Here is a 57,671-nt window from a genome sequence, read left to right as displayed (position 1 = left end):
CGCACAACTGTATCAATAATGGGAATAAAATAAGTGAGACTTTTACCAGAACCTGTCCCGCTGGTGACAATGTAGCTCCGTCCTTGCACAGCTTTTTCCAGCGCTTCCACCTGATGCTGGTACAGATGGTATGGCTTCCCATCGGCGGTACGGAAAATTCGTGCTGTTTCAGGATGCAAGACGCCCTGCCGCGCTAATTCATCTACCGTCGCTGAACGTTTATAGGCGGGACTCACTTGAAGCAGAAAATCAGGCCATAAATGACCATCATTGAGTTGTTCAAAAACAAACTGCCGAATGCGCTCATCAGCAATATGAATGAATGAGCGTACAAAATTGCTGTAATCACTCAAAACATCTGTATGTAAATCAAAGATAGACATACTCAACCTCGATAGTGGTCTTTTTCTTTTATCAGCAAAACATTGCTGAGAAAGCCACAACCTTAAATTTTTATTTTTTTCCATAGTTTTCTATTAATAAACAACTTGAGAGTGCGATCATGCCCCAATTCCCCTTGAAGATTCCATTCTTTCACGCGAAATCGGAGTGATTTACCCTTCCTGCTTTCAAGTACTTTTACTTTGAAAGATGTAATGCTTTGATTCGTCACATTAATTAAAACAATTTGATTGCCAGACGAAAGTTTACATGTATCTTCATCCACTTCTACGTCAATTTTAACTTCCATATCAGTTTCAGATTCGGGACGCTCAATATGCGAGAAAGTCGCCTTTTCAGAGCTCGAAGCAAGAACATCCACTGTCTTCCATTCTTTTTTCTTCTGCTCCAGCTCTTCTTCGTCTTTCTTGGTACTCTCTCCGCGACTTCGTTTATATTCAATCCGTTCTTCTTTCGTTTTAAGCCACTGCTTTTGAATAAAAGCGCGATCGCTATCAGATAAATTGCCGACTTCAAGCATTTCCTCATACCAGCGCAGAGCGTCAAGATGCGTTGTAATCTTGTCAAGTGCAGTGACTGCAATATCAAGGGGAAGAGTTTGCAACCACGCCTGACTGGCTTTCGGTGAAAGCCGTTGGAGTAGAATTTCAACTAAAAGCTGTTTTTGGCGTACAGAACTGAATGAGAATGGTTGTGCTTTGGCAACAACATGCGCCAACATGGCATATGCTTTCTTATTATATTCCCCTTTGGTGCGTTTAAAACTTTCTACAACCCATTCCCATTCTTTATTTGTGTTCCCCAGCTGGTCCCAATACTCAGTCAGCAGTTGATTTCCATCTCTCCAAACCAAATGCTCCTGAATAAGTTTGGAGACTTTCTCAGCAAACTCGAATGTTTTGTCAGAAGGAGCTTCGCTCAATAAGTTCAAAACTTCTTCCAAGAACTGTTTGAGAATATCAAAAGTCGGTTCGATCCATCCCTTCTCCAAGAGTGTCAGGGCATCTTCTAGTAATCCATTTTCGCGATACCAATCAAATGCCTCATTATATTGCTGTTCCTGAACCAAAGCGCGCCCTATCAATTTTTTATGTTCCTCGCTCAGTGCTTTTACGCGTTGAGGATCGTTTTGCAAATCTCGCTTCAAGTCAACAATCTGCTCATATGCTTGACCTTGCCCCAGCCAACGTAATTTGGCAGTATCGTCTTTACTTATAGAAGCTTGTGCCAAATAATATTCATGCGGTTTTACCGCAAGCGCATCCCAAAACGAGATAGATGCTTCAATCTCACCCGCATAGTAACAAACCCAGCCAGCCATTTCATCGCCTAAAATGACTCCAATACCGGGATTTTCACGCAACAAAGAGGCCAATCGTCGCAGTAATTGAACATACTCCGTATTTTCAAAACGTTGCCGGATAAGATCAGCCACAAACCGCAAGACTTGCTTGATGCTCTCATGTTCGAGAACTGAATCATCTCGCTTCAGTTCATCTCCCAAAGCATCCAGAAAGAGTTGAATATCCTGCAAAGATATCTGCTCTAATGTTTGCTGCGCCCGCATCAGGGACGTCGCCCGACGATAAAGCACGTTGCCTTGGCCTTCCCAACCAGTGGTATAGAGTGCATCGAGTTGTTCCCAATCCTGAGAATTCCAAAAACAACGTTCTGCATCCTTAAAATACAATATCCCCAATTCCAAATACTGCTTCCCCGCCTCCCGATACTTGCGTTCCAATTCCAAAGCATAGGCCCGGCAATAATTGGATTTCTCCATCTTTCCACTACGGCGATATATTTCACCCGCCTGACGCACCAGGTGAGGACGGCCAGATGCAAGAAATTGTTCTGCTAATTCCATGGGGTCAAGCTGCTCAGCGCCTTCCTGTAAACCAAACACATCGCCAATAGTAATACTCCCAAGAAGGTCTTTTTCTTCAACGGGAGGAAGAGTCAAGGCTTTATCCCATAACCGCCTTTTCCCTTCTTCTGTGTCAATAATATTCAAAGACCGTTGCGCTCGTGTGACTGATACATACAGTTTATTGAGGAAAAACTCATTGCGCAGACGCTCGTCGTAAGGAATATTATCCGACTTGAAGAAGTTTTCGGGACAATACTCGCCAAACTTGTAAAGCCACACTCGCGAGAACTCCAACCCCTTGGCCGCCATCGGGCTCAAAAATGTCGGAGGTGTGGCTTGCTGTTGGAGTTGCCGCAAAAGAGGATCTTGTGCAACGAATTCTTCTTCCTGATTGTGTTCACAAGGCAAAATAACAATTTCACCCTGAAGCTTTTGAAGAAGTGTCTCTTCTGTAACCATTTTCCCCAGCACATAAAGCTGCGGTGGCAAGAAATGCTGATCATGTTGCCAAGGTTTTTGCCAGATTTCCCCATGCACCTCGAAGTACGTCCGTCGCCAATACTGCAAAAGGTTTCCAAACCGAACAATCGGCGCCGCGGAACGATAGTTGTACCGCAATTCTTCATAACAAAAACCGACTATGCCAAATTGAGCGGGATCGAGCGCCCCCTCAATTTCATCGCTAAAAGCGTTTTTCAACGCCTCCCAGCGAAATCCTGTGGGATTCAAAGTCTGGAAAGGATCACCGGCAAGCACCAACGGGATACGCAGTTTATATCCGCTATGTTTGAGGTCATACTCCCGGTACACCAACAATAACCAAAGAAATTCCAGTTCAACTCGCGTAAAGTCTTGCGCTTCATCACAAAAAACGACGGCATATTCAGCCGGAACACGATCTTGCTGAATAAGGTATCGTACAACGTCTTGTATATCCCAATATTCATCACGGTAGCGCGGCCAAATTTTTTCCCAAACCCATTTATACGCATCTAATGGAACCGAGCGTTCTTTTTCGGAGACTTCTTCATAATACTCGTCCGGCTCCAGGGGGTCTCCTCTTCGGTAGCCTTTGATATAGGTGCGCAAAATATGCCAAGCGACATCAGCGGAATAGTTCCCAGGCCCTTTGGGCGCGATTGTTTCATACACCCGTTGAAAGTCTCCAAAATTGGCGACGAACCTGTCCAATGGAAACTTTTCCAAACGCTCTTCCTGTGAAAGCATTTCACGCACAAAATCATCAAACTTCCAAAAAGAAGTCTGCATAATTCTTTCAAATTCCCTTTCGGGCAAATCTTTTATGGCAAACTCATTCCCTATTTGCAAGAATTCACGAACTGTTTTTTGAGATTCTTTGCGAAGTTGTTCTGTATAAGTTAGAAAGAGTACTTTTCCAGGTAATTCATCCTGGAGTTTGCGAAACACATAATTGGCAAAAAGGTAATGGAGCATGGTTGATTTGCCGCTTCCAGCTCGCCCATTAATAAAAAGCGGCAAAACATATTGATCCCCGCCATGCAATGCGTGGCTAAGAATCCGAACCTCTTCGGCTGAAAGCGCGGGGTTTCTGTGGTCAACACCACTATTGCTGCTTTGCGTTGTTTTCACACCCTCGATTTCTTTCCACAACGGCTCATCAAGCAGAAAATAGGCGTAATAGGCGCGCCCCGATTGTTGGGCAAGCAAATCAAACTGGAGTTCTGTACTCACAATGCCGTCAGATATGCCATTTAACCACGCATAAGGTCCTGTCCCCTCCCGAAGCCCCTGCTTCAAGTGGTGTTCCAGTTCTTCATCACGCCCCTCGCTCGCATCAATCAAGAAGAATATCTCTTCCGATGGATAGTTGGGAAGATCCAAAAGAAAATTTGCCAAATAGACGACGCGATGCTCTTCACGAACCCCGGAGATAAAGTCAATGACGGGAAAGTCATATTTTTGTGAGATGATGGCTTTATTCAGGATATCAAAGTACCGGTGAATCGTCGCTCGATAACGATTCATCTCCATTTTTTGGACCCAATTGCGACTTTCAAAAATAATGACATCTTGTCGTGATCGTTGAAAGGGGTTTAGCCAATGGGCGAACTCAGAAGGTAATGGGGGACGTTCTTCGACTTGCGGCACTTCAGCCAGGTTTTCTTCAATAAATTTTTGTATGACCTCCGGCGCAGGCAAATAGGGATCGATAAAATCAAGGCGCTCTTTGGCGTTCATATTAAGAAAATTCTGATATTTCGCATCACCTCTCTTAAAGAGGTGAACCAATATCATCACCGGAATCTCGTTTTCATATATCAATTTCCCTATAACACGAATTTTCCCTATCCTGTACTTATAGACTGGATGCAACCGTTCCATGACGGAAGGCGCAATTTCGTACACATCCGTGATGGATTCAAGGCGAGATTGAAGTTTTTGAACTCCACTCTGCGCTTCTTTGAACTGCTTGTCCGCTAATTGCTCCTTCAAATGGTCCGTCACATATACAAGCATGTTGCGCCTCCTGTGGAATGCTTGCCGTTGACAATTTGCCTGCGGACTTGTTTATTCGCCTTGCTCTTCCAAACGGTTCCACGCTTCCAAAACGAGTCGCCGCGTGCGATATTCGCCGTAATGGCGCATTTCTTTTTCTTTCAGTACACGGAAGCTCTCGCCGGGGAAGTCGCTTTGAGTGGTGCGCTTCCTATACGCTTGCAGATTGAGTGGGTCGGTGACTTCTTCCCACGGGTCGAGGATATCTTCCAACTCGCGAGCAGTCAGGTCGGCCGGATCGAGGATATACCGCAATTGTTTACGCGTCAAGCCATAGAGCCGAGCATAGTAGGCGTCCAGTTCGGCTTGCAGGCGGGCGCGACGCTCGCTCTCCCACCTGAAGGGGGGCAAATCCCCCTCCCCGCCTGCAATGCGGGGGTGCGGTTGAAAGTGGGAGCTGGTTGCCGCCGCGTTCGCCTCCCACTGCGCCCGGATAGCGGCGCGCAGGTCGGCGTCAGCCGCCTCCCAAACATCCGCAGCGAAGGGCGCCATGTCCCAGGCCGTGTAAACCAGTTCCAGGACGCGCGGGACGATGAAGCGCAGCTCTTTCTGGGTGTAGGCGGATGGCGGCAGCACGGGGAGTTGGCGAAGAATGAAAAAACCCAGAGATGTACCACCAATTTTTTGGCGTGTCACGAAATCAAAAACTAAACTATTAACGTTCGCGTACCAGCAACTTGTCAAGACGGAATTGGTGACAAGAAGAACAAGGGGAACTTTGTGATTAGCTCCCACCCTGGGCAGCAGACTGAAGACCGCCGTACGTTCATTAGTAGCGTTGGTGACATCACGAAACCCCAACAGCCAGCCGCGTTTCCACTCACCCAGCCGTGCTTCAACTTCATGAGCGGGCACCCAATACCAGGGCTGGACCACGAAAGACGGGTCGGCGTGCCGGCGATCGTCGGGGGTGGGCAGTTGTGTGCTGGAGCGCGAGGTGACGCCTTCGTAGGTACCGAAGCGGTGGTCGTAATGCCAGATCATTTTGGCTTCGTAGAGGGGGAGGTAGAGAGACTGAGCGCCGGAGAGGAGGAATGCGGAAAAGGTCCTGCGCTCTTTTGGGATGCGCTCCAGTTCGTCCGCTTTCACAAACACATTCCCCACCAACCGATACCCCTGCGCTTCCAACTCGGCGCGGGTACGGAAGAGGTGTGAGTCGTTGGACATGTGAAACATAGCCAAAAATCGCACGCCCCACGGGTTTTCCCCCCGCGCTTCATTGACCAGCACCGGCACACGCCGATAGATGGCTTTGGTCAGTTCGGCGTCCTGCCGGGTGCGGAAGACCGGCAAGGTGCGCGTGTTGGGGTTGATGCGGGCGATATCGTCAGCACTCAGGGTAAAGAGACGCCGCGGGTATAGTTGATTTGATCTCAATATCATCATATATGAGATTTTTTATACGCACGGATATATTCTACTAACTTTTTTATTGGATGAACAACAGGGTCTGTAGCACTAATTTCAATGTACACTTCCCTTGCACCTCTAATTATTTTTACTTTTTTATTAAATTTATTTAAAGGTAAATTACTAATTTGGATACAACGTAATAAATTTTCTCTGTCAAGTACATGTACAAGCCATACATCACGTGATGGATCATTTTTAGCAGATTCTATTTTGTCAGGTCGTATCCATAAAGGCGCACTCTTTTTCACATAAGGACTATTTGTACCGGTAACTTCAATGAAAATATTAGTATCTACAACCCACAAATCCGGTTCGCCTTTTTTATAACCATATTTATCCGCAGATCCCTCTAAAAACTCCTCTGTTCCAGAGCCTAAGCCAAAAAACTCAATCTTAAACCCCTGTTCTTCTAAATATTTTTTAACTTTTTCTTCTCGCTGAGACGCAATTTTCCACATCCCTTTGTATTTTTTCTTCCAATAATTAGGATCACGTGTCATGATTGCCCCCCTTCTTGGTTGGTTTATTTTTATAGAAAGAATTAATATAATATTGCAACTCCAAAGGAATTTTAAAAGCCTGAAAAACTACCTCATTTAAATTTTCCCAAAGGTATTGTTCTTTTGGATTTTTACGTAACCTTTTGCCAAGCATTTCCAAGGGATGTAAAGTTTTATATAAAGGCACAGGAATTTTTTGCAAAACATAACCATCAAAATGCATAGTACGAATAGCTCGATTAAAAATAAATGTATGTACAAACCAGTTAACAAGATCTGACATTAAATAGGACGCTAAAATATAAGGAGAAAAAGAAGGACCTATAGGTCTTAAAATATTCACTGTATCTACACAAGCAAATGGCTTATCTACAATCGTTCCTATCAGGCGAATATGTCCCTTTGGTTTATTCAGATATGCTACAATATTCTGAAAAACTATATCCCCAGGGAGAGTTAATAATAAATATTTCGAAGGAACTTCTCCCGAATTTATATAATAACGAGTTTTGGGATCAGAAAATCGTTTAATATCCTTTCCAGCAAGAACAGGCAAATCACCAGTTTCCCGAAAATAGTTCTGTAAAGCCTTACCTCGTTGAGTTTGTACAATTTCCCCTAACATAAAAGAAGTTTGCGAAAAAAGAATTTCTGCAATATCAATATCTTCTTGACAAATTCCTGTTGGAATTATTCCCCACTCTTTTAACCGTTTTCGCTTTATAACTTGAATCTGCAAGTCAAAGTTAGTATTTTTCCGCCCAACCTCAATAACTTCAGTTGACGCTTTTTTTAAAGTCACAAGAACTTGTTCAAGTTTTACGTTTTTCCACGCCTTTCCAACATCAATTACACGTATCACACTTTGGGAAATATATTCCCGAGTTGGATTCCAAGCATAAGAATAAGTTAACGATTTTGGCATCACTAAACCTATTCGCCCTTGATTTTTCACTAATTTATATGATAATACGAGAAAATAAGCCGAGGTATTTTTAGATGGAATAGCCACTTTATAAATGCTCTGAGATTTAACAAACTTATTTTGCTTAGCATTTAAAATAAAACCAAATGGTGGATTACCTAATACTACATCAAATCCTCCCTTTTCAAATACATCCGGGAATTCCAGCGGCCAGTGGAAGAAGCCGACCTCATCGGCAATGTCTTTTATCATGTCGGAAACATCGCACTCGCCATGCAAGAGACGGCGCACCACATCCGTCGTTATCACCTCCTCCCCGGGGCGATAGGGCTGAAAGAAAGCGGCCACCCAGGCATCACACGCTTCTTTTGCACGTTTCCGCGTCTCGTCACGAAGCAAGTCGCCGTACAAGTTACGTTTCTTACGCACATCGGTAGGCGAATCATCGGGAATTGCATCAATCTGGGCGAACTTTTGCGCCAGAGGGGTCAGATCAAACTCTTCATTCCATCCCCAAAGTGCTCTTTGCCCACTGCGCTCCTGCCTGTTGCGCCGCTTGGCGGCGGAAGCAATTCGCCTCTCATCTCCGCTCACCGGCTTAAAAGCATCATCCGGCACGCCCTGTTCGAGCACTTCCATATCAAAGACCCCAATCAAGGAATCACCATGCTTGATATGGTGGTCCAGAAAAGAGAGCGGTTTGCCGGTGACGTGGCTTTCCAGCCATAGCGCTACACGCGCCAGTTCGACAGCCAACGGGTTTTTGTCAACACCATAGATACAATGCGCCACCACATCACGCACGGCATTGCGCACATCTTCGGGCGCCGGTTCTTCGGCGCCGGTACGAATCCGCGCCAATTCCTTCCCCAAACGTCGGGCGGCGGCCAGCAAAAAGTGACCGGAGCCGCAAGCCGGATCGCAGACCTTGATAGAGAGCAAAGCCGCTTCCTGATCAGGGGCGTTCTGCAATCGTTCTTGAATCACCGGCTCCAAGGCGCTGTGAATAAGTTCGTTGACCAGCTGGGGCGGTGTGTAGTACGAACCGGTTGATTTGCGCTCCGACCCCCACCCCAGTTTAAAAGTCGGGCGTCCCCCTCCTTTCACAATGTGCGGCTGATAATCGAGTAAACTCTCATACACCGACCCCAGTTCCTCGGTATCCAGAGCGGCGTAATTGACCCGACGCGGGGGCGCGTTCCCTTCCTGATACCAGAAGAGATGCCAAAGCCCCGCCAAGAGTGTGCGGTTATCCAACCGAGCGTTATCCAGCGCCAGAGGGGCAAACAACTCGCCATTCAACGGCGGTACATCCAGCAACTTCGCCATTTTCTCATTGCGCAGCACCTCCCACAACACACGCAACCCATGCCACAAATCCTTATCATCGGTCCAGGCGGCGCGTTGTTCTGTCAACCGGCGCAAACGCGAAACACCATACGAGGCGTAGTAGAGCGTGTTCCCCCCCATCAAGCCGCGTTCTTCCGACACAAGCAGGAACAACAAACGATACACCAGGCGCAACAACTGCTGATAGAACGCCTGTGCGCCATTTTCATCCACCCATTTCCGTAAATCCTCATTCTGCGCATGTTGCAACAAGCCGTTTGCCAGAATGGAAATGCACGCCTCCACCCCTTCGCGCAAATGTTCGCGAACACGTCCCCCCTGTTCCAGAGAATGTTGGAAATACGTTTCCAACCAACAATCATCGGGCGGCGCACCATCGGCGGGCAAACGTGTGCGGTGCAACAACCGGTAGAGCATGAAGAAATCCGCAAAGCGGTTTTCCTCCATGATAGCTTGCAAATCAAACTCCACATAGGCTTGACGCCGAATAAAGGTGGAATTGCGCAGCAAACGCAATGTCAGGCCATTGGTCACCACCCCCCACAACGCGTGGTCGGTGCGGTTCAGGTATTCCTGCATCAGAGCATGAGGTGAAAGGCGTGGGCGTCCGCTTGCCGGCACGCGCCCCAAAGGTTGCCGCGCCCCCACAATATGCACCGGTGGAGCGGTCTCGGTAAGCCCCGCGCGGTGCGAGATGGCAAACGTCAACCCGTCCACCACTTCGGCCTTGGCGCTATAATGCAACTCATACCCCAACATCCCAAGCAAGGGGATCACCCAAAATTGGCGGGTCTCTGTCGTTCCAAGACGATCTTCGGGGACATTCGCCAGGCGGTGTTGGAAAATCTGCCATTGGGCGCGCGCATCGTGGTAGATGGACGCCACTTCATCCGTCAAAGATCGCGTGGCAGGGAGCCCAAAATCCTGCGGGCGTTGTCCGGGCAATGCCCCCCGCCGCACATCTTCCAACACATCAGGGCTCAACAAGCCACCTTCAACCCGAAAGGCGAGTGTAGCCGTCGTCATTGTTGCGCCTCCTTCGGAAGCAAAACGAGCACACCAAGCAAATCAACCGGAAAACGCGGCGTCACCTGCAAGCCACGCACACCACTCCGCATGGCTTTGCGAATGCGCTTGTGCGCTTCGGTCAATGCCTGGGCGCGTGCTTCAACCCGTTGTTTTACATCGTCTTCGAGACGAGGCCATTCTTTCAGCACGGCATGCACACGTTGCTGTTTCTCTTCGGCGGAGAGATTGCCGCGAGGCTCCGCATTGAGGTATTGAAGCGCTTTTTCATCACTGAGCCAGCCGGCAGGCGTGCGCCCCAAAATACGGACTTCCTCTGAAAAGAGGTCACGCCCATTGGGCTGCTGAACGAGATACCGCACACGCAACAAATAGAGCGTAGTAGGTGTATCCACGGCATCCGTCACCAATGCTCCTGTTCGCGCCGCACGGGCATCCTCTTCGCGCGTGAGCGCTTCTTCAAACAAAAATCGCGCCAATGTTTGAACAAAGGCGTGATTGCGCCCCACATATGTCGCCCCAGCAGGTGTCGGCGAAACAAAACTGACTTCCCAGGTATCAGCTTGGATATGCGGGAGAGCATAACGCACTGCTTCGGGCAAGTTGCTTGGCAACCCTGTCAAGGGAATGTGCCAAACATCGGCGCGTCGGGGATCGGGCTTCATAGGAAATCCAAGGCGCGAGGTCGCTTCCAAGACAAATTCACGCACGGCGTCGGGGTCACCCAGAACAGCATCAGCAGCTTCAAGCTCACGCTGGACTTCTTCCGGTTTCAGCGCACGTTGGGCAAAACGGGTTCGCGAGATTTTCTCTCGCCTCGCGTCGTATTCCCACTTTTTATGCAAGTGGGCAATTTTGGGGTCAACTTCCAGCCAATTGAAAGAGAGTTGTCGTGCTTCGGAAGGATAACCTCGCAAGAATAAGGCGTTGAGTACAGCTTCGGTGATACTTTCACTGTCCTCCGGAATGGGAACATACGTCCCCAACGCTTTGTGAATCTCGCGGGCCTTATTGAGCAACACATCCAACACGACACCATCCACCGGATTGTCAACACCGTAGTAACGGATGACACGCACCTCTGGCGCGGTCTGCCCATAGCGGTCCACACGTCCTTCGCGCTGTTCCAGCCGGTTTGGGTTCCAAGGCAAATCGTAGTGAATGACAGCGGTAAATTTTTCCTGCAAGTTGACGCCTTCCGAAAGGCAATCCGTGGCCACAAGCACACGGGGGGCGTGTGCATCAACCTCATCAATGCGGGCGCGTCGCTCTTCATCCGCCTGGCGACCGGTTATGCAGACTACCTGAAGGCCGGTATGAGCGGACAAGCGCGTGCGAAGCCCTTCCGCCACGTATTCCGCTGTTGCGACATAACGACACCAGACAATGGGGGCATAGCCTTTTTGAAGTAGATCATCAACAGCAATCACCAGTCCTTGCAGTTTCGTATCCTCGTCAGTTGAATGGACTTGTTTAGCCAGTTTGACTAACCGGTGTAATTTACGTTGCTCCGATTCTTGTAACGAAACAACGGTTTCAGCAATAGGAAGCGACGGCTGTTCATCGTCTGTTTCGTCATTGTCGGATTCAAAAATCGCACGGTGGAAATCCACATCTTCTTCGAGCACAAGATCAGCCCCATCAGATAACCGCTCATGCCGCGCGTGCAAAGCCGCCAAAGCCGCCGCAGGGCTGGACATGACACAGCGCAGCAACGCCAACGCCCCCCAATACCGCACACGGCGGCGGCGTTGTTCCAAAGATCGCCCTGTGCTGACAATTTCATGGCAAAACTTATATGTCTCCTGGAAAAGAGCTTGGTATCCCGGAGAAAGTGAGTATGTAAGGTCTTCGGAGATACGCTTGGGAAAACAAATTTCGCCTTCCCAATCTCGCTCAATATCGCGTCGAGTGCGCTGTACAAAATGGCGCGCGAGACTCTGCAACTGCTCTTGCGTGAGATTGCCCATATCCCACTCGGCAAACTCCGGTTTGAGCAAACCGAGCAGTGAGCGAAACGCCGATTCGATACCGCTATGCGGTGTCGCTGTAAGCAGAATGAGATGACGTTCTTTCTCTTGCGCAACACGCGAAACAAATTCGTAACGCAGCTGCTGCCCCTTTCTATTGGATTGTGTCGCCCCATGTGCTTCATCAACAATGACCAAATCAGGCGCATGTTCCAAAAAAAGATACCGATTGCGGTCTGTTTTGACCCAATCAATGCTAATCACCTGGACAGGATAGTAATCATAAATCGTCTGCCCTGGCGGTAAATGGCGCTCCAATTGTCGAACAGTCCCTGATCGCACAACAACAGCATCGAAATTAAATTTTTCTTGCAGTTCCTTTTGCCATTGATCACACAAATACGGAGGAGCAAGAACAGCAAAGCGGCGAATTTCACCACGCTCCCACAATTCACGCGCAATTAACAACGCTTCTATGGTTTTTCCAACCCCCACATCATCGGCAATCAACAGGCGCACAGTTTCAAGACGCAAAGCCATCAACAAGGGCACAAATTGATACGTGCGCGGGCGAATAGAAATCTTGCCCAACGAACGAATAGGGGCAGCTCCCTCACGCAACGTCAAACGCGCAGCCTGCCATAGCAAGCGTGCGCTCATAGCGTCTTGTGGATAGTTTCCTTCTGGCAAAGGGAACTCAGCTGACGTTATGCGCTCTTCGGGTAATGAATAGCCAATTGTATCGGCAAGTTGCTTATGGATGAGTAACGTCTCATCAAGAGCGCCGGTAAGCGGGCGAAGAGCATATACATGACTCTCTTCATGTGGTAAAAGGACCCAATACCGTTCACGAAATTGGACAATAGAGCCAGGATGCATGATGCGCCTCTACACCTCTTTATGATTTGTGATTTTGGGGACATGATTTGAATGGGGGAAATATCATCATTGCTCCGGCTTTCGCAATTGATGAGCATCAACACCCCATTTGTGTCAGTTAAGAAGAAGGTTGCGAATAAACTTGTAAGGAATTGGACAAATAGTATATGACATGAGGGTAAAATGAGCAAAGCAAAATAAATCTCTGTCTTTGGCGTCAAGCCCAATTAACACCCATGACGAGAAGATGCATTCCTCTCCTGCTTGCCCTTCATTTAAAACCAACAACAAACACCCGCCTGCTAGCGGGTGTTTGTTGGCATTCTATACATTTGAACGGGCGCGACGGGGTTCGAACCCGCGACCTCCGGCTTGACAGGCCGGTGTGCTAACCGCTGCACCACGCGCCCTCTTGTCCTCTCGCGAAGACGGGCGGCATTATAGCCGCATTGTGCATCTTGTCAAATCGCTGTGCGCATCTGCACGGAGACGCACAACTCACGGCATGAGCGAATCGCCGGAGAAGATCCGCAGCACGTCAAAGTACGTCACGATGAGGACGAAGCCCAGCAAAATCGCCATGCCCACAAAGTGCACCAGCCCCTCTTTTTCGGGGGAAATGCGCTTGCCGCCTCGCACCACTTCCAGCAGAACGAAGACGAGCCGCCCGCCGTCCAGCGCGGGCAAGGGCAACAGGTTCAAAATCGCCAGGTTGATGCTCAGCACCGCCGTGAAATTGATGAGCGCCAGCACGCCCCCCTCGCGCGCCACTTCGCCCGTCACCTGTGCAATCCCCACCGGGCCGGCCACCGCTTCGCGCCCCACTTCGCCCCGCAGCATGGCGCTCAGCCCATTCAAAATCAGCAGCGATGCGCGCTTGGTCGCCGCAAAGCCCGCCCGGAACGCTTCAATCGGTCCGTAGCGCTCAATCAGGCGGTCGGTAATCTGAATGCCGATGGGCCCCTCGCCTTGCGGTGGGTTTTCACGCGGCACCAGCGTGATTTCCATCTCGCGGTCGCCGCGCCGCACCACCAACGTCAGCGGTTGGCCGCGAAACTCCTGCGTAAGGGCTTGCAACTGCTCGCTCGTGGTCACGCGCTGGTTGGCAACGTAGAGGATGACGTCGCCTTCGCGCAAGCCCGCTTCGGCGGCGGGGGAGTTTTCGGCGACCGCCAGAATCGTGATGGCGTTCGCCGGTTTGTCCGTCGGCACGCCCGCCACCATGGCCAGCAAGGCGAAAAGCGCCACCGCCAGCACAAAGTTCATGAAAGGCCCCGCCAGCAACACCAGCGCACGCGCCAGCGGCGGCTTGGCGGCGAAACTGTCGGGGTGGGTGGGGTCTTCTTCCCCCAGCATGCGCACAAAGCCCCCCAGCGGCAACCAGTTGAGGGTGTACTCGGTATCGCCATGCTTGAAGAGCGTCAGCGCACGGGGTGGGTAGCCAATCCCAAATTCCAGGACTTTGATGCCCGCGGCTTTGGCGGCCACGAAGTGGCCGATTTCATGCACCAGCACCAGCAACCCCAAAACAACGGCAAACGAAACAAGCGTTATCAGCATACGAATGAACCTCGCACCTTCAAGAGTTGTTGACGTTCAAAAGATAGTTGAAGTATAGCCACAAACAGCGTTCGCTGAAACCTTCACGCCCGCACGATGCGCGTGCCGGGCACATCTTCCCCCAGCAACGCCCGCTGCAACAGGCCGGGCGTCCGCCCGGACGCGATGATGACTTCCACCTGCGGCAAGCGTTCCACCAGCGCCAACATCTGCTCCACCTTGCGCACCATGCCCCCCGTCACGTCGGTGCCGCGGGCGCCCTGCACACCGGCGCGCTGTTCGGGCCAGGTGGCGGGCGTAATGCGTTCCAGCAGAGGGGGCGTCGTGTCGCCCGTGGGGGGATGCGCAAAAACGCCGGGCACGTCAGTCAGCAGGAGCAGGCGCGTCGGCGGCAACTGCTCGGCGAGCGCCAGCAATACGGTTTCGGTGGAAACGATGGTGCCGCCCGTCTCCGTCAGCGCCACATCGCCATAGGTGAGCGGGACGCCCCCCCACGCCAGAATGCGGGCGAAGGGGTCCCACGCCATGCGCACCAGCCGCCCCCCTTCCACCAGCGCCGACGCCGAAGGCGGCAACGAGACGGCGGGAATATCGCACGCCAGCAACGCCGCCCGCACCAGGCTGTTGAGCGTCGCGGCGGCGGCGGCAACCCGTGCATACGCCAGCACATCGCGATGCCCCCGCTCGCGGTCGTAGCCTGTTTCGCGCGCGGCGACATGCCCGTAAGAGCCGCTGCCATGGGCGAGCACCAGCGCCAGGTCGGGGTTGGCGTGGCGCGCCGCGGCGATTTCACGCGCCAGCCGCGCCAAGACGTCATGGCGGGCGGCGTAGCGGGCGGTTTTGTCGGTCAGGAGCGAGCCCCCAAGTTTGACGAAGATGCAATTCATGGCTGACTCCAACGGTTAGGGATTGACGGCAAGCGTTTCGATGGCGTTCAGAATGGTCTGCAGGGCGTCGAGTAAGACGGCTTGCCAGCCCTCGCCCACCTGCAAACGCAGGTCGCGGCGGCCATATGCGGCCACGTCCGCCAGCACGCCCGCCTGCGCCAGCAAGCGCGTTTCGGCAGGACCGGGGAGTTCGATGATGAGCGTTTCGCCACGGCGGCGCACAGCGGTGACGCCGGCGGCGCGCGCCAGCAAACGCACGCGCAACAGGTCGAGCAAGGCGGCGGCGGGTTCGGGCAAGGGACCAAAGCGGTCGCGCAATTCGTGTTCGATGTCGTCGGCGTCGTCGAGGGTGCGCGCCTGCGCCAGCCGCCGATAGATGCGCAAGCGGTCTTCTTCGCGCGGGATGTAGGCGTGCGGCAAGAAGGCGGGCACGCCCAGGTCAATCAGCGGTCCCTGCTCATCGGAGATGGAAGGCGGCGCAACGCCGCCAACCGCGGCGGGGGCAAGCCCACGCGCGGCGCGCTTTTCTTCCACGGCTTTGGCGAGCAGTTTGGTATACATGTCGAACCCGACCGCGGCAATGTGCCCCGACTGCCGCGCCCCCAGAATGTCGCCCGCGCCGCGCAATTGCAAATCTTTCAGCGCGATGCGGAAGCCCGCGCCCAGTTCGGTCGCCTCGCGGATGGTTTTCAAGCGTTCCAGCGCCTCGTAGGTCAGGGTCTGTTCGGGCGGGTGGATGAGGTAGGCGTAGCCGCGCCGTGTGCCGCGCCCCACACGCCCGCGCAACTGGTAGAGTTGCGCCAGCCCAAACCGTTCGGCGTGGTCAATGATGATGGTGTTCACGTTGGGCAAATCCAGCCCGTTTTCGATGATGGCGGTGCAGACCAGAATGTCATGCTCGCCTTCGGCAAATTCCAGCATGACCTGTTCGAGTTCGCGTTCGGGCATTTGCCCATGCGCCACCGCTACGCGCGCTTCGGGCACCAGCGCCTGCACACGTTGGGCGACGGCGTAGATGCTCATCACGCGGTTATGGACGAAGAAGACCTGCCCGCCGCGGTCAAGTTCCTGGCGAATGGCGAGACGGATGGCGTCGTCGCTCCATTCGAGCAGGCGGGTGATAACGGGCAACCGTTCTTCGGGCGGCGTGTCGATGGTGCTCAGGTCGCGCACGCCGCTCAGCGCCATGTGCAACGTGCGCGGGATCGGCGTGGCGGTGAGCGTGAGCACGTCTATCGAGGTGCGCAGTTTCTTCAATTTTTCTTTGTGAATGACGCCGAAGCGTTGCTCTTCGTCAATGATGAGCAAGCCCAAATCGTGGAAGAGCACGTCGTCGCTCAGCAGGCGATGCGTGCCGATGATGATGTCCACTTGCCCCGCCGCGAGGCGGTTCAGAATGTGTTGCTGTTGTTGGGGCGTGCGCAAGCGGTTCAGCATTTCAACTTCCACGGCGAAAGGCGCCAGCCGCTTGCTGAATGTGCGGTAGTGTTGCAACGCCAGCACGGTTGTGGGCACCAGCACCGCCACCTGCTTGCCGTCCTGCACGGCTTTGAAGGCGGCGCGGAGCGCGACTTCGGTTTTGCCAAAGCCCACGTCGCCACAGACCAGGCGGTCCATGGGGCGCGGCGATTCCATGTCGCGCTTCACCTCTTCGATGGCGCGCAGTTGGTCTTCGGTTTCTTCGTAGGGGAATTGGGCTTCCATTTCGAGTTGCCAGGGCGTGTCGGGGCTGAACGCAAAGCCTTCGGCTTGCTCGCGGGCGATGTAGAGTTCCAGCAGTTCCTCGGCGATGTCGTCCACGGCACGCTTCGCCTGACGGCGCGCCGTTTCCCAGTCGGTGGTGCCCAGGCGGTGGATGCGCGGCTCGGCGTCGGCGGGACCGATGTAGCGCGCCACACGGTCGGACTGGTGGACGGGAACGTACAGCCGGTCGTTGTTGGCGTATTCGATTTCCAGGTATTCGCGCACCACGCCCTGCACTTCGCGCTGAACCAGCCCGCGGTAGATGCCGATGCCGTGCTCGATGTGCACCACGTAGTCGCCCGGCGCGATTTCTTCCAGCAAGTTTTCCAGCGTCGTGCGGCGTGTGCGGCTTCCCGCACGGCGCGGGGTGGCGCGTTTCCAGCCGTAGAGTTCAGCGTCGGTCAGGAGCGTGAGCAGGGGCTCGCCGTCGGGGCTGTTCAGCACAAACCCCTCGCCCAGCGTGCCACGGACGAGCGTCAGCGTTTTTTCTTTGGGCGGCGTCGCCACGTCGGTGCGCTCCACAGGCGAGAGGCGGGCGCGGTCCAGGGCTTCGCGCAGGGTTTGCGCCTGCCGCGTGATGACGACTTGCGTCTGTTGCCCGGCGTGGCGTTTGAGCGCCTGCACCGCTTCGTGCAAGCGCCCGCCAAAGTGGGGCGCGGCGGCAAACGCACTTTCCAAGCCGTAATCCGCCGATTCGGGACCATAGCCCAGCACAACCGCCCGCCCGTCTTCCAGGCGCTCGCGCAGGTCGTCCCACGTGAAGATGGCGGGGGCGGCGTTGGGGGGCAGTTCCTTGCGCAACATCTGCTCGTCGCGCAGGCGCAGGGCGTCGCGCTCCAGGTCGCTGCTCGCCAGCGCGACTTCGTCCCAATCATCCAGCATGATGAGCGCCTGCGGTGCGAGATAATCGAGGAAAAAGCCCGGCGCGGCGTAGAGATAGGGAATGAAAAACTCAACGCCGCTGAAGCGCTGCCCCGCCAGCAAGCGCCCAATGGCTTCGCGCCATTCCGCCTGCGCCACCTCGTGGAGCGGTTCCAGGTTGAGCGCGGTCAGCCGTTGCGCCACGTCGTCGGGCAAGCGGTGCAAAATGGCTTCGCTGGCGGGCGGCACCACCACGTCGGTGATGGTTTCAACACTGCGTTGGGTTTCGGGGTCGAACACGCGCAGAGAGTCAATCTCATCGCCCCAGAGTTCGATGCGCACAGGCCAATCGTACTGAATGGGGTAGATGTCGAGAATGCCGCCCCGATGGCTGTACTGCCCCGGCACGGTGACGGTCGTCACATGCTCATAGCCCATGGCGTGCCACGACGCCAGCATGAACGCCAGCGAGACTTGTTGCCCCACTTCGTAGCGGCGCACGTAGCGGCGGAAGTGGTCGGCGGGCACGGTGGGTTGCACCAGCGCATGCACCGAGGTGACGATGATGGCGGGGGCGTCGGGCGCAAGCGCCAGGCGGCTGAGCACGTCCAGACGGCGGCGGATACGCTCGTGGCTCCAGGGGGCGCGTTCGTAGGGGTGGGCGCCGGTGTCGGGAAATTCGAGCACCGGCACGCCGTCGGGCGCCCAGCGGCGTATCTCTTCGCTCAGCGAGATGGCGCGTTCGGGGCGCGCGGTGATGACACACAAGGGCGTGCGCACCGTGGCGGTGGCGGCAATCAGGGCGGCGCGCGCCGGTCGCGCCACGTCCAGCGCGGGGGGTGTGGCTTCGCCCAGGGGGGCGCGCTGCGCCGCGTCGTGCAGCCAGGCGGCGACGCCGGGATGGCGCTGAATGAACGCCAGAAGCCCCGCGACGTTGAGGGCGCGGGGCGGCAATGTCTGTTGTGTGTTGGTATCGGTCTGCGGTCTCTCGTTCGTCATCGTTCAATGCGTTGGTTGCGCCTGAAAACGCTTTCGGGCGTTCGTCCTCGTTCGTACATGATAGCACATTTGTGCCTGAACCGAGACGCCCGGCTCACAACGCCGGCTCCGCCGACGGGCACAGGTCGTTGAGCACACAGGCGGCGCATTGGGGACGGCGGGCGTCGCAGACGCGGCGACCGTGGAAGATGAGCAGGTGCGAGATGTCAATCCAATGCTCGCGCGGTACCAGCCGCATCAAATCACGTTCGATTTTCTCAGGCGTCGCGGCTTTCGTCAGCCCCAGGCGCTGCGCCAGCCGCTTGACGTGCGTATCCACCACCACCCCTTCCGCCTTGCCAAACGCCACGCCCAGCACCACATTGGCGGTTTTGCGCGCCACGCCCGGCAGCGAGAGCAGCGCGTCCATGCTGTCGGGCACTTCACCGCCAAAGTCGTGCACGATTTTCTGCGCGGTTTCATGAATGTAGCGCGCTTTCTGGCGGTAGAAGCCCAGCGGCTTGATGATGCGTTCAATCTCGGCGCGGTCAGCCGCCGCCAACGCCTCAGGCGTGGGATAGCGGGCGAAGAGTTCGGGTGTGATGCTGTTGACGCGCTCATCGGTGGTTTGCGCCGAGAGAATGGTCGCCACCAGCAATTGCCACGGGTTTGCATGGTGCAGGGCGCACGTGGCGTCGGGGTGGGCGTCGCGCAGCCGTTCGATGATGGCGTGAATGCGTGTTTCGGGCGGGCTGTGGCGGTCGCTCATGCGCCCCCTCCGCAACACTCGAACCAGAACGCGCGTTGTTCGTCCTGTTCCATGCCGATACGCCCACGCCACAGCGCCGCCACGATACGCCCCTCGCGCAGATGTTCGCGCACAATGCGCTCCACGTCCGCCGGCGTCACCAGCCCGTACCAATCGCCCGACGGATAGACGATGATGTTGCCCGCGAATTTATGTCCACCCAAGTGGCTGGACGCCACCACGCGGTAGCGGTCGCTCAGCCCCTCGCGGTCCAGCACCTCCCAAAAACGGTCCACAAGCGGCGGTCCGGCGCGCCCGCACCGTTCGTCCCGTTCGGCGTGCACACAAACCAGCACATACCCCACTTCCACCGGGCGGTGCGCCAGCCGCGGCGATGGACGCCCGCCCAGGAGATGGTCTTCGATGAGCGTGGGGATGTCCTCCTCACGCAAGCCCAGATAGCGCACGCCGTCGGGGAAGACGAGCACGTCGTAGCCGTCGCCTTCGCTCGGCTCATCCGAGGCGGTCACGCGGATTTTTTGCCCCAGGTGCGGTTCAAGCGGCTTGGTGGCATCGGCAAGGGCTTGCAAAAACCCCCCGCCCTGCTCCACTTTGGGCGCCCAGTGGCGCACCCCCGTGCAGACGATGAAATGGCGGTCGTACCGCTTGACAGAGCCAAGGTGTTCTGGTATCGGTTGCGTCGTCAACGATGACATGTTTCCCCTCTCGTTTGTGAGATTCTCCCTGCAACGGTGCATTGTACCATTATTGACCAACCAACAGAAAGGCAGCCTATGACCACGCCAACCCTTGTTCTCATTCCCGGCGACGGCATCGGGCAAGAAGTGGTGCCCGAAGCGGCGCGCGTTCTGCAAGCCGTCATGCCGGCGCTGCATCTGGTAGAAGCCGAAGCGGGCTGGGGCGCGTTCCAACGCCATGGGGTTTCCGTGCCCCCCGCCACGCTAGACGCCATCCGCCAAGCCGGCGCGGCGCTTTTTGGCGCGGTGCAATCGCCCGCGCGTAAAGTCGCCGGCTACCGCAGCGCCATTCTCACCATGCGCCAGGCGCTCGACCTCTACGCCAATGTGCGCCCGGTGCACAGTCTGCCGCTGCCCAACGCCCGCCCGCACGTCAACCTGCTGATTGTGCGCGAAAACACCGAAGGCTTGTACGTGGGCGAAGAGACCAGCGACGGCGAGACCGTCACCGCACAGCGCCGTATCACCCGCCGCGCCAGCGCCCGCATTGGGCGCGTGGCGGCGCACCTCGCCCGTCAACGGCTCACGATTGTTCACAAAGCCAATATCCTGCCAGTGAGCGATGGGCTGTTCCGCGACACGGTGCGCGCTGTGGTTGCCGAAACACGCCCCGACCTGGCGGTTGATGAACTGCTGGTGGATGTCGCCGCCTACCACCTGGCGCGCACGCCTGAACGCTTCGACACCCTCGTTGCGCCCAACCTCTACGGTGACATTCTCAGCGACCTGGCGGCTGTCTGGTGCGGGGGGCTGGGGCTTGCGCCTTCCATCAACCTGGGGGACGGCGTCGCTGTGGCGGAACCAGTCCACGGGAGCGCACCGGACATTGCCGGCAAAGGCATCGCCAACCCGATTGCCGCCATTCTGAGCGGGGCGCTGCTCTGCCGCTACGTCTGGCGGAACGAAAGCGCGGCGTCCGCTATTGAGCAGGCGGTGGCGACCGCCTTGCAACGCGGCGCGGCAACGCCCGACTTGGGGGGCACGCTCAGCACACGCGAGATGACCGACGCGGTGCTGGCGGCGCTTGGCGCATAGCCAACCTACACAAACGTGTAGTTTTGCCCCTGCGTCGCTCTGCGGTGCGCCCATGAAAGCCTTGACGCCCAAAAGGTGTCAGGGCTTTCTTTTTTTGAAAAGCATTCAGGATTGGGCTATACAAAACAAAATCAATTTCCCCAAAACAGAATAGAACAGAAACAGAAGCCCGCCCCACACACGCTTGACGAAGCCCAAGCGTTTTTCGTATAATCGCGATGACTTTCCCCAACATGGCTGAAAAGCAAATCGCCAATGGAGGCGCATGTGTCTGAACGGCAACCACGTGTACGCCTGAAAGCCGAGCACCTGGGACTTCACTTTGGTGGTGTCGCCGCCCTCACCGATGTGAGCCTCGAAGTCCGCGAAGGTGAAATCCTCGCCATCATCGGGCCAAACGGCGCCGGCAAAACCAGTCTGCTCAACTGCATCAGCGGGCTCTACCGCCCCCAACAAGGTCGCCTCGTGTTTTACGACCGCCAGGGCAACGAGCACAACCTGCTCAAAAAGAAACCCGCCGAAATCGCCCGTCTCGGCATTGCGCGTTCCTTCCAGAACATTGAACTCTTCCGCCACATGACCGTCCTCGACAACCTCATGCTGGGGCGGCATGTCCACATGCAAGGCAACATTTTCACCTGCGGGCTGTACTGGTGGCGACAGCAGAAAGAAGAAATCGAACACCGCCGCCGCGTGGAAGATGTGATTGACTTCCTCGAAATTGAAAACATCCGCCGCAAACCCGTCGGCACGCTGGCGTATGGGCTGCAAAAGCGCGTCGAACTGGGGCGGGCGCTCGCCCTCGACCCCGATATCCTGCTGTTGGATGAACCCATGGCGGGCATGAACGTGGAAGAGAAAGAAGACATGGCGCGCTTTATCCTCGACATCAACCAGGAGCGCGACGTGACGATTGTGCTCATTGAGCACGATATGGGCGTGGTGATGGACCTTTCGGACCGCGTGGTGGTGCTCGATTTTGGGCGCGTCATTGCCACGGGCACACCCGAAGAAGTACGCCAGAACCCGCTCGTGATTCAAGCCTACCTGGGCGATGAAGCCTTGATGGAACAGCTCTAACGCGCGCGCATTTGGCAACCGCAATCAGTCAGTTGAGGACGCCCATGACCGACACACTTCCCAAACTCCTCGTTCACAACGCCAGGCAGTTTGGCGACAAGGTCGCCCTGCGCGAAAAAGAGTTTGGCATCTGGCAGACCACCACCTGGCGCGAACTGCTTGACCGTGTGCGCAACTTCTCACTGGGGTTGATCAGCCTGGGGCTGCGCCCCGACGACAAAATCGCCATCATCGGCGACAACCGCCCTGAGTGGATTATCGCCGAGCTGGCGGCGCAAAGCGCGGGCGCTATCTCCATGGGGGTGTACCAAACGTCAATCGCCAGCGAAGTCCAATACCTGGTGGATTTCAGCGACGCCACGTTCGTTGTCGCCGAAGACCAGGAACAGGTGGACAAAGTGCTGGAAGTGTGGGACCAGCTCCCCAAGGTGAAGTACGTCATCTACTACGACCCGCGCGGCATGCGCCACTATACCCAACCCTTCCTGCTGGACTTTCGCGAAGTTGAAGAAAAAGGTATCGCCTACGGGCGCGAGCACCCCGGCTTGTTTGAGCGCAACGTCGAAAAGACCCGCCCCAATGACATCGCCATCTTTTCCACCACATCGGGCACAACGGGCAAGCCCAAACTCGCCATGCTGACGCACAGCAACCTCATCACCATGGGGCGCAATCTCAACCAGGTTGACCCCCTCACACCCGATGACGAGTACCTTTCGTTTTTGCCGCTCGCCTGGATTGGCGAGCAGATGATGACCATCGCCGTCGGGTTCACCGTGGGGCTGACCATCAACTTCCCCGAAGAACCCGAAACGGTACGCGAAAACCTGCGCGAGATTGGTCCACACGTCATGTTTTCGCCGCCGCGCATTTGGGAAAGCATCGTGTCCGAAGTGCAGGTGAAAATTGAAGACACCACGCGGCTCAAACGCGCCTTTTACGAATGGGCTATGCGCGTCGGCTACCGCATGGCGGACACGATTTTCGAGAAACGCGAACCATCGGCGGCGTTGCGCTGGCAATACCGCCTCGCGGACTGGACGGTCTTCATGCCCATCAAAGATAAATTCGGCTTGCGGCGGCTCAAACGCGCCTACACCGGGGGCGCGGCGCTCGGTCCCGACGTGTTCCGCTTCTTCCACGCCATGGGCGTCAACCTGAAGCAGATTTACGGGCAGACTGAAATCACCGGGATTGCCATTCTGCACCGTGACGGCGACATCAAGTTTCAAACCGTGGGTTTGCCGCTCCCCGAAACCGAATTGCGCATTGACTCCGAGACGGGCGAAATCCTCATGCGCAGCCCGGCGGTTTTCCAGGGCTACTACAAAAACCCCGAAGCCACCGCCAAGACGCTCGAAGGCGGCTGGCTCCACTCCGGCGACGCGGGCTATCTCGACGAAGATGGGCATCTGATAGTGATTGACCGCGCCAAAGACGTGATGACGCTCGCCGACGGCACCAAGTTCAGCCCGCAGTTCATCGAGAACAAGCTCAAATTCAGCCCGTACATCAAGGAAGCCGTGGTGTTTGGCGGCGGCGACTACCCCTTCGTGACGGCGTTCATCAACATTGACTACGAAAACGTGGGCACGTGGGCGGAACGCCGCCAGCTTGCCTACACCACCTACACCGACCTGGCGCAAAAGCCCGAAGTGTACGAGCTCATCCGCCGACACGTGGAGCGCACCAACCAGGACCTGCCGCCCGCGGCGCGCATTCAACGCTTCCTGCTCTTGCACAAGGAATTGGACGCCGACGACGAGGAGTTGACCCGCACGCGCAAGGTGCGCCGCAACGTCATCGCCGAACGCTACGCGCCGCTCATTGCCGCGCTCTACTCAGGGCAACCCGACGTAGAAGTGGATACCACCATCACCTACCAGGACGGCACGACGGCGCGCATCCAAACACGGTTGCGCATCGAAGACCTGACCGGCGAACGCGAAAACGCGGTCGCTTGACCAAGCGAACAACAGACGGGGGGCTCATGGACAAATTCCTGCAACTCACCATCACAGGGCTGAGCATGGGCATGATTTACGCCCTTGTTGCGCTGGGGTTTGTGGTCATCTACAAATCCAGCGACGTCATTAACTTTGCGCAGGGCGAACTGCTCATGTTCGGCGCGTATCTCACCTTCGCTTTTGTGGCGCAATTCGGGCTACCGTGGACGCTGGGCGTCTTGCTGACGCTGATTGCGGCGGCGTTTGTGGGCGTGCTGGCGGAGACCTTCGTCCTGCGCCCGCTCATCGGCGAACCGGTCATTTCGATGATTATGGCGACGATTGGGCTGTCGAGTGTGTTGCGCGCCATCATCAACGCGGTGTGGGGACCCGTGCCGCGCCAGTTTCCCGGCTTCATTCCCACCACCGTGGTGCAAATCGGCGGCGCATCCATCGGCATGGACCGCCTGATTGCCATCGGCGTGGCGCTCGTGTTCCTGGTGGCGTTCACGCTCTTCTTCCGCTACACGCGCGAGGGGATTGCCATGCGCGCCATCGCCGACGACCAGCAAGCGGCGCTGAGCATGGGCATCAGCATCAAGCGCGTGTTCGCCATCGCGTGGGGCATCGCGGGGATTTCAGCGGCGGTCGCAGGCATTATCCTCGCCAACATTGTCGGCGTCAGCGGCGATATCGGCATTCTGGGGTTGCGCGTCTTCCCCGTGGTCATTCTCGGCGGTCTGGATTCCATCCCCGGCGCCATCATCGGCGGCATCGTCATCGGATTGCTTGAATTTTACACAGGCGGCTACATCGGCGAGGGGCTGAACCTGATTGTGCCCTTCATCGTGCTGATTGTGGTGCTCATGGTGCGCCCCTACGGGCTGTTCGGGAAAGAAATCATCGAGCGCGTCTAACAGAAAGGCGACCAAGCAACAAAAACGAGGGAGCCCATGGAATCTGGCGTCTTTTTCACCACCTACGAAGCCGACATGGCGTTGCGGCGCACGCCCGTGCAGAAAATTCGGCTGGCGCTGTTCATCGCCTTTGTGCTTGTCTTCCCATTTTTCGCTTCGCCCTACTGGCTCAACCTGGCGAACCAAATCGCCATCGCCACCATCGGCGCGATTGGGCTGAACATTCTGGTGGGCTACACGGGGCAAATTTCGCTGGGGCAAGGCGCGTTCATGGCTGTGGGCGCTTACAGCGCGGGCTTGCTCACCGCCCGCATGGGCGTGCCCTTCTATCTGAGCATCCCGCTCGCCTGCTTCATCACGGCGCTGGTTGGCGTGGTGTTCGGCATTCCATCGTTGCGCTTGAAAGGGTTGTACCTGGCGATTGCCACGCTGGCGGCGCAAGAAATCGTCGAATGGACGATTACGCACTGGCCCCAACTCACGGGAGGCACCGAAGCCCTGGTTATTCCCTCGCCCATGCTCTTCGGCGTGCGTCTGAACACCGACTTCCGCTTCTACTGGATTCTGGTTTTGGCGGCGGGGTTCACGGCGCTGTTCACCGCCAACCTCTTCCGCACACGGGTGGGGCGCGCGTTCGTCGCCATCCGCGACCAGGATATCGCCGCCGAAGTCATCGGCGTCAACGTCTTCTACTACAAGTTGCTGGCGTTCGCCACATCGTCCTTCTTTGTCGGGTTGGCGGGCGCGCTCACGGCGCACTACCGCACCATCATCTCGTGGGAACGCTTCACGATCGAAACCAGCATCCTCTACCTGGCGATGATCATCATCGGCGGGTTGGGCACCATCAACGGGTCGTTTTTCGGCGCCGCGTTTATGACGCTGTTGCCCGCCATGATTAGCAACCTCAGCCGCGCCCTGCGCGACGTGGCCCCCATCCTGGCGACGTTGTTGCCCGCCGCTCAGCAAGGCATCTTCGGCGCGGTCATCATTCTCTTCCTCGTGCTCGAACCCGAAGGGCTGGCGAAACTCTGGCGCAATATCAAGGATTACTTCTACGTCTGGCCCTTCTCATACTAACGGGGGACAAGAGCGCCTGTGCGCTCTCGGAGTCAACAAATGAAAGGAGGAGAAGTATGTCTCGAAAAGCGCTGGTTGTGCTTCTGCTCGTCGCCCTGATGAGCCTGCTGGCAGCCTGCGGCGGTGGCGGCGGCGGCGAAGCGGGCGGTCCCATCAAGGTGGGGGCGATTTTCGACCTCTCCGGTCCCACATCCGACGTAGGGACACCCTACGCCGAAGGGATTCGCGGCTATGTGGAGTGGTTGAACGCCAACGGCGGCATTGACGGGCGCGAAATTGAACTGGTGTGGGAAGATTACGCCTACGAAGTGCCGCGCGCCGAGCAACTCTACACGCAGTTCGTGCAAGAAGGCGTTGTGGCGTTCCAAGGCTGGGGCACGGGCGACACCGAAGCCCTGCGCGGGAAGATTGCCGAAGACAAACTTCCCTTCATGTCGGCGTCCTATTCGCACGTGCTGGGCGACCCCAACGAAGCGCCCTACAACTTCCTGGTGGGCACATCCTACTCGCACCAATTCTTCATCGTGCTGGATTGGATCAAGGAAGATTGGGCGAGCAAAGGCAACGCCGACGCCCCCAAGGTGGCGTTCATGCACCACCCCAGCCCCTTCGGATTGTCGCCGTGGGAGCAGGGCGGGAAAGAGTACGCCGCCAGCATCGGTATTGAAGCCGAAGCCTACGAAATGCCGCGCGGCGCGCCCGACTTTACGGCCGAATTGAGCCGCATCAAGGATTCGGGGGCGAAGTATGTGGTCTTCCAAACGGTTTCCACCCCCGCCGCCCTCGCCATCAAGAACGCGCGCGGGCTGGGCATGGACGACGTGACCTTCATTTGCTTGAACTGGTGCTCGGATGAAATTTTGGTGAGCCAGGCGGGCGACGCCGCCGAAGGCGTGATTGGGTCGTTCCCCTTCACACCGCCCACAGTGGACGTGCCCGGTTTGAAAGACCCCGCCGACTTCCTGGCAAGCAAGGGGGAATCGCTGGAAGCCAAAGGCGTGCACTACGGGCAAGGCTGGTGGACCATGGCGATTATGACCGAAGGCATCCGCAAGGTAGTTGCCGACGGCAAGGAAGTGACGGGCGAGAACATCAAAGCCGCCCTCGAAACACTCTCGAACTACGACACCGGCGGCGTGACGGTGCCGATTACCTTCACATCCGACGACCACCGCGGCTCGAAAGGTATGCGCCTTTTCATCGTGCGCAACGGGCGCTGGGAGCAGTTGACCGACTTCCTGACGGTGAAGTGAGCAGAAGCAACCACGGCACGGCGGGGTGAACGCCCGCCGTGCCGTTTTTCACGCAAGCAGCACAACAGGGAGCAGCCATGGCGTTTCTGGAACTCAACAACATCGAAGTCGTGTACAATGACGTGATTTTGGTGCTCAAAGGGCTCTCCTTGCAGGTGGAGCAAGGACAAATTGTCGCTTTGCTGGGCGCGAACGGGGCGGGCAAAACCACCACGCTCAAAGCCATTTCGGGGTTGCTCAAACCCGACGACGGCGAGGTCACCGACGGCTCCATCCTGTTCGAGGGTGAACCCATCCACCACCTGCCCGCCGAGGAGATTGTCCGCCGTGGCATTTTCCAGGTCATGGAAGGGCGGCGCGTGTTTGAACACCTGACGGTGGAAGAAAACTTGCTGGCCGGCGCGTACACACGCCGCGACCGCCAAAACATTCGCCCCGACATGGAACGTGTGTACACCTACTTCCCCCGCCTGCGCGAACGCCGCCACCAAACCGCGGGTTATCTGAGCGGCGGTGAACAGCAAATGCTCGCCATTGGGCGGGCGCTCATGGCGCGCCCCAAACTCATGCTGCTGGACGAACCCTCGCTGGGGCTAGCGCCTTTGCTGGTGAAAGAAATTTTTGAGATTATCGTGCGCATCAACCGCGAAGAAGGCACCACCATTCTGCTGGTGGAACAAAACGCCCGGCTGGCGCTCAACGTCGCCCATTACGGCTACATCATGGAAAATGGGCGCATCGTGCTGGAAGGCACGCCGGAAGAATTGAAGAACAACGCCGACGTGAAGGAGTTTTATCTGGGACTGACAGCCGTCGGCGAGCGCAAGTCGTACCGCAATGTGAAACACTACAAGCGCCGTAAACGCTGGTTGCAATAAGACCGTTCGCAACACACAAGGGAGCAGTCGCTATGTCCGAATCGCGTTTCTACCTGCCCCGCTTTGAAGCCATGCCCCCGGAGCAATGGTCCGCCTACCAGGATGACCTGGTACGCCGCACCATCACCTACGCCGCCGCGCATGTGCCCGAAGTGCAACAGCGCCTCGCCGCCGCGGGGCTGCGCGCCGAGGATATCCACGGCGTCGCCGACCTTGCCGCCATTCCCCTGCTCGACAAAGACAACCTGCCCGCCCTGCAAGCCGCCAATCCGCCTTTTGGGGGCATGCTCGCCGTGCCCGTCGAACAGTTGAAGCGCATCTACATGTCCCCCGGACCTATCCTCGACCCCGAAGGCGACCGTCCCGACTACTGGCGCTGGGCGGCTGCATTCTGGGCGGCGGGATTTCGGCGGGGCGATATCGTCATCAACACGTTTGCCTACCACTTCACCCCCGCGGGCGCCATGTTCGACAGTGCACTGCGCGCGCTGGGCTGTGTGGTCGTGCCCACAGGTCCCGGCAACACGGAATGGCAACTTGACGTGCTGGCGCAGACCCAAGCCGTCGGCTACGTGGGCACACCCGACTTCCTCAAAATTCTGCTCGAAAAAGCCGCCGAGCGCGGTATCACAACGGGGCTTCGCCGCGCCTACGTGAGCGCCGCCCCTCTGCCCCCGTCTCTGCGCGCCTGGCTGGCGGAACAAGGCGTTGCCACCTTCCAGGGCTACGGCACCGCCGACGTCGGCGCGATTGGCTACGAATGCGAGGCGCAAGATGGCTGGCACATCGCCCCCGACATCGTCGTCGAGATTGTTGACCCCGAGAGTGGGCAACCGCTGCCAGCCGGCGAAAAAGGCGAAGTGGTTGTCACCCGCGCCGACACCGCCTATCCACTGGTGCGGTTTGCCACGGGCGACCTTTCCGCTTTCCACACCGAACCCTGCACATGTGGACGCACCACGCCGCGCCTAGTGGGGTTTTTGGGGCGCGTCGGCGAAGCGGTCAAAGTACGCGGCATGTTTGTGCGCCCACGCCAAATTGCGCGCGCGCTAGAAGGCTTTCCCGTCGCCCGCTTCCAGGCGGTCATCAGCCGCGCCGAACACCGCGACACGCTCACCGTGCGCGTCGAACCGCACCCCAACGCCACACTCGACACAGACGCCATCGCCGCCACCCTGCGCGAAACGCTCAAACTGCGTGCCGACGTGGTCGTCGTGCCCCACGGGACACTGCACGAGGAAAGCCCGCTGCTGGTGGACGAGCGCACGTGGGAATAAGCACCGCCCCCATTGCAACAGACGCCATCTTGCAGGTGCGACGCATCAGACATGCGTCGCACTTTTGTTATCAAGGTGCGGTTTGAATAATTTTCCGCAAAAGTTGGTACAAACCCACTTTTCTGCAACCCACTTTTTGCGGTACAATAGTCTCAACACGTTGTACACAAACAGGTCTTTCGTCCCATGAAACAAGCCGTTTTTGAAAATCGACTCCAAACCGTTGTTCAGCGTGCCCATCCCGTGCGCGGATTTTTCGGGCCCGAAAGCATCACGTGGCATATCAACCGCGAAAACGTCATCTACCTGAGCGGCATGCGGGCGCTTCTGCTGCAAATTGCGCATCCCGCGGTTGCCGAGGGGGTAGCGCATCATAGCCGCTTCCGCCAGGACCCGTTTGGGCGCGCCATTCGCACGTTCCACACCGTGCACGCCATTGTCTTCGGCACACCCGACGAAGCCCTGCGCGCCGCACGCCGCGCTTTTGCGATTCACGCCCGTGTGCAAGGGCGCGCATTCATCGGCATGGAAGAACGCGCTTTTGTCGCCACCGACGATGATTTGTTGCTGTGGGTGTACGCCACGTTGGTTGATTCAGCCATGCTCGCCTATCGCCTCTTCCTGCCCGACCTGCCGCGCCGCACATGGGAACAAGCCTACGACGAGGGGAAATTGGTCGGCATGCTCTTTGGGCTCTCTCCCGACGCTATTCCCGCCACACTCAGCGATTTCGAGCAGTACATGCATGGAATGCTCTACGGCGCAACCCTGCACGTGACGCCCGCCGCCCGCGAGATTGCCCAAGCGTTGCAAGGCGGCACCTGGTGGTTGCGGCTCATCGCCCCCCTCAATCGCCTGGTCGCCGCCGCCACCTTGCCGAAACACCTGCGCGACGCCTTTGGCTTGCCCTGGTCGCCACAGCGCGAACGGGCATTCCGTCTGTTTGTCGCGACGGTTCGCCGCGCCACGCCGTTCATGCCGCCACACGTGCGCTACGTTCCCGCCGCCCGTCGCGCCTGGAAACGTGTACAAGCAGCAGAGCGCAACTAACCATGCAACCAGGTTTCGCCCGCCCACAAACAATCGCCGCACATGTGCGCAAGGCATTCACGCAGGCATTGCCGCCCGGTTCCCTGAAACGGCGGCTGGCGTTGCTTTCCATCTGGCTGATCCTTCCCTGGGGGCTCAGCACGCTTATTCTGAACACGTTTTTGGAACGGCAAGCCACGCAAGCGGCGCTTTTGCGTCAAGAAAAAAGTGTGTGGCACGTTGCGCAAACATTCCACGCACTGACCACCACTGCCGATTGGCTGACCGCCACCGCCGCCGATTTTGCAGTGCGCGAAAATGGTGATTGCGACGCGCTACGCCCACTGTTGGACTCTCTCCTCGCGAATGCTTCCACCTTCCACAATCTCGCACTCTTTGCCCCCGATGGCCGCCTGCTCTGCACGCTGGCATCGCCGCAACAAACCACCATCAACGCCGCCGATCAAGTCTGGTTTCAACGGGCGGTCGCCAGTGAGACCATGCGTGTGGGAGACATTCAAACAAGCCGCATTACAGGCGAAGAGGTGCTTGTTTTTGGGCGGGCGGTACGCGATGAAGAACAGCGCATTCGCTGGGTTATCGGGCTGGGCGCGCCCCTTGCCGCCCTGCTCCCATTCGACGGCATTCCACCAACGACCAGTATCCTGTTCCACACACCCACGCAACTCATGCACTTCGATGCCGCAGAGCGCCGCTTTACCCCTGCGGAAGAAGCAACATGGGCGAGTGTACTCACCCGCCCCGCAGACGAGACCACCCCCTATCTGGTGACACGCATTCCGCTTGACGCCGAAGCCTCATTGCTCTTCGCTTTTCCACGCGAAGAAGCCTTGCAAAGCGTGCACGGAACGGTAGCCATCGTGAGCATGATCACGCTGTTGGTTTTGCTGGTGATGCTCACGACCCTTTGGAGCAGCATTCACACATGGATCACCATGCCATTGGAACACCTGCATCAAACAGCGCAAGAACTGGCGAAAGGCAACCTCTCCGCCCGCGCTTCCACCCCACTGGGAACCAACGAATTCGACGCCCTCGCCACGACATTCAACAGCATGGCGTCCCAACTCCAAGAACAAATCCAAGCCTACGAAGACGCCATCACCGCCGAACAGAGCGAGCGCACATTCCTCGAAGCGGTTGCGACGCTGCTGCAATACGCGCTACGGGAATACGATTCGCAAACCCTGCTTCAATTCCTCGCCGACCATCTGGGCGCTTTGTTCGACGCCGACGGGTGCTATATCACGCTGTGGGATACCGCGAACAACAAACCTATTCCCACAGCCGCCTATGGTGAATACCGCAACACCTACACCGAGATCCATCCCTCCACCGACAAGCGCACTATCACGCAAAGCGTCCTTGAAGAAGGGCGCCCGCTTGCCATCGAAAATGTCCACGCAAGCCCGTACGTTGCCCCTGAAATTGCGGCGCTTTTTGAAACACAATCGGTGCTTGCGCTCCCACTCATCGGCATGGACGATGAGCCGCTTGGCGCCATGATTATTTCGTATCACACACCACGCACATTCAACGAACGCGATATTGAACGCGCGCAACTCGTTGCCAACCTGTGCGCCCTCATCTTGTACAAAAACCGCCTGCTGGAACACATCTCGGAACAATTGCAAGAACTCCATACCATTCACGCCATTGCCGCTTACGCCCACCCCCTCTACACACTAGAAGAACTGCCCACCTATCTTCTCGAAGAACTCAGCCGGAGCATAACGTTCGATATCGGCATTCTCATCTACGAAACACCTGATGAATCATCGCCCCATGTGAGCATCCACTACAACATCCCTCAGGATGAAAACTATCTCCCCATCGAGTGGCATTTGCGCCAAATTGCACTCGAAACACTGCTCAATCAACAACCCGTTGTGTACGTCTCACCCGCCATCATGGAAGAAACCGAGCGCGGCCAGGTCATTGCCGTTCCCTTTGCGAGTACCACAGGCCTGCTCGGCGCACTTGTGTGCTATGCGCACGCTCCTATTTATGTCAACAAAGACCTGCAACACCTGCAAGGGATTGTTCAACAAATTGCGAACACGCTTGAAAACAACCGCCTCTTTTATTCCGTCCTGCAACAGCAAGACGCCCTGCAAACCCTGGCACGCACCCTTGCCGAAGTGGAAGAACGCGAGCGCCAGACGATTGCCCAAGCCTTGCATGATGAATCCGGTCAGCATCTGGCGGCGCTGAGTATTACACTCAACTTGCTGCGCCACGCCCTTGAGACGAAAGACCAGGAACAGGTTCATGCGTATGTCGAAACCCTGCAACACCAACTGAACACCCTTGCCAACGCGCTACGCAACATCATGGCACTGCTTCAACCCCCCATGCTGGCTGAATTTGGTTTAGCCCACACGCTCAAATGGCTTGCCACCACAACCGAAACGCGCACCGGTATCCCCATCACCTGCTCGGTCAGCGACCTGCCTGACAACATCCCGCTCAGCATCCAGATAGCGCTCTACCGCATCGCCCAAGAAGCCCTCAACAACGCTGTACGCCACGCCGACGCTACCCTCATCACACTCTCACTCCTGTGGGACGCCAAAGATCGCCAATTCGTGCTCTCCATCCGCGACAATGGGCGCGGCTTTGTACCCGAAGACGTCGCCCCCGAGCGCCTTGGATTGACAGGAATGCAAAATCGCGCTATGGCATTGGGCGGGTACGTCAGTATCTCTTCAGCGCCAAACCGCGGAACACTCGTCCGCGCGGTCATTCCATTCGGAGCAACATCATGAGCATTCGCATCACCATTACAGACGACCATGCGATTGTGCGCGAAGGGCTTGCGGCGCTTCTCTCAACACGCACCGATATGGAGATTGTCGGCGAAGCCAGCACGGGACACCAAACGCTTGACCTGGTGCAACGTACGCAACCTGACGTCGCCATCATTGACCTGGCGTTGCCCGACATTGACGGGTTTGAAGTAGTTGAGCATCTCCGCACCCTTGCTCCCCAAACAGCGGTTGTCCTTCTGACCATGCATCGTTCCCGCCAGCATGTACGCCGTGCCTTTGCCTTGGGCGTTTCCGCCTACGTGCTCAAAGAGTCCGCAGGCGCAGACTTGATCGAAGCCGTGCGCGCCGCGCACCAAAAACGCCGCTACATCAGCCCCACACTTGCCGACGTTCTGCTTGAACAAGATGAACCCTCGCCGCTGGAACGCCTCAGCGAGCGCGAGCGCCAAGTGCTGGTGCGTGTTGTTCGGGGCATGAGCAGTGCGGAGATTGCCGAAGAACTACACCTTTCCCCAAAAACAGTGGAAACCTACCGCAGCCGTATCATGGATAAACTTGATATCCACGATATCCCCGGTCTCGTAAAATTCGCCATTCAAGAAGGATTGATTTCCCTCGATTGATTCACCACGTGTCAAGGTTTCCCCACATCACCTGACCAGTTCTCCCCCTACACATGTCTCCCTCCGCCTGCTACAGTTGAACCAGACGACAAAATCGGTTCAACCGCATGTGGAGCATCAAAATGGGAGACAAGGACATCTTCATTCTTGACGACGACCCCGTTTTCATCGCCATGATTGAACGTTGGGTACGCACGATACACCCTACGGTGCGCGTGCGCAGTGCGCTCACACCAGAAGGCGCTCTGGCTATGCTTAAGGCATACCCAACACCGACCCACATTTTGGTTGACTTACATATGCCACAGGCAAATGGTTTGGATGTCGTGCGACAACTTACGCCGCACGCGCCCAAGAGCCGCTTCATTCTCATCACAGCCCTTCCAACCGATGCACTGGAAGAAGCCGCCCGCCAAGCCGGTATCCAGACCATCGTGTCCAAATACCAACTGGTCAACTATCTCGATCAGCTGCTGAAAAATGGAAATGCGAACCCCGGTTTGATGAAGAAACCCTAAGGAGGGCGTCATGTCAGCCCAAACACCAGCATATCACCTGCTTTGTATCAATATCCACACCTGGCGCGACCTCTTGCCGGCGACACACCACACGACATCATCAACCACACAGGAAACACACCCTTTCGACGCGATTCTGTTTGCGCCCACCAACCAAGCCGATTTGGCGCGGCTGCCGCTTTTGCGCGCACTTGCGCCGGTCATCGTCCTCGTCGAACACAAAATGCTCGACATCGCCCTTGCCGCGCTCCAACTCGGCGCATCCGCTTATCTCGTGCGCGAGTACACCACCACAGACCTGCTTGACGCTGTGATCGAACAGGTCGTGCGCCAGGCAGGCACAAGCACCCCTCTCGACCAGGTTCCCGGTATTGTCTGGGCAACCGACGAAAACGGCATCATCACCGCCATTCATGGCGATGCACAAACAATGCTTGGCCAAGACAAACACCGCCTCTTGGGGCAACCGTTCAACACCTTGCTTGAAAATTTGCAAAGCCATGCCACAGAAACGACCAAACCCAAACCGCAATGGCAACAAGTTGTGCAAACGTTTTTCGTCGAAGGTAAAGACACCGTCCTGGAACTCTATTACCATCCGCATCAAAAAACGAGCGCCCCTCACGGCGGCGCGGGCTTCCTGATTGACGCCACCCCAGCCCGTGAACACAAACAAGCCCTCAACCGCAAATATCAGGAGCTGAGCCTGCTCCAGCACATCATGGACAAAAGCTATACCCTGGACAGCATCCCCGTCTTGCTGGAAACAATCTGCACCGAGCTGGCGCAGGTGTTGCACGTGCCCCAAGCCGCCGCCGCCCTGCTCGACCGCCACAAACAAGAGTTGCGTGTGGTCGCCGAATACCGCGAGCCGGGGCGTCCATCGGGGTTGGGGGCGGTCATTCCACTGGAAGAGAACGAAGCCACGCGCTATGTGCTTGAACATCAACGCCCACTTGCCATCAAAGACGCCCAAAACGACCCCCGCACGCGCGGCACACACCATCTTATGCGCTATCGCGGCACCGTCTCTCTGCTCATCGTACCGCTCATTGCCCACGGGCAAACTCTCGGCACCATCGGGCTGGATAGCCTGAAAGAGCGCGAATTTACCGAAGATGAAATCCATCTCGTCATGCGCATTGCCCGCGCCACAGCGCAAGCCATCGAAAACGCGCAACTCTACGAAGCGGAACGCCACGCCCGCATGCGCGCCGAACGTTTGCAACACGCCACCAGCCAGTTTACACAACAACAGACCATCGAAGACGTGGCGAACGTGCTCATCGAGAACCTGGCTATGCTTCTCGAAACGCCGCGCATCAGCCTCTGGCTTTGGTCTGGTGGACGCCCACGACGCTTGCACACCCTCAACGCGGAGCATCATTCGCTGAGCGAAGAACTCATCGAAGAGATTCAGGCACGCTTTGCGGAATCCGCAAGCCCGTTCAGCATCGAAACAGAGAGGAATCCCCGCTGGCGCTCGCTCCTCGCCAACGACGCCAATACGCTCTTGCTCCTCCCCTTGCGGACGAAAGAAAGCGTATTCGGAAGCGTCCTTGTCGAAACCGAGTGTGTGCCTGACCCCGAAACCAGAGCCTTGCTCACAGCCATCACGCAACAAGCGGCGCTCGCCTTTCAAACAACCCAAAGCTATGAACAAACACGCCTGTGGGCGGAAAAAACGCAAGAGCTCGCGCGCATCTCGCTGGATTTGCGCAACGCCAACACCCAAGACGACCTTGCCAACCGGCTCTTGCCCCACTTGATGAGTTTCGCCAACGCCGAAGCCGCCTCACTCCTGCTGTTCGACCCGGTCCGCCGCATCTATCGCACAGCGTATGCGCTCGGCAAATGGGAGCATCTTCGCGGGTGGGAATTACCGGAACATTTCGGCGCGAATGCACACGTCATCGCCACTGGGCAACCGTTTGTCTCCGACGATATTACACAAAGCACCATTTTCAAAGCGGTGGAACGCATGAATGGGTGCCACGCCGTGATCGGGTTGCCGCTGCGCCTCGCCGACCGTGTACTGGGTACCGTCTGGCTCGGACGTACAAGCCCGTTCGACACCGCCATTCTGCCGCATCTCAGCACCCTTGCCGAGCTCGCCGCCCTTGCACTCGACCGCGCCGCCCTCCATCAGGAAACGCAAACCCGTTTGCGCCGCCTGGCGACTTTGCACGACATTGACACAACCATCAACGCCAGTGTGGACATTCGGCTCACATTCGACCTGGTGCTGGGGTACTTGTTGGATGAGCTCGCCATGGACGCCGCTGTCACCATGCGCCTGGTCAACACGATGAACGAACTCACCCCCATTGCCGCACGCGGATTCCGCTACGCGGACGCCATTCGCCATGTACGCATTGGAGAAGGGCTTGCCGGGCGGGTTGCCATGGAACGGCGCAGGCTGGTACTCAACAATCTGACCGAATCGGGCATCAGCATGCACTCCGAATTTATCCACAAAGAGCGCTTCCAAACATTCATCGGGATTCCGTTGATTGCGAAAGGACGGCTCAAAGGGGTGTTGGAGATTTTCGCGCGGTACGTCTTCAATCCATCAGAAGAATGGCTCGCGTTCGTTGAAACCATCGCCGCCCGCCTGGCGCTGGCGCTGGACAATTTTGAGCTCTTCGATGAGCTCCAACGCTCGAATACCGAGCTCCGCCTGGCCTATGACGCCACGATTGAAGGGTGGTCGCGGGCGCTGGAACTGCGCGACATCGAAACCAAAGGGCACGCCGACCGGGTGACAAAGCTCACCATGCAACTGGTGCAACAAATGAATATCCCCGTCGAGGAGTGGGTTCACATTCGCCGCGGCGCTCTGTTGCACGACATCGGCAAGCTTGGTATCCCCGACAGCATCCTCTTCAAACCAGGTCCCTTGACGGATGAAGAATGGGAGATTATGCGCAAACATCCGGTGTACGCCTATGAAATGCTTTCAAGCATCAGCTATCTGCGTCCGGCGCTCGATATTCCTTACTATCACCACGAAAAGTGGGACGGTACGGGCTACCCACGCGGGCTCAAAGGCAAAGAAATCCCACTCCCCGCCCGTATCTTCGCCGTGGTGGATGTGTACGACGCACTCACATCCGATCGCCCATACCGCCCCGCCTGGTCGCATGAAAAAGCGCTCGCGTACATTCGCGCGGAAAGTGGTCGCCACTTCGACCCCATGGTGGTGCAAGCCTTCGACCACCTCATGCGCACATTGCATCAAGGCAAAAAACGGGGCGACAGCTAACGCGTCGCCCCTATGGCATCAGCACTGCTTCTTCCACCGGTTCAAAGCGTGCCGTGAAATGGCGCAAGAGCCGCGGCGCAAAGGTCATGCGCAAGCCGCGCACACGTTCGGGTTGCGCCGCCAGCCGCCCCAGGGCGTCAACCACATAATCAAGGTGGCTTTGCGTGTACACACGGCGCGGCAACGCCAGCCGCACCAACTCCAACGCCGGGTAAACCATCTCCCCCGTTTCGGGGTCTTCGTGCGCAAACATGACTGAACCGATTTCCACACCGCGCACCCCTGCTTCCAGGTAGAGCGCCACCGCCAACGCTTGCGCCGGAAAGTGGGCTTGGGGAATGTGCGGGAGCAACCGCCGCGCATCCACATAGACGGCATGCCCACCGGGCGGTTGAACAATGGGCACGTTGGCCGCCTGCAACTGCTCCGCCAGATACCGAACCTGCCCTGTCCGATACGCGAGATAGGCTTCATCCAGCGCCTCGTACAACCCCACCGCCATGGCGTCCAGGTCGCGCCCCGCCAAGCCCCCATAGGTGGGGAATCCTTCGCGCAAAATCAATTCCTGCTGTGCGCGTTCGTACAACGCTTCATCATTCATCGCCAAAAAGCCGCCAATGTTGACAATCGCGTCTTTTTTGGCGCTCATCGTTGCGCCGTCAGCCAGCGCGAACATTTCACGTGCAATCTCAATGGGTGCTTTGTCGGCATAGCCCGGTTCGCGCTGTTTGATGAACCAGGCGTTTTCGGCAAACCGACACGCATCAATGAAAAAGGGAATGCCATATTCGTGATACACGGCGGCCACTTCGCGCAGGTTCTGCATCGAAACCGGCTGACCACCGCCCGCATTGTTGGTGATGGTGATCATGCCAAAGGGGATACGCTCAACGCCGGTCTCTTCAATGAAGCGCCGCAGCTTGTCCACATCCATGTTGCCCTTGAAGGGGTGTGTGGACTGCGGGTCGCGGGCTGCATCAATCACCAGGTTCACCGGTTCAGCGCCGCGCGCGCGAATGTTGCCTTCGGTGGTATCAAAATGCATGTTCGAGGGGATTTTGTCGCCCGGCTTGACGAGCAACTGACAGAGGATATGTTCAGCGGCGCGCCCCTGGTGTGTCGGTACGAAGAAGCGAAAGCCGAAAATATCGCGAATGGCGTCGCGCAAACGGTAGAACGAACGCGCCCCGGCATACGACTCGTCGCCCTGCATCAACGCCGCCCATTGCGCCTGGCTCATCGCGCCGGTGCCTGAATCGGTCAACAAGTCAATGAAAACCTCATCAGAGCGCAACCCAAACAGGTTGTACCCTGCGCGTTGTAGCGCCGCCAGGCGCTCTTCACGCGGCAACAGTCGAATCGGCTCGACCATCTTGATACGAAACGGTTCGGGAAGGTAGTGCATATGTGCCTCCTTTGCCACACGTGGCACGCCATCGTGCCAGCATTCTCCGGTTGTCAACACGCTTTTACGGCAACTCAAACCGCAAGACGGAGACCGAGCCGTCCACAGCGTCAAAACGGACTTCGCGCACAGCGGCGCGGTCGGCGGTCAATTCCAGCGAGATGGTGCGCACGGCGTCAATCCGGTAGGTGATGGGGGATTCAGCCAAGCCCGCGACAATTTCCACATCAATGCGGTCTTGTGCGGCGGCAACCCGTAACGTATTCAGCGGCGTTTGCCACAACACAACCTCAGCAATGCCCTGCGGAGCATCCTTTACGCGCAACACCACCGGAATGCGTTGTTGCCGCCGCGTGATGGATTGCAACACAGACGCCCACTGCGCAGGCGGTATGCGTATCATGCTTCACTCCGTCTCATCGTCGCTGGTCTTTTTCGGCCACGGACTTGACCCCCGCTGCTCCACCGGTCCCAAATGCGCCCAACGACGGTTGAAGTAGAGCAACGGCTCGCGCGTCCCGTCATTGAGCACCGCGCCATCAACAACCTCGCCCACAAAAATCGTGTGGTCACCGCCATCATACGTCGCCCAGAGGCGGCAATCCACCCACGCCAGCGCCTCATCAAACACCGGCGCGCCGGTTGTCGCCGTTTGGTACGCGATACCCTCGAAACGATCTTCCACGCCCGGCACCATGCCGGCAAAGCGTTCCGCCAACTCGCGCTGCGATAACGCCAGGATATTCACCGCAAAAATACCGCTCTTCTGAATCATCTCATGCGTGCGCAAAGGCTTGGCAATACAGACCAACACCAGCATCGGGTCGAGCGAGACGCTGGAAAACGCATTGGCGGTCATGCCATGCACGTCGTCACCATCCCGCGTGGTGACAATCGTCACCCCCGTGGCAAATTGGCTCATGGCGCGCTTGAACATTTCAACATCGAAAGACATCATCTGCTCCCTTTTGGTTGGTTTTATTCTTTGGCCATCAATGCACGAATGTAGGGGTTGAAACGCCGTTCATCCGCCATTGTTGTGGCGGGTCCATGCCCCGGCAAGAGCACCGTCTCATCAGGAAGGGGCAAAATGACGCGGCGGATACTGCGCATCAATGTGTTGAAATCAGCACCGGGCAAATCATAGCGCCCAATGCTGCCTGCAAACACAACATCACCCGTAAAGCAGACCCCCTCGCCGATGAACACACACCCATTGGGGCTGTGCCCCGGCGTTTCATACACCGTCAGCGTCAATCCGGGCGGGGCGATGTTTTGCCCTTCGCGAATGGTCGCATCCACCGTGGGCGCCGGTCCCGGGTCGAAGCCCAGCCACTCCTGCGCGATATGGGGCGCACGCGCGACCAACGCTTCTTCACCATGCGGCACCCAAAACGGGATACCAAATTCGGCTTTGAGTGCAGGCACGCCCAACACGTGATCGAAGTGGCAATGCGTGTTGACGATACGCAGAGGATTCCAGCCGTTGGCGCGGATCGTTGCGATAATGCGATCCGCATCACCGCCTGGGTCAATGATGATGGCGTCGCCCGTCGCTTCATTCACCACAATGTAGCAATTGACTTGCAGCGGACCAACAACCAGCGTTTCAATGTGCATGATACTGTTCCCCCACATGCTTCGCACGAACATCAAAATGGGCTGGCTTTGAGTTTGCCCAAAAGGCAATCTTCCGTCAAACAAGGCTGGTTGGGGCATACTGAACACAATTTGAGGAACACCACAAGCGCCCACCCCCGTCTCGCCTGCTTGTCTTTCCTTCAAAGCAAAGTAAGATGCTTACGAGACATCAACAGAAAGGCGCACGAGCCTATGGACCTCCATCATTTTTCCGAACATGAGCAAATGGAAGCACTTTTGAACCAGTACATTTTTTATCCTGAAAAAACGCTGTGGCGCACGCCCGCAGACATCGGCTTACCCTATGAAACCATCTGGTTGCGCACCGAAGACGGCGTGCGCATTCACGGCTGGCTCATCCCACACATTGACGCGCCAGCCACTATTCTCTTTTTCCACGGCAACGCCGGCACAATTGCCGACCGTCTGGATAACGCTCGCCTGTTGTATGAAGCCGGCTGGCAAATTTTCTTGCTGGATTACCGCGGTTTTGGCCGCAGTGAAGGCACGCCAAGCGAACAAGGCACCTACCGCGACGCCCGCGCAGTGTGGGAATGGGCGCGCACGGAGTTGCGGGGGCATCTGGTGCTCTTTGGGCGCTCCTTGGGGGGCGCCGTCGCCATCTGGCTTGCCGCCCAAGAAGACGTGACGCCAACCGCGCTCATCGTCGAAAATACATTCACCCGTGGGCGTGATATCGCCAAACAGGTGCTTCCCATTCCAGGGGTGGCGCACCTTTTACCCGATTTTTACCCCAGCATTGACCGCATCAAGCGTATCACATGCCCCAAACTCATCATCCACGGGGAAGAAGACGAACTCATACCGGTCGAGCACGGCCGCCGCCTCTACGAAGCCGCTCCGCCGCCCAAAGATCTCTACCTTGTACCGGGTGGACACCACAATGATACCTGGCTGGTTGGCGGCCAAGCCTACCTTGACCGGCTCTCATCGTTCATCAACTCAGCCATTGGCGAGGAGTCGTCGCATGAACACGCGTGAACTACTGCAAAAACGGCTCGAAACATTGCGCACACTCACACAAGGGGGGCTGTTGCGCCGGGGAACAGGCAACCAACACGCCGACCTGCAACATTCCCTGCAAGCCCAATGGGCGACCGAAGCCCGCCTCATTCGGCGCGTTCTCGCCGCCGACGGCGACCCCGTCGAAACGCTCATCGAATGGCGCACGCGCACCGAACAGTTCCACGACCGCTACCCCGAACGCGACGGCTGGACTGACCGCCAGGGTGAGACGTGGAACGTCGCGCTGGTGCTGCAAGCCATTGACAACCTGCTGGAACATATCGAAAACTGGCACACCGACCCCGATGAAACGTTTGACGAAGATTTGGCGTAACGTTGTGGGCAAAATGTGCTATACTTGTTGTTCAACACGCTTGCACATGGCGTGAAACAGAGCCCAGCGCAGCCCAACCAACAAGCCAAAAGCAACACGAGGGGGAACACCCATGAAACGCTCACTGCACGAGCAAGAACCCATCACCAACAGCGACGGCCATCACATCGTCGAATTGATTGGGCTGGCAAGCACCAACACATCCCGCTACAGTGTGGCGCACATCACAGCGCCAGCCGGCACGCATGGACAACCGCGCACCAACCGCTTCGACGAACTGCTCATCGTCAAAGCGGGGCGCGGCGTCATCGAAATGGCCTTCAACCAGTACGACATCGCGCCGGATGACGTGGTACTCATTCCGGCGGGCACACGCTACGCCATTCACGCCGCCCCCGAAAGCGACCTGGTGGTGTGGGCGGTCTGCATCCCCGCGTATCGCCCCGAATGGAGCCAGGTCGGCGAAGCCAAAATGAACTGGCGCGACTATCAAGTGCCGCGTGGTGTCAACCGTCTGCGCCCATCCGATGAAGAATAACGCGCACAACACGAAAAGAGGAGGAAAATCCCAACAATGAAGCCGCACTTTCAATTTGATGACGAAGCCAACGCCGCCATGCAATCGAACATTTCGCCCCGCCTTACATCCATTGTGCGGGCGTTTCAAGATTTTGCGCACCAGGAAGCCTCGGGCGGTATTGTTGTGCTCGCGGCAACCATCGTAGCGCTCATATGGGCAAATATTTCACCCGAAACATACGAGGAACTCTGGCACCATCTCAAAGTCGGCATTACCTGGGGTGAGCACGCCCTCAAAATGTCGCTCGGGCACTGGATCAACGACGGTTTGATGGCGATTTTCTTCTTCGTTGTGGGGCTGGAAATCAAGCGCGAAGTTACCGTGGGTGAACTGCGCTCCATCAAGCGCGTCACGTTCCCCATTGCCGCCGCTATCGGCGGCATGGTGGTGCCCGCGCTCATCTACGTGGCCTTCAACTGGGGCGAACCCACTCTCAGCGGGTGGGGTATTCCCATGGCAACCGATATTGCCTTTGCGCTGGGCGTGCTGGCGCTGTTGGGGTCGCGTATTCCCACCTCGCTCAAAATCTTCCTGACGACACTGGCAATCGCCGACGATATGGGCGCGGTGCTCATCATCGCCCTCTTCTACACCAGCGACCTTTCGGTGACGTGGCTCCTGCTTGGGCTTGCCGCCATTGGCGTGGCCTTCCTGCTGAACCGTCTGCGTTTCTATCGTTCATTGGTCTATCTCGTGTTGGGCATCATCGCCTGGTACGGGTTCCTGCAATCCGGCGTCCACGCCACCATTGCGGGTGTGCTCATGGCGTTCACCATTCCCGTGCGCCGCTTCCTCGACCGCCGCACGTTCCTCAACAACGCCCGGCGCATTCTGGCGGAAATGGAAGACGCCATCGAAAACGATGACCTCTTCCGCTCGGGGATTGACACGCTCGAAACGCTGAGCGAAAACGCCCAATCGCCCTTGCGCCGCCTCGAAACAAATCTGCACCCGGTGGTTGCGTTCTTCATCGTGCCCATCTTCGCACTGGCGAACGCGGGCGTGCACATCGAAGGTGGGTTTGGCGATATTCTGGGCAGCCCGCTCTTCCTCGGCATTGTGCTGGGGTTGGCGTTGGGCAAGCCGGTTGGCATCTTCCTGGGCGCATACCTCAGCAGCCTGCTCAAACTGGGGCAAAAACCCGACACTGTCTCGTGGGCGCACATTTTAGGCGCCGGCATGCTCGGCGGGATTGGTTTCACCGTGGCGCTCTTCATCGCCACGTTGGGCTTGCCTGAATCGGCGTTGCCGGTGGCAAAACTTTCCATTCTCACGGCTTCATTCCTGGCCGGGGTTGCCGGTGTCATCTGGTTGCTCATCACCAGCCGACCAGAACAAGCGCCCGTCCTGAGTGCTGAAGAGGAAGAATACCAAGCGGTGGGCGAATCATAAACGGGAGGCTGACCATGGCGCACGAAATGGAACATGTGCACAACGCCCTTGGGGCAAACTGGATCGAACAGCAGGGGCGGCTGGTTCCCAACGAATACGGCAACACCGCCGAAGCGGTACGCGCCGCCGAAGAGCGCGTTGTCCTGTGCGACCGCAGCCACTGGGGGCGTTTGCGCCTCTTGGGGCGCGACCACCTCACCTTTCTGCACAACTACACCACCGCCGATTTCAAGCGCGCCCAGCCCGGCGACGCCATCGAAGCCGTTGCCCTCACCGCCACCGCCCGCCTGATTGACCTGCTGACGGTGCTGGTTTCCGAAGATGAAAGCCTGCTCATCACATCGCCCGAACGGCGCGCCATCTTGCCGAACTGGTTTCGGCGCTTCATCTTCTTTGGCACCGATTTGAAAATTGAAGACATCACCGACCAAACCGCATTGTTCACCCTGGCGGGACCGCAAAGCGCCGCCGTGCTGGAACATCTCCACACCCCCATTCCCGAAACCGGGCGCTTTGTCAACGCCACTATCGCCGACGTCCCCGTCAAACTCGCCGCGGGGAGTGGGTTGGCGCTGCCCGGCTTCACCATTGTGGCGCCCCAAGCGCACGCCGCCGCCCTCTTTGAAGCCCTTTTCCACGCCGGGCAATCGTTCGGTATCGAACCGATGGGCGCCGAAGCCTGGGAGATTCTGCGTGTCCTGCATGGTCGCCCCGCCGCCGACCATGAAATCACCGAAGACTACAACCCACTGGAAGCCGGCTTGTGGGACGCTATCAGTTTCAACAAGGGGTGCTACATCGGGCAAGAAGTCGTGGCGCGGCTGGACACCTACGCCAAAATCAAGCAGCACCTCATGCGCCTGCGGCTGTCCGCCCCCGCCCCCGTCGGAAGCCCTCTCATCGCCGAAGAGCGCGAGGTCGGGCGGCTAACAAGCCTCGTCGAAACGCCAGACGGCGCCATCATTGGGCTGGGCTACGTTCGGCGTGATTGGGCGACGCCGGGCACCAAAGTGGCGGTGCAACATGGCGACACGCTTATCGAAGCCGTACTGGAAGAGCCGCGCTACGTGCGCCGTGAGCGCCCCCCCGAACTTCCCTAGACAACCAATCATCAGGAGAGGTGGTTTATGAGCGAGGCACCCAAAGCCCTCAACGCCGAAATTTTGCTGAACTACCAGCGGCAAGGCACGATACTGGTGGATTTGCGTTCCAGCGCTGAATTTGTCGAAGCGCACATTCCAGGCGCTATCAACATTCCGGCAACCGACGCCTCGGCTTTTCCCATGATGATGGTGCTGTTGCACCCGCATGCGCCGGTCGCCTTCGTTCACGATGACGCCGTCGAAGCCGAAGAAATTGCCCAAGCGGTACACAAAATGCGCCGCAATCCGGTGGTTGGCTGGCTCGACACACCATTACGCCGCTGGAATCATCCTGAAATCGCCCTTGAACCATTCCCCACCCTCGAACTCTACGAATTTATTGAGGTTGTGCGTACCCAGCGCGAAGATGAAGCCGACACCATCTCCATTCTCGACGTGCGCGAAGAGGCCGAAGCCCGCCTGAGCGGTATCGTGCTCGGCTCGCGGCTCATTCCTCTGCGCGAACTGCACCAGCGCATTGGCGAACTTCCCGCCCATGCGCACCATATCACCGTCTGCATGTCGGGGGAACGCGCCGTCACAGGCGCGAGCATGTTGCGCGCCCACAATCTCGACGCCGCCGCGCTCTATCCGGGGGGCGTGCCCCATCTCCCGTTTGACTTGCGTGAAGCGATTTGACTGTGTGAGGCGTGATTGTGGAACACACACCTGCTTCCACACCAGAACCGAACCGTAGCGGCTGTTGGCGCATTGCCGGAACAATCGCGCTTGTGCTTCTTGGCGCTGCCCTCTTCACAGCCGCGCTCACGTTCTACGGCTTCTACCGCCAGGGAGAAGCCTTTGTGCAAAAAGTGGAAACGCTCTTTGCCCAACCCACCCCCACGCCCCAGATTGACGTGCGCGCCGTCATCGTCAAGCAAGTACGCAACGCCAGCGAGTTGACAACCGCGATTTACAGCATGGAAACCATCGTCGCCCAATCACAGGCGCGCGAACTGCTGGGCGTCCAGGTGGGGGAAACCAAGATGATATACGTTGCCTATGGGGAAGTGCGCGCCGGCGTTGATCTGAGCGAGATTGACGTCAACGATGTGCGGGTCATCAGCGATACGGTCATCATTCGCCTGCCGCCCCCCAAACTGCTGGATGCGAAAATTGACGTGGAACGCTCTTACGTGTACGACTTCGACAAAAGCCTTTTCGGCCCTGTGGACCCCGCTATGCAAAGCCGCGCCGAACAACTGGCGCTCGCCAAAATTCGCCGCGCCGCCTGCGAAAACGCTATTCTGGAAGAAGCCAACAACCGCGCCGCCATTGCCGTGCGTGCTCTCCTGGAAGCGGCTTCCTTCCGCAACGTCGAGGTAGTGACCACACCACCAGCACCATCAACCTGCCCAAAGGATGAAGAAGGCGTATCCTCGCCTTGAAATGCGCAGCAAGTGCAATAAAAAGGAGAGAAACATGCGGCGTTTTGTGCTTTTATTCGGTGTATTGGCTTTCCTGTTGGTGGTGGGAACCTCGACGGCGACGCCCACAGCCTGCCCACCGGACTGCGGCGTCTTCTTGCCCCTCATCAAACGTGACCCAACACCGCTTGCCATTACAGCCGGCTTTGAAATCACCCAGGGGGTCCAGCAACCAGACACCAGCGTCCAGTTGGTCGCCAACCGCCCCACATACGCCCGCGTCACCATCACCAGCGCGACATCCCACACCAATGTGGAAGCCTACCTACATGCGTCGCGCAACGGGCAGGAACTCGCGACGTCTCCCATCGCCGCCATCAACAACCCACGCACCCTCAAAAGCAGTGCGAACCGCTCCGCGCTCAACGACACGTTCAACTTTGCCCTGCCCAACGATTGGCTTTCGGGTACACTCACGCTCTGGGTGACGGCTGACAACGGCACAACGTACTTTGCCACCAGCCAGACAACAACGGTTTCGTTCACCAGTGTGCCCACGCTCAACGTGCGCGTAGTTCCCGTGCAATACCAGTGCCAGGGTGGCGGAACAATCACGCCCACTGCGCCCTTCGATTATCTCATCGAATACACGCGCAAAGTCTATCCCGTCCCCAACATCACGCTGCAAACACGCGCCACGCCGCTCACGTACAGCGGCCCCTGCACCAACGGCAAACCAGACCCTACACAAACCGACTGGGTCTATCTCCTCTATGACATTACAGACGCCTGGTTGGCGGACGGCGCGCCCAACGAGTATTACTACGCCCTGCTGGATGTGGAATGTAGCGGTGGCTGTATCGCCGGGCTGGGCTGGATTGGCGGCTATAAAGCGGCGGTTGGTTGGACGGGGTGGAACGCCAATCACGACGGGGCGAGCGAAACCCACGCCCACGAAGTGGGGCACAACCACGGTCGCAAGCATGCCCCCGGTTGCGGCGCAGCAGATCCCGACCCCGCCTACCCGTACACGGACGGGAACGGCAAATCTCCTATCGGGAACAGCGGCGCGCAAAATTACGGCTTCGACGTGTACGGGTCGCAAACCATCTACCCCTACACGCAATACTACGACATCATGGGGTACTGCGACCCGACCTGGATTTCGGATTACACCTACGAAGCCATCTTGACCTATGCGCAACAAAACAATCTGCTGCGTATCACCCACCCCGAAAACGTCATGTTCGTCTCGGGCATGCTGGGCGAAAATGATACCAGCGCCACACTGCGCCCGGCGTTTACCCTGGAAACCGCCAACCTGCCGCACGCAACCGGCCCCTACACGCTCGACCTGCTCGACGCCGGCGGGCGTCTGCTGGCTTCCTACACCTTCGCACCGGTTCACGCCGCCCTGGACCCCGTGGGCGACGCCGAGGGCGGGGACATTCGCGGTTTCGCGCTCACCATTCCCGCGCACCCCAAAGCCGATGCGATTCGTATCCGCAAAGGGAGCGAGGTGCTTGCCGAGCGCCACGGCGGCGCCGCCGCCCCCCAATTTGTTGAAAACGCCCTGACCGCCACCACCAACACCCTGCGCTGGGCGGTAAGCGACACCGACGGCGACGACCTTGTCTATCTGGTGCGCTACTCGCCCGACGGCGGAAAAACCTGGCAAGCACTCGCCATCAACCAGACCGCCACTGAATTGGCGCGCACAACGCCGCTTGCTCCTGGGTTGTACGAAATCCTTGCCAGCGACGGCGTCCACACAAGCCGCCTACGCACCGAGATACCGTAAACACACAGCCACACCCGACAAAGACCTGTCAGGGGCAAGTCCCTGGCAGGTCTCTTTTTGGGGACTTTGTTCTTCTGCCATCTTTTCATACACTACGCACACCAACCCGAACCAACCGAGGAGGTCCGCCAATGAGCCACACCGTGAAACATGCCAGCAAACAACGCATCGAACGCACGGTGCATCCTGTGCTTGTGCCGCTCATTCACAACCAAACACCCGACGAATGGCTGCTGCGTATCGCTCTGGCTATCGCCAAAAACCGCCGCACCTACGTGCGCGTTATCGGCATCGTGCCGGTCGAAAACCCCGAAGCCCTGAGCGAAGCCACCCCCAAAGTCCAGATCGCACGCCAGAACTTGCAATCGCTTGCAGAAACGTACCTCGGCGAGCCTATCCAATTCGACCTGCATGTGCGTGTGAGCCACGAACCCTGGCGCATCATTCAAGAAATCGTCATCGCTCATGACATCAGCGTTGTGGTGTTGCGCTGGCTACCGGGGCACAGCAACGATGTGTACGGGGCACACATGGACGAGCTACTGGGGCTCATTCCCTGCGACGTGATTGCATTCAGCGGTCCTCCACCGCAAGAGGTGAAGAACATTTTGGTGCCCATTCGCGGCAGTAAAGAAAGCGCCCTGCTGATCGAAACCGCGCTAGCACTGACCGAAGCACTCAATAGCCGCATCACGCTCTTGTTCGCCGAAGAAAGCCAATCCGAAGAGCGTGATGAAGCCATCTGGCAGGAAATTGAGCGCAGCACACGCGGGCATCGTTTGGTGACGCGCCGCCTGCGCGTCATCGGTGATGTAGTTTCAGCCGTGCGTCAAATCGCCGGCGAATACGACCTCATCATGGTGGGGGTCGCCGAGCAGCGTGCCGGCAGTGGCGCGCGCCGTGTGGGTGCTATTGCTCGCGGTATCACCGAAGCGGTCAACACGCCTATCATCCTCGTCAAAACGGAATACCGCCCGGCGCACTTTGAAGAAGTACGCACACGCTACGACGAACTCGAACTGCCCCCCTCCCCTACATCCGTGATTGTTGACCGCTGGTTTGCTGAAAACACATTCAGCAGCGATGAATTTAGCGACATCGCGCACCTGGTGGACTTGAAACGTGAGCAAGGGCTTACCATCAGCCTGGGGCTCCCCGCCTTGAACGAAGAAGAGACCATCGGCAATGTCATCACCACCGTGCGCGACGCCCTCATGCGCGAATACCCCCTGCTCGACGAAATCGTGCTCATTGATTCCGGCTCGACCGACTACACCGTGGAAATTGCCCGCGACCTGGGCATTCCCGTCTATTTGCATAGCGATATCCTGCCCCAATACGGCACGTACCGCGGCAAAGGTGAAGGGTTGTGGAAAAGCCTCTACGTGCTGAAAGGCGACATCATCGCCTGGATTGATACCGACATCGTCAACATTCACCCCCGCTTTGTGTACGGCATTGTTGGACCATTGCTCCTGCGCGAGGACATTCATTATGTCAAGGGATTTTATCGGCGACCATTGCGTGTGGGGGAAAAAATGCAAGCCGGTGGCGGCGGCCGTGTCACCGAGTTGGTTGCTCGCCCACTCATCAACCTCTTCTACCCCGAACTTTCGGGCATCATCCAGCCACTTTCAGGCGAATACGCAGGACGCCGCCGCGTACTGGAACAACTGCCTTTCTACACCGGCTACGGCGTCGAAACGGGGCTGTTGCTCAGCCTGGTGGAACAATACGGCTTGAGCAGTATCGCCCAGGTGGATTTGCGCCAACGTGTGCATCACAATCAGCCTTTGCCGGCGCTCAGCAAAATGGCTTTTGCCATCATCCAAGTCTTTATCGAACACCTTGAAGAGCGCAACCAGGTGCGCCTGCTGAGCGACATCAACCGCTCGATGAAACTCATCCAGTATGAAGGCGGGCGCTACTTCCTCGAAGAACTGTACATCTCAGACATTCGCCGCCCACCCATGGCAACATTGCCCGAATACCGCAAAGCCTTTGGCCTCAACACCACCCCAGACGAAGGAGACGAAGCATGACAACGATTTACATGGTTCGACACGGCGAAACCGATTGGAACGTCATCGGTCGCTATCAAGGGCAAGAAGACCCACCACTCAACGCACGTGGACGCGCTCAGGCAGAAGCCACAGCAGAGCAACTGGCGCAAGAGCAAATCACCGCCATTTACAGCAGTGATTTGAAACGCGCCGCCCAAACCGCCGAAGCGCTCGCGCAGCGGCTCAATCTGCCCGTCCATCTGGACCCCCGCCTGCGCGAGATCAACCAGGGTGAATGGCAAGGTGTGCTGGTTGACGACATTCGCGCCCGCTGGCCGGAACGTTTTCAGCAGTGGCAAACTGCGCCATGGGAAACACATCCGCCGGGCGGCGAAACACTGCACGACGTCGAAACGCGCATTTTGGCGGCGCTGGCGGACATCGCAACCCGCCACCCCAACGAGCGGGTTGCCGTTTTCACGCACAAATTGCCCATCGCGCTCATGCGCATTCGGCTCAAAGGCGCCCCCCACGAGGCGCTCTGGTCGCTTCTGCCCAAGAACGCCGCATGGGACGTGTTCGACGTTTCAGCCGATGAACTACGCCACCTGCTCGCCCAACTTACAACACCCCGCGCGCCGTAAGAAACGCCCACGCCGCCAACACCACCCGGTCGCGAATCTCGCCGCGCGCAATACGCGCCTGCAACACGTCGGGGGCTTCCCAACGCATCTCCAAAAACTCGGTCCACTCGCGCGCAGGTTCAGCGACCGGGTGGACATCACGCGCGAGAAAGAGCGTTGTTGTCCCGGCAATCAATCCAGGGTTATCCTCAACCTCGCCCAACCACTCCCACTCGCGGGCTTCCAGCCCCGTCTCTTCGCGCAATTCGCGTTGCGCCGTCACGAGCGGGGTTTCGCCTTCATCAACCAGACCGCCCGGCAATTGGTCAATCACCTGCCCCAACGGATGGCGATACTCTCGCACCAACAACACATGCCCCTTTTCGTTGAGGGCGACAACCGCCGCCCCCGGCACGCGCCACAACGTGGTATAGACATACGCACGTCCATTCGGAAGCCGCACGTGAGCACGCACCACACGCACCCAACGGTCAGCATAGGCGATTTCTTCACGTTCAACATGCCACTTTTCCACCATAAAACGCCTCCTGTTATGCAAGGAAAGATATGCGATAGCCATATCATCTAACAAAATAAGACGAGCGGCAACATATCACTTGCTCATTGACAACATGCTATGTCAACACATGAAAAAACTATGACCAAAAGCCCATTGTCTGCATGCGGAAAAACGTGTATAGAACGTAGAGAAAACGTAGAGAAAACGCGTTTGTAAAACAAACAGTCGAATACTACAATATATGGCGGTGCATTCAATGGCGAGTGCACAAAAGAGACAAAGGAGTTCAATGGTGCAAGCATTGATTCTGGCAGGAGGACGTGGGACACGTTTACGCCCGTTGACAGATTTGTATCCGAAGCCCTTGCTGTATCTCCCCGGTGGAACGCTACTCGACCACCTTTTGAACCAACTGGAACGCCTCGCAATCACAGACATTGCCATTGTCGTCAACTACAAAGCCGACGCGATTGCCCGCCATATCCGCAAACGCCGTCATATTCGCCTCATTCAGCAAAAAGGCCCCGCCACCTTTATGGCGGCATTGGCAAGCGCCGCCGACTGGGTACAGGGTCCGACATTGGTTTTGCACGGCGACAACTACTTTGGTCAGTGGCTTGAGCCCTATGTGCGCCGTGCCACACCTGGGCGAAACACCTTCTTCGTCTCCCAGGACGCGGCTTTTGGCGATACGGCGGCACGCATGGCGCAAACCGGCGCGTACATTCTGCAACCAGAGATTTTCCGCTGGGCGCGCATGCTTGTCGAACATGATTCCCTGCAAGCCCTCACCTATGAAATCGTTGCGCGCAACGCGCCCATGCAGATTCTTCCCACCAACATTTGCCGCTTCAACGTCAATGAACCTTCCGACCTGTTGCACATCACCCACCTGATGCTGCGCGACTGGTCAAGCATGGTGCATCCACCATACGCCAACCTGCTCTACGATCCCATGATGCTGTCGTGGAAAGCGCGCGATGCCGTTGTCGAAGAGAGCAGCCTTGGGCTGTATGTGACGATTGGACATGGCGCACATGTTCGCCGCTCGCGATTGCGGCATGCTCTCGTCTTCCCCCACACGCATGTGGAAGACGAAGAAGAAGAATTCGTGATTTTGGCGGAATCGCGGCGTGTACGCATTCAAATGTATGTGCCCATGCCACACCTGATGATGCCCGTGGCCGTCGCTCCCTGAACCTTCCGCGCGCAAAGCAACAGGGCGAACCGTCTGGTCCGCCCTGTTTTTCTTGCGTGTGGCTGCTTGTTCACATCTTGCGCTCAGCGCGTGGAATGGGGCTGGCGAATTTGCTCCAAAACAAAGTCGGCAATCTGGCGAATCTGTTGCGAAATCAGCGCATTGGGATGGTCGAGCACAATGGGAACCCCCCGGTTGACGCTGAGCACCACAGCACGCCCACCACTCACCACCTGCAAGGCAACCCGATGTCGCAATGTGCGTTCGATTGTTTGCACATTGATGCCCACGTTGGAGTTGGCGCGGTTCAAAATGAGATGGATTTTGTCATACGAAAGCCCCAACTGCTCCGCCAAATCCAGGAAGACGCTCATATTCTTCAACGGTCCAATTTCCGGCGTCACCACAATGAGGATGATGTCAGCCTTCTCCAAGACCACCAGCACGCGGTCATCGTAAGCCGGCGGACAGTCAACCACCACATAGTCGAAGCGGGTCTGCAACCACTCCAACACTTTGCCAATATGCTCGGCGGTCACCAATTCGGCTTCCTCGGGGCGGAAGGGGCTAAGCAAGGCGTACACGCCCGACGAATGCGGCACCAACACTTGCTCAGCGTACTCGTCGAGTGAATCAATCTGGTCAATCAGGTCAACGATACTGCGCACCGTGGGCAGGTTCAAATGCACGCCAACGTCGCCAAACAACAAATCCGCATCGAAAATAGCCACGCGCTTTTGCGTCTTCTGCTGCAACGCAATCGCCAGATTGACCGAGATGAGCGTTTTCCCAACGCCGCCTTTCGTCCCAAAGACGGCAATCACCTTGCCTCGCGGTGCTGCAGACCGGTCAACCTGCACCAAACCGGCGCCGCGCGATTCTTCAGCACGCAAGAGCAACGCCCTCAGCCGATATACTAGCTCGTTTGAATCGAAGGGCTTGGTGACGTAATCGTCCACCCCCGCCTCAAAACCGGCGATTTTATCCGACAGGTCGCCCATTGAGGTCAACATGAGAATCGGCATGAGGCGTGTTTTCGGGTCTTGGCGAATACGGCGCGCCAGCGTAAACCCATCCATGCCCGGAAGCATGACATCGAGGATGGCGGCGTCGAACGTCTCTTTTTCTAACGCATTGAGTGCATCTTCGGGCGAATGGACAACAAACGCCTCATAGCCGACGCGCTCCAAGACCCGCCGAACAAGCTCAGCGGAGACCCAATCATCATCCACAACAAGAATGCGATAGGTGCGGCTCACTCACAGCCTCCTTCACGATCAATCACAACATTTATTCTGGCTCGTAATGCGAAACGCGCACAACCGGTTGCAACGGCGCATGGCTGGAATAGTACACCACAACGGTCCCCCCCGGTCGCAATGTGCGCAAGCGCAAGGTGGTGAAAGAACGCCCTTCTCCACCCCCGCGCACAATGTACTCATCATCACTATGCACCTGCACTTCGCGCATGATGTCTTGCGCCCCGCGCGGAAAGCTCAGGTCAATCTTCACATTGTGCGCCGGGACGTTCCCCAGATTTTGCACCAACACCCCACCAACAACCGCCAGACCAGGGAGTTCATAGGATGGGAGAACAACCCAATGCAAATCGGGTTGCCCCAACAAACGGCGCGCCAGACGGCGCAACTGTTCACCGGTGGTAAGTGGGCGAGTTTCAATCGGCATGCTCTGCTCTCTCCTCGCGATTTTGCATCAGCCTTCGTAGCGTCGCACAATCACGCACGCGTTTTGACCGCCAAAGCCAAACGCATTGCTCATCGCAACGTCCACGCGGGCTTCGCGGGCTTCGTTGGGCACATAGTCCAGGTCACACTGCGGGTCGGGCTGGTCGAGATTGATGGTTGGCGGAATGATGCCCGTCTCGATGGCTTTGATATTCGCCACCAGGCTGACCGTGCCGGCTGCACCCAACGTGTGCCCAATCATGCTTTTGATACTGCTGACAGGCACTTTGTACGCCGCATCGCCAAACACACTCTTGATAGCCAGTGTCTCGGACAAATCGTTGAGCGGCGTGCCGGTACCGTGCGCCGAAATCCAGTCCACTTCTTCCGGTGAAATGCCCGCTTCGCGCAGGGCATACGTCATGGCGCGCGCCGCACCGCGCCCCTGTGGGTCGGGGGCGATGAGGTGGAACCCATCTACCGAGATACCGTACCCCACCACTTCGGCATAAATGCGCGCCCCACGTGCGCGGGCGATATCTTCGCGCTCCAAAATCAAGGTGGCGGCGCCTTCGGACATCACCGTCCCATCGCGGTCCTTGTCGAAGGGGCGGCAGGCTTTCTCAGGCTCATCGTTGCGCGTGCTCAGCGCCTGAATGCGCCAGAACGCCGCCACCGCCAACGGCGTCAGCAAGGCTTCGCTTGAACCGGCAATGACGATATCGGCTTCACCACGCTGAATGCGGCGCATGGCGTCCCCCACCGCATACAGCCCGGTGGCGCAAGCCGCCACCGGCGCACCGGCCGGTCCCTGGATGCCATACCGAATCGCCAACTGGCACGCCCCCATGTTGATGAGCACGCTGGGACCCGCGTGCGGCTTGATACGACGCGGCCCCTTCTCTTTCATCACATCGTACTCTTTGGTAATCGTATCCAGGTCGCCGACCGCATTCCCCATCTCAATCCCAATGCGGGTCGGGTCATATTGCGACAAATCAATCCCCGAATCAGCCAGGGCTTCTTCGGTTGCCGCCAGCGCCAACTGCGTGAAACGCGCCATGCGGCGGGCTTCTTTTTCAGGAATGTATCGCGTGGGGTCAAAATCATCAATATAGCCGCCAATCTGCACAGGCCACTCACTGGCATCGAAATGGTTGAAGCGGTGAATGCCAGAACGCCCATGGATGAGACCATCCCAAAATGTTTCGACGTTCTGGCCAAGTGAAGTGATGACGCCTATTCCGGTGACAACAACGCGTGGCAATTCGTTCGACGCCAAGGAAACCTCCTTGCACTCACTGGTTGATTTTGGGCCGTCGTGCCGACAAGTGTACGGCGTTCTGCATGCTCTGGCAAATACCCGCCAAGGTGCACATCGTGCGCGTTTTTCTTCTCCACTTCTCGCATGTCTTGCTTTTTAGGCTATAATACAATCTTGCTATCTTTGAATAAAGAACGGCACATATCGCATTGTGTCGCACGGAAAAGAGGGATTCCCATGGCCAAAGAACGTTTGCAAAAAGTGTTGGCGCGCGCGGGCGTCGCCTCGCGCCGTGAAGCCGAAGAGATGATTCGCCAGGGGCGCGTGGATGTCAATGGTCGCATGGTCACCGAACTTGGCACCAAAGTTGACCCCGAACAAGATGAAATCCGCGTGGACGGGGTACGTGTGCGACTCGACCAGGTGCGCAAGCGCTACATCGCTCTGCACAAGCCGCGCCACTACATCACCACCATGCGCGACCAATTTGGCCGCAAAACGGTGGTTGACCTGGTGCCCTTTGCCGCCGAGGAGCATTTAGTGCCCGTCGGGCGGCTGGACGCTGAAAGCGAGGGGCTGATTCTGCTCACCAATGACGGCGACCTTGTGAATGTGCTGACGCACCCACGCTATCAGCACGAAAAAGAGTACGTTGTCGAAGTGTACGGGCACCCCAATGAAGATTTCTTTGAAGCGGTCAAGCATGGCGTTGTGCTGGAAGACGGCACGCGGACACTCCCCGCCAAAGTGCGCGTGGAACGCAAAACCGATGACACCACCATCTTGCGTGTGATTTTGCGCGAAGGGCGCAAGCGCCAGATTCGCCGCATGTTTGGCATTTTGGGGCACCCGGTGCGCAAATTGAAGCGCGTGCGCATTGGCCCCATCACACTGGGGAATTTGCCCCGCGGCGCATGGCGCGAACTGACGCCCAAAGAAGTCAAGGCACTGCAACAACTTGTGCGCGAACAAACGCGCAAAACCAAAACGGCACGCCGACCACGTCAACGCCGCCGACGGTAAGTCGTCATGCGTCAGGTACGGGTGTGGGGGGCGCTGATTCTGCTCCTTGCCATCACACTCCGCGTGTATGGGCTGGATTGGGACGCCGGCGGCCGTTTTCACCCAGATGAGCGGCTCATCCTCTCGGTCGCCGAAACTAGACCCGCCACCCCCTACACCCGCACCGACATCCGCTACCCGTATGGGCAACTACCGCTCTGGTTGCTTGCAGGGCTTGCCCCGCTCCTTCCCGAAGGGCTGGCGCGCCCTTTCGCCGGCGATACGTTCCTAGCCACCGCCCGCGTGCTCGCCGCGCTTGCCGATACGGCAACCGTGGTACTCGTCGGGGGGTTGGCGTTCACGCTCTACGGCGCACCATCCGCCTTGCTGGCCATGGCGTGTGTGGGATTGGCGGTGCTGCACATTCAGCAAGCCCACTTCTACACCGCCGATATTCTGCTGGCGCCGCTCTGGGTCGCCGCCACATGGGCGCTGGTATGCCTCGCTCGCTCACCAGCCGGCACGCGCGCCCGCTACGCCCTGACCGCCGGCGCCCTGATTGGGCTGGCGATGAGCGCAAAAATCACGGG

44 protein-coding genes, 1 tRNA gene and 1 pseudogene (2 of these 46 cut by a window edge) are annotated in these 57,671 nt (G+C 57.4%); 26 read left to right on the top strand and 20 right to left on the bottom strand.

Going from position 1 to position 57,671, the window contains the following annotated elements:
* The 12 genes and pseudogenes from SE16_RS00735 to SE16_RS00685 form a co-directional block, all read right to left on the bottom strand.
* Window positions 1-383: the start of a DEAD/DEAH box helicase gene (locus SE16_RS00735; protein WP_054493336.1), read on the bottom strand. The gene continues 4,720 nt to the left of window position 1, outside the view; only the first 383 of its 5,103 coding nucleotides appear in the window; it begins with the start codon at window positions 381-383; its stop codon lies off the left edge, out of view.
* Between the two features lie 62 nt (window positions 384-445).
* A complete protein-coding gene (locus tag SE16_RS00730) occupies window positions 446-4,768 on the bottom strand; it encodes a helicase domain-containing protein (protein ID WP_060687083.1) in 4,323 nt (1,440 codons plus the stop codon).
* A gap of 51 nt (window positions 4,769-4,819) precedes the next feature.
* Window positions 4,820-6,163, bottom strand: a pseudogene (locus SE16_RS00725) (hypothetical protein); the annotation flags it as partial.
* A gap of 26 nt (window positions 6,164-6,189) precedes the next feature.
* Complete coding sequence (locus SE16_RS15605; protein WP_152968804.1) at window positions 6,190-6,720, bottom strand: hypothetical protein; 531 nt, start codon at window positions 6,718-6,720, stop codon at window positions 6,190-6,192.
* Window positions 6,710-10,021 (bottom strand): Eco57I restriction-modification methylase domain-containing protein, encoded by a 3,312-nt coding sequence (locus SE16_RS00720; RefSeq protein WP_060687081.1) that lies wholly within the window; start codon window positions 10,019-10,021, stop codon window positions 6,710-6,712. The genes SE16_RS15605 and SE16_RS00720 overlap by 11 nt, the downstream gene beginning before the upstream one ends.
* Window positions 10,018-12,651: a helicase-related protein gene (locus SE16_RS00715; RefSeq protein ID WP_200907253.1), complete on the bottom strand. Its 2,634-nt coding sequence runs from the start codon at window positions 12,649-12,651 to the stop codon at window positions 10,018-10,020. Before SE16_RS00715 ends, SE16_RS00720 begins: the two co-directional genes overlap by 4 nt.
* 556 nt (window positions 12,652-13,207) lie before the next feature.
* Window positions 13,208-13,280: transfer RNA gene (locus SE16_RS00710), tRNA-Asp, on the bottom strand.
* A gap of 88 nt (window positions 13,281-13,368) precedes the next feature.
* The gene (gene rseP / locus SE16_RS00705) at window positions 13,369-14,430 is read right to left on the bottom strand and encodes an RIP metalloprotease RseP (RefSeq protein WP_060687079.1); all 1,062 of its coding nucleotides are present in this window, start codon (window positions 14,428-14,430) and stop codon (window positions 13,369-13,371) included.
* Window positions 14,431-14,513: 83 nt separating this feature from the next.
* A complete protein-coding gene (locus SE16_RS00700; protein WP_054493614.1) occupies window positions 14,514-15,317 on the bottom strand; it encodes an isopentenyl phosphate kinase in 804 nt (267 codons plus the stop codon).
* A gap of 15 nt (window positions 15,318-15,332) precedes the next feature.
* The gene (gene mfd / locus SE16_RS00695) at window positions 15,333-18,920 is read right to left on the bottom strand and encodes a transcription-repair coupling factor (RefSeq protein ID WP_054493613.1); all 3,588 of its coding nucleotides are present in this window, start codon (window positions 18,918-18,920) and stop codon (window positions 15,333-15,335) included.
* Window positions 18,921-19,014: 94 nt separating this feature from the next.
* Window positions 19,015-19,668: an endonuclease III gene (gene nth / locus SE16_RS00690; protein ID WP_060687077.1), complete on the bottom strand. Its 654-nt coding sequence runs from the start codon at window positions 19,666-19,668 to the stop codon at window positions 19,015-19,017.
* Window positions 19,665-20,363, bottom strand: a complete 699-nt coding sequence (locus SE16_RS00685) for a sucrase/ferredoxin-like domain-containing protein (RefSeq protein WP_054493612.1) — start codon at window positions 20,361-20,363, stop codon at window positions 19,665-19,667. Before SE16_RS00685 ends, nth begins: the two co-directional genes overlap by 4 nt.
* Before the next feature lie 78 nt (window positions 20,364-20,441).
* Here SE16_RS00685 and SE16_RS00680 point away from each other — a divergent pair, with 78 nt between their 5' ends.
* From SE16_RS00680 to SE16_RS00620, 13 genes are all read left to right on the top strand, one after another.
* Window positions 20,442-21,440 (top strand): isocitrate/isopropylmalate dehydrogenase family protein, encoded by a 999-nt coding sequence (locus tag SE16_RS00680; protein ID WP_054493611.1) that lies wholly within the window; start codon window positions 20,442-20,444, stop codon window positions 21,438-21,440.
* Between the two features lie 267 nt (window positions 21,441-21,707).
* Window positions 21,708-22,520 carry an ABC transporter ATP-binding protein gene (locus tag SE16_RS00675; protein ID WP_200907372.1) on the top strand — a complete coding sequence of 271 codons (813 nt, stop codon included), beginning with the start codon at window positions 21,708-21,710 and terminating at the stop codon, window positions 22,518-22,520.
* 44 nt (window positions 22,521-22,564) lie between these two features.
* Window positions 22,565-24,484 (top strand): long-chain fatty acid--CoA ligase, encoded by a 1,920-nt coding sequence (locus tag SE16_RS00670; protein WP_054493609.1) that lies wholly within the window; start codon window positions 22,565-22,567, stop codon window positions 24,482-24,484.
* Window positions 24,485-24,510: 26 nt separating this feature from the next.
* The gene (locus SE16_RS00665; protein WP_054493608.1) at window positions 24,511-25,383 is read left to right on the top strand and encodes a branched-chain amino acid ABC transporter permease; all 873 of its coding nucleotides are present in this window, start codon (window positions 24,511-24,513) and stop codon (window positions 25,381-25,383) included.
* Window positions 25,384-25,419: 36 nt separating this feature from the next.
* Window positions 25,420-26,463: a branched-chain amino acid ABC transporter permease gene (locus SE16_RS00660; protein ID WP_054493607.1), complete on the top strand. Its 1,044-nt coding sequence runs from the start codon at window positions 25,420-25,422 to the stop codon at window positions 26,461-26,463.
* Window positions 26,464-26,519: 56 nt separating this feature from the next.
* The gene (locus SE16_RS00655; RefSeq protein ID WP_060687075.1) at window positions 26,520-27,716 is read left to right on the top strand and encodes an ABC transporter substrate-binding protein; all 1,197 of its coding nucleotides are present in this window, start codon (window positions 26,520-26,522) and stop codon (window positions 27,714-27,716) included.
* A gap of 77 nt (window positions 27,717-27,793) precedes the next feature.
* A complete protein-coding gene (locus tag SE16_RS00650) occupies window positions 27,794-28,594 on the top strand; it encodes an ABC transporter ATP-binding protein (RefSeq protein WP_054493606.1) in 801 nt (266 codons plus the stop codon).
* Window positions 28,595-28,626: 32 nt separating this feature from the next.
* Window positions 28,627-29,871: a phenylacetate--CoA ligase family protein gene (locus SE16_RS00645; RefSeq protein ID WP_054493605.1), complete on the top strand. Its 1,245-nt coding sequence runs from the start codon at window positions 28,627-28,629 to the stop codon at window positions 29,869-29,871.
* Between the two features lie 186 nt (window positions 29,872-30,057).
* On the top strand, window positions 30,058-30,921 hold the full coding sequence (locus SE16_RS00640; protein WP_054493604.1) for an oxygenase MpaB family protein: 864 nt from the start codon (window positions 30,058-30,060) through the stop codon (window positions 30,919-30,921).
* A gap of 44 nt (window positions 30,922-30,965) precedes the next feature.
* On the top strand, window positions 30,966-33,689 hold the full coding sequence (locus SE16_RS00635) for a GAF domain-containing protein (protein WP_161804494.1): 2,724 nt from the start codon (window positions 30,966-30,968) through the stop codon (window positions 33,687-33,689).
* Window positions 33,686-34,315: a response regulator gene (locus SE16_RS00630; RefSeq protein ID WP_054493602.1), complete on the top strand. Its 630-nt coding sequence runs from the start codon at window positions 33,686-33,688 to the stop codon at window positions 34,313-34,315. Before SE16_RS00635 ends, SE16_RS00630 begins: the two co-directional genes overlap by 4 nt.
* Before the next feature lie 122 nt (window positions 34,316-34,437).
* Entirely contained in the window at window positions 34,438-34,833 is a 396-nt protein-coding gene (locus SE16_RS00625) for a response regulator (protein WP_054493601.1), read from the top strand.
* A 10-nt stretch (window positions 34,834-34,843) separates the two neighbouring features.
* Window positions 34,844-38,098, top strand: coding sequence for a GAF domain-containing protein (locus SE16_RS00620; protein WP_054493600.1), 3,255 nt, complete (start codon window positions 34,844-34,846; stop codon window positions 38,096-38,098).
* A gap of 10 nt (window positions 38,099-38,108) precedes the next feature.
* Here the strand turns inward: SE16_RS00620 and SE16_RS00615 are convergent, their stop codons facing one another.
* The 4 genes from SE16_RS00615 to SE16_RS00600 form a co-directional block, all read right to left on the bottom strand.
* Window positions 38,109-39,503, bottom strand: coding sequence for a tryptophanase (locus tag SE16_RS00615; protein WP_060687073.1), 1,395 nt, complete (start codon window positions 39,501-39,503; stop codon window positions 38,109-38,111).
* Window positions 39,504-39,567: 64 nt separating this feature from the next.
* Window positions 39,568-39,906 (bottom strand): hypothetical protein, encoded by a 339-nt coding sequence (locus SE16_RS00610; protein WP_054493598.1) that lies wholly within the window; start codon window positions 39,904-39,906, stop codon window positions 39,568-39,570.
* A gap of 3 nt (window positions 39,907-39,909) precedes the next feature.
* Entirely contained in the window at window positions 39,910-40,461 is a 552-nt protein-coding gene (locus SE16_RS00605; RefSeq protein WP_201782256.1) for a flavin reductase family protein, read from the bottom strand.
* Between the two features lie 20 nt (window positions 40,462-40,481).
* Window positions 40,482-41,156 (bottom strand): MBL fold metallo-hydrolase, encoded by a 675-nt coding sequence (locus tag SE16_RS00600; protein ID WP_161804493.1) that lies wholly within the window; start codon window positions 41,154-41,156, stop codon window positions 40,482-40,484.
* A 180-nt stretch (window positions 41,157-41,336) separates the two neighbouring features.
* On the opposite strand from SE16_RS00600, the gene SE16_RS00595 reads away from it, so the two are divergent.
* The 10 genes from SE16_RS00595 (at window position 41,337) to SE16_RS00550 (ending at window position 51,433) form a co-directional block, all read left to right on the top strand.
* Window positions 41,337-42,146: an alpha/beta hydrolase gene (locus SE16_RS00595; RefSeq protein ID WP_054493596.1), complete on the top strand. Its 810-nt coding sequence runs from the start codon at window positions 41,337-41,339 to the stop codon at window positions 42,144-42,146.
* Window positions 42,133-42,504 carry a hypothetical protein gene (locus SE16_RS00590; RefSeq protein ID WP_054493595.1) on the top strand — a complete coding sequence of 124 codons (372 nt, stop codon included), beginning with the start codon at window positions 42,133-42,135 and terminating at the stop codon, window positions 42,502-42,504. The genes SE16_RS00595 and SE16_RS00590 overlap by 14 nt, the downstream gene beginning before the upstream one ends.
* A 112-nt stretch (window positions 42,505-42,616) precedes the next feature.
* Window positions 42,617-43,042 (top strand): AraC family ligand binding domain-containing protein, encoded by a 426-nt coding sequence (locus tag SE16_RS00585; protein WP_054493594.1) that lies wholly within the window; start codon window positions 42,617-42,619, stop codon window positions 43,040-43,042.
* 36 nt (window positions 43,043-43,078) lie between these two features.
* Window positions 43,079-44,476, top strand: coding sequence for a Na+/H+ antiporter NhaA (gene nhaA, locus SE16_RS00580; protein WP_235472398.1), 1,398 nt, complete (start codon window positions 43,079-43,081; stop codon window positions 44,474-44,476).
* A 14-nt stretch (window positions 44,477-44,490) separates the two neighbouring features.
* Complete coding sequence (ygfZ, locus tag SE16_RS00575; protein WP_054493593.1) at window positions 44,491-45,576, top strand: CAF17-like 4Fe-4S cluster assembly/insertion protein YgfZ; 1,086 nt, start codon at window positions 44,491-44,493, stop codon at window positions 45,574-45,576.
* Between the two features lie 27 nt (window positions 45,577-45,603).
* Window positions 45,604-46,257, top strand: coding sequence for a rhodanese-like domain-containing protein (locus tag SE16_RS00570; RefSeq protein WP_054493592.1), 654 nt, complete (start codon window positions 45,604-45,606; stop codon window positions 46,255-46,257).
* 11 nt (window positions 46,258-46,268) lie between these two features.
* A complete protein-coding gene (locus SE16_RS00565) occupies window positions 46,269-47,006 on the top strand; it encodes a DUF4230 domain-containing protein (protein ID WP_161804492.1) in 738 nt (245 codons plus the stop codon).
* A gap of 34 nt (window positions 47,007-47,040) precedes the next feature.
* Entirely contained in the window at window positions 47,041-48,786 is a 1,746-nt protein-coding gene (locus SE16_RS00560) for a zinc metalloprotease (RefSeq protein ID WP_054493590.1), read from the top strand.
* A gap of 131 nt (window positions 48,787-48,917) precedes the next feature.
* Window positions 48,918-50,828, top strand: a complete 1,911-nt coding sequence (locus SE16_RS16270; RefSeq protein WP_200907370.1) for a glucosyl-3-phosphoglycerate synthase — start codon at window positions 48,918-48,920, stop codon at window positions 50,826-50,828.
* Complete coding sequence (locus tag SE16_RS00550) at window positions 50,825-51,433, top strand: histidine phosphatase family protein (protein WP_054493589.1); 609 nt, start codon at window positions 50,825-50,827, stop codon at window positions 51,431-51,433. The genes SE16_RS16270 and SE16_RS00550 overlap by 4 nt, the downstream gene beginning before the upstream one ends.
* Here the strand turns inward: SE16_RS00550 and SE16_RS00545 are convergent.
* Window positions 51,411-51,950, bottom strand: a complete 540-nt coding sequence (locus SE16_RS00545; RefSeq protein ID WP_054493588.1) for an NUDIX hydrolase — start codon at window positions 51,948-51,950, stop codon at window positions 51,411-51,413. The two genes, SE16_RS00550 and SE16_RS00545, sit on opposite strands and share 23 nt — an antisense overlap.
* Before the next feature lie 274 nt (window positions 51,951-52,224).
* Between SE16_RS00545 and SE16_RS00540 the strand changes: the two genes are divergently transcribed.
* On the top strand, window positions 52,225-53,130 hold the full coding sequence (locus SE16_RS00540) for a sugar phosphate nucleotidyltransferase (protein ID WP_160317015.1): 906 nt from the start codon (window positions 52,225-52,227) through the stop codon (window positions 53,128-53,130).
* A gap of 83 nt (window positions 53,131-53,213) precedes the next feature.
* Here SE16_RS00540 and SE16_RS00535 read toward each other — a convergent pair whose 3' ends face one another.
* Genes SE16_RS00535 through fabF form a run of 3 tightly spaced genes read right to left on the bottom strand, consistent with a single transcriptional unit; the run spans window position 53,214 to window position 56,097 of the window.
* Window positions 53,214-54,389: a response regulator gene (locus SE16_RS00535; RefSeq protein ID WP_054493586.1), complete on the bottom strand. Its 1,176-nt coding sequence runs from the start codon at window positions 54,387-54,389 to the stop codon at window positions 53,214-53,216.
* A gap of 31 nt (window positions 54,390-54,420) precedes the next feature.
* On the bottom strand, window positions 54,421-54,816 hold the full coding sequence (locus tag SE16_RS00530) for a hypothetical protein (protein WP_054493585.1): 396 nt from the start codon (window positions 54,814-54,816) through the stop codon (window positions 54,421-54,423).
* Window positions 54,817-54,843: 27 nt separating this feature from the next.
* Window positions 54,844-56,097 carry a beta-ketoacyl-ACP synthase II gene (fabF, locus tag SE16_RS00525; protein WP_200907369.1) on the bottom strand — a complete coding sequence of 418 codons (1,254 nt, stop codon included), beginning with the start codon at window positions 56,095-56,097 and terminating at the stop codon, window positions 54,844-54,846.
* A gap of 219 nt (window positions 56,098-56,316) precedes the next feature.
* On the opposite strand from fabF, the gene SE16_RS00520 reads away from it, so the two are divergent.
* Window positions 56,317-57,102: a pseudouridine synthase gene (locus SE16_RS00520; RefSeq protein ID WP_054493584.1), complete on the top strand. Its 786-nt coding sequence runs from the start codon at window positions 56,317-56,319 to the stop codon at window positions 57,100-57,102.
* A gap of 6 nt (window positions 57,103-57,108) precedes the next feature.
* On the top strand, window positions 57,109-57,671 hold the 5' end (the start) of the coding sequence (locus SE16_RS00515; RefSeq protein ID WP_060687069.1) for an ArnT family glycosyltransferase. 1,117 nt of this gene lie beyond the right edge of the window; only the first 563 of its 1,680 coding nucleotides appear in the window; it begins with the start codon at window positions 57,109-57,111; its stop codon lies beyond the right edge, outside the window.

This window comes from Ardenticatena maritima, assembly GCF_001306175.1.
In the GTDB taxonomy this organism is placed as follows: domain Bacteria; phylum Chloroflexota; class Anaerolineae; order Ardenticatenales; family Ardenticatenaceae; genus Ardenticatena; species Ardenticatena maritima.
Note: the sequence above shows the minus strand (reverse complement) of the source record. Positions and strands in the feature narration are given on the sequence as shown.

Bases quoted from the DNA above. Each gene is read 5' to 3' on its own strand.
- SE16_RS16270 (WP_200907370.1), top strand. From the start codon at position 48,918: ATGAGCCACACCGTGAAACATGCCAGCAAACAACGCATCGAACGCACG.
- nhaA (WP_235472398.1), top strand. From the start codon at position 43,079: ATGAAGCCGCACTTTCAATTTGATGACGAAGCCAACGCCGCCATGCAA.
- SE16_RS00545 (WP_054493588.1), bottom strand. From the start codon at position 51,950: ATGGTGGAAAAGTGGCATGTTGAACGTGAAGAAATCGCCTATGCTGAC.
- rseP (WP_060687079.1), bottom strand. From the start codon at position 14,430: ATGCTGATAACGCTTGTTTCGTTTGCCGTTGTTTTGGGGTTGCTGGTG.
- SE16_RS00530 (WP_054493585.1), bottom strand. From the start codon at position 54,816: ATGCCGATTGAAACTCGCCCACTTACCACCGGTGAACAGTTGCGCCGT.
- SE16_RS00665 (WP_054493608.1), top strand. From the start codon at position 24,511: ATGGACAAATTCCTGCAACTCACCATCACAGGGCTGAGCATGGGCATG.
- SE16_RS00650 (WP_054493606.1), top strand. From the start codon at position 27,794: ATGGCGTTTCTGGAACTCAACAACATCGAAGTCGTGTACAATGACGTG.
- SE16_RS00610 (WP_054493598.1), bottom strand. From the start codon at position 39,906: ATGATACGCATACCGCCTGCGCAGTGGGCGTCTGTGTTGCAATCCATC.
- mfd (WP_054493613.1), bottom strand. From the start codon at position 18,920: ATGACGAACGAGAGACCGCAGACCGATACCAACACACAACAGACATTG.
- SE16_RS00700 (WP_054493614.1), bottom strand. From the start codon at position 15,317: ATGAATTGCATCTTCGTCAAACTTGGGGGCTCGCTCCTGACCGACAAA.
- ygfZ (WP_054493593.1), top strand. From the start codon at position 44,491: ATGGCGCACGAAATGGAACATGTGCACAACGCCCTTGGGGCAAACTGG.
- SE16_RS00620 (WP_054493600.1), top strand. From the start codon at position 34,844: ATGTCAGCCCAAACACCAGCATATCACCTGCTTTGTATCAATATCCAC.
- SE16_RS00730 (WP_060687083.1), bottom strand. From the start codon at position 4,768: ATGCTTGTATATGTGACGGACCATTTGAAGGAGCAATTAGCGGACAAG.
- SE16_RS00615 (WP_060687073.1), bottom strand. From the start codon at position 39,503: ATGCACTACCTTCCCGAACCGTTTCGTATCAAGATGGTCGAGCCGATT.
- SE16_RS00720 (WP_060687081.1), bottom strand. From the start codon at position 10,021: ATGACGACGGCTACACTCGCCTTTCGGGTTGAAGGTGGCTTGTTGAGC.
- SE16_RS00670 (WP_054493609.1), top strand. From the start codon at position 22,565: ATGACCGACACACTTCCCAAACTCCTCGTTCACAACGCCAGGCAGTTT.
- SE16_RS00625 (WP_054493601.1), top strand. From the start codon at position 34,438: ATGGGAGACAAGGACATCTTCATTCTTGACGACGACCCCGTTTTCATC.
- SE16_RS00655 (WP_060687075.1), top strand. From the start codon at position 26,520: ATGTCTCGAAAAGCGCTGGTTGTGCTTCTGCTCGTCGCCCTGATGAGC.
- SE16_RS00715 (WP_200907253.1), bottom strand. From the start codon at position 12,651: ATGAGCGCACGCTTGCTATGGCAGGCTGCGCGTTTGACGTTGCGTGAG.
- SE16_RS00585 (WP_054493594.1), top strand. From the start codon at position 42,617: ATGAAACGCTCACTGCACGAGCAAGAACCCATCACCAACAGCGACGGC.
- SE16_RS00590 (WP_054493595.1), top strand. From the start codon at position 42,133: ATGAACACGCGTGAACTACTGCAAAAACGGCTCGAAACATTGCGCACA.
- SE16_RS00645 (WP_054493605.1), top strand. From the start codon at position 28,627: ATGTCCGAATCGCGTTTCTACCTGCCCCGCTTTGAAGCCATGCCCCCG.
- nth (WP_060687077.1), bottom strand. From the start codon at position 19,668: ATGAGCGACCGCCACAGCCCGCCCGAAACACGCATTCACGCCATCATC.
- SE16_RS00660 (WP_054493607.1), top strand. From the start codon at position 25,420: ATGGAATCTGGCGTCTTTTTCACCACCTACGAAGCCGACATGGCGTTG.
- SE16_RS15605 (WP_152968804.1), bottom strand. From the start codon at position 6,720: ATGACACGTGATCCTAATTATTGGAAGAAAAAATACAAAGGGATGTGG.
- SE16_RS00630 (WP_054493602.1), top strand. From the start codon at position 33,686: ATGAGCATTCGCATCACCATTACAGACGACCATGCGATTGTGCGCGAA.
- SE16_RS00570 (WP_054493592.1), top strand. From the start codon at position 45,604: ATGAGCGAGGCACCCAAAGCCCTCAACGCCGAAATTTTGCTGAACTAC.
- SE16_RS00640 (WP_054493604.1), top strand. From the start codon at position 30,058: ATGAAACAAGCCGTTTTTGAAAATCGACTCCAAACCGTTGTTCAGCGT.
- SE16_RS00520 (WP_054493584.1), top strand. From the start codon at position 56,317: ATGGCCAAAGAACGTTTGCAAAAAGTGTTGGCGCGCGCGGGCGTCGCC.
- SE16_RS00600 (WP_161804493.1), bottom strand. From the start codon at position 41,156: ATGTTCGTGCGAAGCATGTGGGGGAACAGTATCATGCACATTGAAACG.
- SE16_RS00550 (WP_054493589.1), top strand. From the start codon at position 50,825: ATGACAACGATTTACATGGTTCGACACGGCGAAACCGATTGGAACGTC.
- SE16_RS00560 (WP_054493590.1), top strand. From the start codon at position 47,041: ATGCGGCGTTTTGTGCTTTTATTCGGTGTATTGGCTTTCCTGTTGGTG.
- SE16_RS00680 (WP_054493611.1), top strand. From the start codon at position 20,442: ATGACCACGCCAACCCTTGTTCTCATTCCCGGCGACGGCATCGGGCAA.
- SE16_RS00605 (WP_201782256.1), bottom strand. From the start codon at position 40,461: ATGATGTCTTTCGATGTTGAAATGTTCAAGCGCGCCATGAGCCAATTT.
- SE16_RS00595 (WP_054493596.1), top strand. From the start codon at position 41,337: ATGGACCTCCATCATTTTTCCGAACATGAGCAAATGGAAGCACTTTTG.
- SE16_RS00685 (WP_054493612.1), bottom strand. From the start codon at position 20,363: ATGTCATCGTTGACGACGCAACCGATACCAGAACACCTTGGCTCTGTC.